A 56,910-nucleotide genomic window follows, 5' to 3' on the forward strand; every position below is an offset into this window, starting at 1 on the left:
CTGCAGTACCTGCGCTTCGTGGAGTCGTCGGACGCGGACTACGTCGCCATCTTCGGCGGCGACCATATCTACAAGATGGACGTGAGCCAGATGATCGACTACCACCGCAGAAACCGCGCCGACCTGACCGTTGCGGCGCTGGAGGTGCCGGTCCAGGAGGCGAGCCGCTTCGGGGTCTTCTCGGTTGACGACGACTACAAAATCACCGCCTTCACCGAAAAACCGAAAAACCCGGAAAGCATCCCCGGCCGTGACACCTGCTTCGCTTCCATGGGGAACTACATCTTCTCCACCAAGAAGCTGATCGAAGTGCTGCAGGAAGGCAAGAAGCGGTACGAGGATCTGGATTTCGGCAAGCACGTCATCCCGATGATGCTGGAAAACCGCGACAAGGTCTTCGCGTACAACTTCAACGACAACATCATCCCAGGCATGAAGGCGGAGGAGAAGGGGTACTGGAAGGACGTGGGAACCATCGAGAGCTACTACGAGGCGAACATGGACCTGATCCACGTCTCGCCGCAGTTGAACCTCTACAACTACAAGTGGCCGATCCTGACCAACCAGGGGAACCTGCCGCCGGCCAAGACCGTGTTCGACGAGGATGGGCGGCGCGGCATGAACATCGATTCCTACGTCTGCGCAGGCTGCATTACCAGCGGGGCCACCGTGCGCCGCACCATCCTGGGGCCGCGCTGCAAGGTGAACAGCTACAGCGAAGTGGAGGATTCCATCCTCTTCGAGAACGTCACCGTGGGGCGCCACGTGAAGATCAGGCGCACCATCATCGACAAGAACGTCGTCATCCCCGACGGCACCGAGATCGGCTACGACCACGACCAGGACCGGGCCAAGGGATACCGGGTCACCGAATCGGGGATCGTCGTGGTATCGATGGCGGAAGCGAAATAACCGAGGCGGCCCCGGCCGCCTCAGAGTCTAAACGGCAGCAAACACCCCGGCCACCGCAGCCAGACGCCCCAAAGGGCGGGAGCACGCATGCGGGCAGCATCGAAGCGCAATCAAAGACGCGAGATAAACAAGATCGTCGGGGTCTATGCCCTCTTCGGCAGCGCCTGGATCTACCTCTCCGGCTACGCACTGATCTGGCTGGTTTCGGACCGCCACATCGCGGAACAGATCGAGGTCTACAAGGGGCTCATGTTCATCATGGTCACTTCTGCGCTGCTCTACCAGCTGATCTCGCGCTTTGCGGGGCGCCTGGCGGAGTCGGTAGACCGGCTGGAGCAGAGCGAGGCCCGGTTCCAGGCCATCTACCACAACGTCAACGACGCTCTCTTCATCCACGATGCCGCCACCGGGCAACTGGTAGACGTGAACCGCACCATGTGCGAGATGTTCGGCTACACGCCCGAGGAGGCCCACAGCCTGACCGTTGGAGAGCTGAGCCTTGGGGAACCGCCTTACACGGACGAAGACGCGTGGCTTCTTTTGCAGCAGGCGGCGTCGGGTCCCCCGATGACGGTCAGGTGGCGCAGCAAGAAGAAGGACGGCTCGCTGTTCTGGTCCGAGGTCAGCCTGCGCCGGGCCGATATCGGCGGCAGCGACCGCATCATCGTCCTCGTGCGCGACATCACCGCGCGTCACGAAATCGAGGAAGCCCTGCAGCAAAACGAGGAGATCCTCAAGGTCCTCATGGAGGAGATGCCGGCAGGGGTGGGCTGGGCCGACGAGAGTGGCAGGGTCCAGTACCTCAACAGCTACGTCAGCGACTGGCTGGGGTTCGTCTCCGAGGATCGCCCCACCCTGGAAGAGCTTATGCAACGCGCCCTGCCCGACCCGGCTTACCGGGACCGGACCCTGGCACCCTGGCGCGAGGAAATCGGGAAGACGACGCTGGAGAGCGGTACACCGATCACGCCGCTGGAGGCGAAAATTTCCTGCGTCGACGGCTCCTCGAGGCACGTCATCCTCAATACCCGTCTGGTCCGCCACCGTCTCCTGTTCACCCTGACCGACATCACCAAATGGGAGGCGATGCAACAAGAGGTGCTCAAGGCCCAGAAGCTGGAATCCCTCGGGGTCCTGGCAGGCGGCATCGCCCACGACTTCAACAACATCCTCACCGGCATCCTCGGCAACCTATCCTTCGCCGAACTGCTGCTCGACCAGGATCATCCGGCGCGGGGAGCGGTGAAAAACGCCGAAAAGGCGTCGCAACGCGCCGCCGAACTGGCGCACCAACTCCTCACCTTTTCCAGAGGTGGCCAGCCTATCAAGAAAGTGGTTCCGCTGGGCCGGCTCCTGCAGGAATCCCTCACCCTCGCCCTGCACGGCACCAAGGTGCAGACCCGGCTGAACCTCCAGGAAGGGCTCCATGCCATCGAGGCGGACGAGGGGCAGATGAACCAGGCCTTCTCCAACGTCATCATCAACGCCTGCCAGGCCATGCCCGGCGGCGGGGTTCTGACCGTGACCGCCGAGAACCTGCCGCTTGCCGCCAACAACAGCCAGACACTCCCCCCCGGCGATTACGCGAAGATATCCTTCAGCGATGAAGGGTGCGGCATCGCGTACGAGGACCAGAAGCTCATCTTCGATCCCTACTACAGCACCAAACCGGGAGGGAGCGGGCTGGGCCTTGCCTCGGTGCACTCCATCGTCATCAAGCATGGCGGCAGAGTCGAGGTGACCTCCGCCCCCGGAGCGGGAACCACCCTCACCTTCTACCTCCCCTCCGCGGGCGAGGCGGTGGCGGAAGAGGCGCCGCGGCAACCGGAGCGGAACACCAAGGCGGGGGAAGGGACGGTGCTGGTCATGGACGACGAAGAGGCGATCAGGACGCTGACCCGGGACATGCTGCAGTACCTGGGGTACCAGGTGGTGACCTGCGCGACCGGAGAGGAAGCGGTGAGCCTGTACCGGGAGGCGGCCCAGGCCGGAAGGCCTTTCGCGGTGGCGATCATGGATCTCACCATACCCGCCGCCATGGGGGGCAAGGAGGCGGCACAACAGATCCTGGCATTTGATCCCGCTGCCAGGCTGATCGTCTCCAGCGGCTATTCCAACGATCCCGTCATGGCGGAACATGCCGAATACGGCTTCTGCGCCGCCGTCGTCAAGCCGTACCGTTGCGACGAACTGCAACAGGCCCTGGAGCGGGTGCTGTCCGCCCCGTAACCGGCGCCGGTTCAGCTACTCCGGTTCCCGCCCCCACAGCTCCTTCAATCTCCAGTTGCGGCCGCACCCCTCGTGGTAGCGCTGGTAATGGTAGGGTTCCTTCTTGTAGTACTGACGGTGGTACTCCTCCGCCGGGTAGAACTCGGAGGCGGGGAGTATCTGCGTGACGACGGCTGCACCGAGACGGTTACTCTGCTCCGCTTCCTGCCTGCTCTCCTCGGCTTCCCGCTTCTGTTCCTCGTCCAGATAAAAGACGGCGGTCTGGTACTGGCTGCCGTAGTCGCAAAACTGGCGGTTTTTGGTGGTGGGATCGATGTTGCGCCAGAACACCCGCAGCAGTTCGCGGTAACTGACACGCCCCGGGTCGAAGACGATCTCGACCGCCTCGACGTGCCCGGTCTCCCCCTCGCAGACCTCCCGGTAGCTGGGGTTGGGCGTGGTGCCGCCGGTATAGCCGGGGAGCACCGAGAGCACCCCCGGCATCTTGTCGAAGACCGGCTCCATGCACCAGAAGCAGCCACCGGCAAAGATGGCGGTTTCGGTGGTGGTGTCGGTGGCGTGGTTTTTCATGGTTCCTCCCTTGGTGCCGAGCGTCCGGCGGGCGTTGAGGGGGACAGGCACCTGGCGGAGCCAGTCCCCTTCGGCGCTCGAACGTCCGACTGGTCCGACTGGTCAGCCTGTGACCGCGATGACTTCCTCGTAGGTGGTGATTCCTTCCAGCATCTTCCGCACTGCCTGTTCGCGCAGCGTCACAAGGCCGTCTTTCCGGGCTGCTGCCTGCAACCCGGCCAGGTCGACCCGCTCGCTGATGGCCCCCTTGATGGTTTCGTTCACGTCCAGCACCTCGAAGATCCCGGTCCTTCCCTTGTAGCCGGTGCCGCGACATTCAGCGCACCCCTCCCCGGACCAGACCCTGGCGGGCCGCTTCAATCCCAGGTACTCCAGCTCCTCGGCGCTCAACTGGCTCTCCCGTTTGCAGGCGGGACAGATCCGGCGCAACAGCCTCTGTGCGATGATGCCGATCACGGTCGAGGAGATCAGAAACGAGGGAACACCGAGGTCGATCAACCGCGTCACGGAGGAAGGGGCGTCGTTGGTGTGCAGCGTGGAAAGGACCAGGTGCCCGGTGAGGGCGGCCTGCACCGCGTTCTCGGCGGTCTCCTTGTCCCGGATCTCGCCGATCATGATGATGTCGGGATCCTGGCGGAGCACGTTTCTGAGCACCTTGTCGAAGGTCACCCCGATGCCGCTTTGCACCCCCACCTGGTTGAACTCCTCCATCACCATCTCGATGGGGTCTTCGACGGTGACGATGTTGACTTCGGGCGAGGAAAGCGTCCTGAGCGACGAGTAGAGCGTGGTGGTCTTGCCGCTGCCGGTGGGGCCGGTGACCAGGATGATCCCGTTGGGGCGGCGCAGGAAGGAACTGTAGAGCTGGTACTCGCGCGGATAGAAGCCGATCGAGTCCAATTCCTGCATCAGCACGTCCGGGTCGAAGATCCTGATCACCACCTTCTCCCCGAAGGCGACCGGCAGGGTTGAGACGCGCAGCTCTACTTCGCGCCCCTCATGGCTGGTCTTGATCCTGCCGTCCTGGGGACGCCGCTTCTCGGCCAGGTCCATGCGGGAGAGCATCTTGATCCGGGACACGATGGGGGGATGCAGCGGCTTGGGCACCACGTGGACGTTGTGCAGCACCCCGTCCACCCGCAGGCGCACCAGCGTCTTCTCCCTCTTTGGCTCGATGTGGATGTCGCTCGCCCGCTGGTCGAAGGCGTACTGCAGCAGGAAGTCCACCGCCGAGATGATGTTGCGGTCGGTCCCTTCGATCTCGTGCCCGCTCTTTAAGCGCACGAACTGCTCCAGGTTCCCCAGGTCCACCGCCGTGGACACCTCGCTCTCGGCGGCCTGCACCGAGGCCCGGAAGCCGAAGAACTCCCTCAGGATCTTCAGGATATCGTTGCGCGAGGCGAGCACCCGGCGAAACTCCATCCTTTTCACAGCCTTCAGCTCGTCGATGACCTCGTCGTTGAAAGGATCGGCGACGGCGAGGGTCACCACCCCGTCCGCGTATCCGACCGGGACGATCAGGTGCCTCAGTGCGAAGGGGCGGGAGATGTGGGCAGTGACCAGGTCGAGGTCGAGCTTCATCGGGTTGATCTTCAGGTAGGGAAGCCCCACTGCGGCGGCAAGCACCTCGGTGATGGCGTCTTCGGTGAGGAGCCTTCCGCCGGAATCGGGGACCTCCAGGTTCATCGAGGCGATGATCTCTGCGGGGGAGGGCTTTTCCGGGGTCTGCTGCAGCCGCCGGGAATATCCTGCCTGCTGCGCGCCCGCCAGCCGGTGGGCCTGCGCGTCCCCCTTGGCAAGCAGCTCCGCGGACTGCTTCTCGTCGATCAGTCCCCGCTGCAAAAGGATCTGCACGACGTTCTTGATGGTGACCATCTTCTTTTTCTGCATGGCCGACACCCTTTAATGGGAACAAGTATGCGATTATCGGCGAGAACCTTAGTGATGTCAAGGAGGTGCAAGTTTGACAACGGGCGCCCCGCCGATATCATTAAATGGCGCCTATGAGGAAGGCGTGCCACTACCAGTTGCCAAAGGAGGGATACCATGTTCGAACTGTTCGAGAAGGCTGTGCTGACGGCGCTCGGCGCGGCGGCGCTCACCCAGAAAAAAGGGGAGGAGCTGATCCAGGAAATGAAGTCCCGCTACAAGATCAGCGAGGAGGAAGGACGCGCCTTTCTGGACCGGATCCAGGAGATGGCGCGCACGGGACAGCAAAAAACCGCCGAGGTGGCCGAAGCCGAGGTGAAGAAGGCGCTGGACCGTATGGGCATGGTGCCGCGCGAGGATTTCGAGAAACTGGAACGGCGCGTCAGGGCGCTCGAGACGCTTGCGGCGGAGAGCGTGGCCTCCCAGCCGGAGGATGAGTGCTTAGGATAGTAAACATAAACCGCAACGTCAGGAGCATCCGGCGTTACCGTCAGATCATCACGGTGCTCGGCGGCTACGGGCTGGGGCACCTGCTGGAGTACCTGAACCTCGGCCAGGTGGTCGACTTCTCGCGCCGCGTATTCAGGCGACGATCCCCGGTGGCGGAGCACCTGACGCCGCCGGAGCGCCTGCGCCTCGCCCTGGAGGAGCTCGGCACCACCTTCATCAAGCTGGGGCAGCTCCTCTCCACCCGCGCCGACATCATCCCCGCCTCGTTCGTCCAGGAACTGGCCCACCTGCAGGACAAGATCCCCTGTCTTCCCTTCGAGGAGATCAGGGTGCAGATCGAGCACGAGCTGGGGGTCCCCCTGGAACAACGCTTCCTGCACGTGGAACCGGAAGCGATCGCGGGGGCCTCCATCGCCCAGGTGCACCGCGCTACGCTCATCACCGGCGAGGACGTGGTGGTCAAGGTGCGCCGTCCGGGGGTGGTCGAGGCGGTGGAAACGGACATCGACATCCTCATGGGAGTGGCGCTCCTCCTGGAGCGCCACATGGCTCGTAGCGACATCTACGACCCGGTCGGGGTGGTGCGCGAGTTCTCCTACACCATCAGGCGCGAGATGGACCTGACCCGTGAGGGGCACGCCATCGAGAAGATCCGCGACAACTTCAAGGGGGACCCCAACCTCTACTTCCCACGGGTGTACTGGGAGGCCACCGCCAAGGGGGTGCTCACCACCGAGTACGTCGAGGGGATCAAGGTAAGCGACATCTGCGCCATCGAGGCGGCGGGGCTGGACCGGCGCGAGATCGCCCGCCGCGGCGCCCGGGCCTTTCTGGAGATGGTACTGGAGCACGGCTTTTTCCACGGCGACCCCCACCCCGGCAACGTGCTGATCTTCAAGGACAACGTGATCTGCCTGCTCGACTTCGGCATGGTGGGACGGCTCGACCCGGCGGTGAAACGCTACCTGACCGACGTCCTGGTGGCGGTGATCAACCGCGATGTGGAGGGGCTAGCCTACGTCATCGTGGAGGCCGGCGACGCCGGCGAAACGGTGAACATGCAGGCCCTGAAAAAGGCGCTCGCCGAGTTCATGGACAGCTACCTCGAGATCCCTCTCAAGGAGATCGAGGTGGGCCGCATGCTCATGGAGTTCATCGACCTGATCTCCACGCACCGCATCAAGGTGCACCCGGACCTGACCATGCTGGTCAAGGTGCTGGTGGTGGTCGAGGGGATGGGGCGCAAGCTCGACCCAGATTTCGACATGGTCGGGCACCTGCGCCCCTTCCTGGAGCGGGAGTTCCGCCGCCAGCGCTCCCCCGGGCGCCTGTTCCAGGAGATGGAGCAGGGGGTGGAGGGCTACCTCACCCTGGCGCGCAACCTGCCGCGCGACATCAAGGAGATCCTGAACAAGATCAACCGCAACAAGTTCCGCATCGACCTGGAGCACCGCGGGCTGGACCGCTTCTCCAAGGAACTGGACCGCTCGGCGAACCGGCTCTGTCTCTCCCTGATCATCGCCGCGCTCCTGATCGGCTCGTCCATCGCCATGCAGGGCAACCGCGGCCCCATGCTCTGGGGCTTTCCCGCCTTCGCCTTTTTCGGCTTCAGCTGTGCCGGGATAGTCGGGGTGTGGTGGATGGTCGCCATCCTCCGCTCCGGCAGACTGTAGCAAAAAAGCCACACTCCCCGTTGCACTGGCACCACAGGCGCAAAATCACCACACCCTCCCCCCGCCCCTACCGCCGCCCCGCTACCGTCTACACACCCGAAGCTGCGACCTTTTTTCCAATGAGAAACAGCGCGCCCGATTTGGCTTATTATTTGCTAGATAGTAAGCATACTGATTATCGGGAGCAAGCAGATGATATTCCAGCAGACATTGGGCAACAAGGTAACCTTCAGCGGCATCGGCCTGCACACCGGCAAGACGATCACCATCACGCTGCGTCCGGCTGAGCCCGGCACCGGCGTCGTCTTCCACAGGGTTGACCTCACCCCGGCTGTCTCCATCGAAGCGCACGCCAGCAACGTGGTCAACACCAGGCTCTCCACCACCATCGGCCGCGGCGAAGTAAGCGTCTCCACCATAGAGCACCTCATGGCGGCCCTGTACGGCTGCGGCATCGACAACGCGCACGTCGACATCAACGGCCCCGAGGTCCCGATCATGGACGGCAGCGCCGCCCCCTTCGTGGCCGCCATCGTCAAGGCCGGCATCAAGGAATCCAAGAAGCCGCGCAAGTACCTGGTGATCAAGAAGCCGGTTTCCGTGACCGAAGGGGACAAGAAAGCCTCCATCATCCCGTCGCGCCACTACAAGATCTCGTTCGACATGCAGTTCGCCCACCCGGCGGTGATGAAACAGCACCGCTCGCTGGAGTTCAGCCAGTCGAGCTTCACCGACGAGTTTGCCGCCGCCCGCACCTTCTGCTTCCTCGCCGAGGTGGAGATGATGAAGGCCCACGGCCTGGCCCTGGGGGGCTCCCTGGAGAACGCCGTCGTCATCGGCGACCAGGGCGTGTTGAACCCGGAGGGGCTCAGGTTCCAGGACGAGTTCGTACGCCACAAGATCCTCGACTCGGTGGGCGACCTCTCCCTCGCCGGTCACCGCCTGATCGGGCACGTGAAGGCCACCAAGTCCGGCCACGACCTGAACCACAAGCTGGTCATGGAGCTCCTGAAGCGCCCGGACTGCTACACCCTGATCGAGTTCACCCCGCAGGCGTTCAACGCCCCGTTCAACATCGCTCTGCCCGAGCTGGCCTGGCTGGAGGCTTAGAGACAGGTTAAGATTAAGGTTGAGTTTGAGAAAAACCGAAAGACGAAAAACCACAAGCAGCTCCTCCGGGGGCTGCTTTTTTCGTTGCCGGGCAGCATGGAAGTGCTTGAAACTCCTCACCCGTTCGTATAAAGTGGCGTGATGCCGATGTCCGACCCAAAAGGGGGCCTTCCCCCGCACAGCCAGGGTGCCGAACTCCCCGCCGGAGAGATCCGAAAGCGCAAGCGCGAGGCGATCATCGTCTGCGTGTCGCTGCTCTCGATCGTGCTCCTCACCTACCTCGAGATCCACCTGTCGCGCCTCTCTTCCGAGGTGCCGATGGGGAGCAACATCGTCATCTTCGCCATCATCAACGTCATCATCCTGCTCATCATCCTGCTGGTCTATCTGGTGTTCAGGAACATCACCAAGCTCTTCCTGGAACGGCGCAAGAACACGCCCGGGGCGAAGCTGCGCACCAAGCTGGTGCTCGCCTTCGTCACCCTGTCGCTGGTGCCGACCATGCTGCTGTTCTTCGTTTCCGCCGGGTTCATCACCAACAGCATCCAGAACTGGTTCAACAAGCAGGTGGAAACCTCCCTGAACGAATCGATGGAGGTGGCGCAGGTCTACTACAAGACCTCGGCCGCCAACGCGCTCTACTACGGCGACCAGATCAGCGAGGCCATCAAGGAAAGAAAGCTCCTCAACGAGGAGAACCTCCCCCAGTTGAAGGCCCTGGTGCGCCAGAAGCAGAAGGAGTACAACCTCGGCGTGGTCGAGGTCTTCTCGGCCCAGCGCGAGGAACTATTCCGCGCCGGCAACCCGAAGCTCCCGCTGGGCGAGTTCACCAACCCCTCCTCCGAGGACATCAACGTGGGGCTCGCCGGCCAGAAGCTGACCCGGGTCAACGCCATCGGCAAGGCCGACCTGATCCGCGGCATCGTGCCGATCCGGAGCAACTTCAACAACAACGACGTGGTCGGGGTCATCGTGGTCAACTACTACGTCCCCTACTCCCTGGTTTCGAAGATGAGGGAGATCTCGGCCTCCTACCACGAGTTCCGCCAGTTGAAGATCATGAAGCACCCGATCGCCACGGGGTACATCCTGACCCTGTTCCTGATCACCATGGTGATCGTCTTCCTCGCCGTCTGGTTCGGGGTCTACCTGGCCCGCAGCCTCACCATCCCGATCCAGGAACTGGCCGAGGCGACCCGCCAGGTGGCCGAGGGGAACCTGGACGTGCACCTGGGCGAGGGGGGCGGCGACGAGATCGGCATGCTGATCGCCTCGTTCAACCGGATGACGGAGGACCTGCGCGAAAACCAGCTCGCCCTGCAGCACACCAACGAGGAACTGCAGAAGAGCAACCTGGAACTGGAGCAACGGCGTCGCTACATGGAGGCGGTACTGGCCAACGTCACCGCCGGCATCATCTCGGTGGACAAGGACGGCCTGCTCACCACGGTGAACAAGTCCGCCGAGAAGCTCCTTTTGATCAACAGCGACAAGGTCACCGGGAAGAACTTCCGCGAGGTGCTGCAGGTCGAGCACCTGGACATCGTCAAGGGGCTTCTGCGCGACATGGTGCTCGACAAGCACGACGCCATCGTGCGCCAGGTAACCATCCCGATGCGCGACGGCGAGCTCACCCTGCTCACCAACCTGACCGTCCTCAAGGACGAGAACGACGCCTTCATGGGAATGGTGGTGGTGCTGGACGACCTCACCTCGCTGATCAAGGCCCAGAGGATGGCGGCCTGGCGCGAGGTCGCCAGAAGGATCGCCCACGAAATCAAGAACCCGCTTACCCCGATCCAGCTCTCGGCGCAGCGACTGAGAAAGCGCTACCTCGCCCGCTTCGAGGGTGAGGAAGAGGTCTTCGACCAGTGCACCAACATGATCATCAAATCGGTGGATGAACTGAAAGGGCTGGTGAACGAGTTCTCCAACTTCGCCCGGATGCCCGCCTCGGTCCCCAAGCCCAACGACCTGAACGACATCCTCAAGGAGGCGCTCACCCTCTACGTCGAGGCGCACCGCCATATCCGCTTCACCCTGAACACCGACGAGCAGATGCCACACATCATGCTGGACCGGGATCAGATCAAACGGGTGGTGATCAACCTTTTGGACAACGCGGTGGCCGCCATCGAGGGGGAGGGAGAGATCGAGCTCGCCACCCGCTACGACAGCACCCTCAAGATGGCCACCTTCACCGTATCCGACACCGGCCACGGCATCGCCGCAGAGGACCGCCCCCGGCTTTTCGAGCCGTACTTCTCCAGGAAGAAGAGCGGCACCGGCCTGGGCCTCGCCATCGTCAACACCATCATCTCCGACCACCACGGCTTCATCCGCGCCAAGGAGAACCACCCCAAGGGGAGCCGCTTCATCATCGAGCTACCCGCCGACGCCTGAACTGCGGAATGAGTGCAGAGATAAGATATGCCGCTTAAGAAAATACGGGCCTGGCTTTTGCCGCTTTTGGCCACCATACTGACCGTCGTCATCCTGGGGGCGAGCCTGCTCCCCCGCCTGCTCGACCTCGACACCTACAAGGCCGACATCCTGGCGCAGGTGAAAAGTTCGCTGAAACGGGACCTGCAGTACCAGACCGGCGCATTCACCATGCGGCTCACCCCCGCCTTCACCTTCACCGGCGTGACCATCAAGGAGAAGGACGGCAGCACCGACTTCGCCACCGCCGACCGGCTCACGGTCAAAATCGCCATCCTCCCGCTCCTGCGTCGTGAAATCGTGCTCTCCCGGATCGAATTGGAGCGCCCCACGCTCAGGCTGTGGCGCGACCGCCAGGGTGTCTTCAACATCGCCGACCTCCTCACCCCCAGCAGCGGCGAAGCCCCGGGGATTCACGGCGTCCAGCTCAAAAAGGCCCAGATCCGCTTCACCGACTACGCCTTCTCGGAACAGCCGGTGATCACCGAACTGTCCGACACCGACCTGTCGCTGAGCCGGATCACCCGCGGCAGGGATTGCGACTTCAAACTGAACGGCCAGCTTGCCTCGGGCAGGAGCAAGGTCCCCATCCACCTCTCCGGTGTGGCGGGGATCCCGGCGGCAGGGGTGTCCTTCGCCTCGATGCCGGTGCACGGCAAAATCAAGACCGGCCCCATAGACGTCGGTCATTTCTGGCCCTATTACAGCCGTTTTGTCCCGTTTAGAAGCCTCTCCGGGCAACTGGAACTGGAGGCGAGCCTCAAGGGACATCTGAACGCATTCAAGGGGAAGACCGAGTTCCACTTCACCAGGATGAACCTGGACTATCCCAAGGTGTTCCACGCGAGGCTCACGCCTAAGTCCTTCAAGGGCTCCTGCTCCCTCGAGCTTACCAACCGCGACCTCGAGATCGATCACGTCAAGGTCGACCTGGACGGCTTCAAGGTGAACGGCAAGGTGAAGCTGTCCGATCTGCACTCCGGCGACCTGCGCATCACCGCCAGCGCCGGCAGCAACAGCTTCAACCTGCGCGACTACCGCCAGTACATCCCCTACGGCATCATCGTCGACGGCACCGCGCAGTTCATCGAGCAGAAGATCACCGGCGGCGTCTACCGCCTCGACCAGGGGCGCCTGGACGGGAGGGTAAGCCAGATCCTGCACATGGAGCGGGGGCAGAACTACAACGTGCTCTACATCAAGGCCAACGTCGAGGATGGTGTGGTCAACTACGGCTCCGGCATCCCCGTGTTCACCGGCGTGAAGGGGCAGCTCGAGCTCTCCGGCAAGGACTTCATCCTCAAGGGGATGACCGGCAGGTTCGGCTCCTCCCCGCTCTCCCTTGAGGGGCGCATCACCGATTACCCTCTGGACCACCCCTCGCAGTACCCGTTCACCGCCAAGGTACAGCCCAGGCAGCCCGAGGTGGTCTGGCTGCTGGGAAAAGGGATCGGCTCGTTCACCACCAACTCCATCCTCAACCTCAAGGGTGAGGGGGGGACCGCTCTCTACCGGCTCTCCGGCGACAGCGACCTCGCCACCGCAGCCTACAGCTTCAAGGATCTGGTGGCAAAGCCCGCCGGGCGCACCAACAGCGTCTCCTTCAGCATGGATTTCGACAAGGAGCAGTTCCGGATCACCTCGCTGCACTACCAGCTCCCTCCCGCGTCTCTTTCCGCCACCGCGGTGAGCCGGTACGACGGACCGGTCACCTTCGATATCAGGACCAACCAGTTTCAGAGCACGGAGGTCGGGCAGTTGGTCCCCATGGTGAAGAAGTACCACCCCACCGGACTGGTCCAGCTCCTGTTGCATGCCGCCGGCCCCGACATGGACCGACTCACCTGGAGCGGCAACGTCGGCCTCTCCGGGGTGACCCTGAACCCGGGGGATAAGATCAAGCCGTTGACCGGGGTGAACGGCACGGTCAAGGTGAACGGTGAGACCTTCGAGACCTCGCAGCTCCAGGTCCGACTCGGCAGCACCAGCATCAGCGGCCGGGGCGTTCTCACCGGCCTGCAGAATCCCAGCTGGCAGATGACCTTCAGCTCCCCCTCAGTCGATCCCGCCGACATAGGCTTTGCCACCGGCGGCGCGGCGGTGCGAGTGGAGCGCGTGACGGGGAACCTCACCTACCAGAAAGACAACCTGCAGATCGCCTCGCTCTCAGGTTCCCTGGGCAAGACCTCGCTCCAGGTGAAGGGGAGCGTCAAGGACCTGCAGCACCCGCTGGCGGAGCTGGTGGTGAGCGCGCCCTACCTGAACCCCGACGACCTGATGCCCCTGTTCGGCGGGCCCGGCGGAGACGGTCACCTCACCGTGCGGGCTCACGTGACCGCGACCGAGGGGAAACTCAAGGACTTCCCCTTCCAGCACCTGAAAACCAGCGTCTTCTATGAAAACCGAGTGCTGCAGCTGCTCCCCTTCGAGTTCAGCTCCTTTGAAGGTGAGGTCACCGGGAGGCTCTACAGCGACCTCGTAGCGCCCGCGCGACACACGCTGTCATGCAGCGTGCAGAAGGTATCGGCCGCGGCACTCCTGCACTCACTGGGGGTCAAGAAACAGGAGGTGACCGGGGCCATGTCGCTGCAAGGCGATCTGAGTGTGCGGGGGGAGAGCGCGGCGGATTTCAGGCGCAGCCTCCAGGGGAACGTGAAGCTCAGGATCGAGCGCGGCAGCATCCGGAAGTTCTCCACGCTCTCCAAGATCTTTTCCATCCTAAACGTGTCCCAGCTCTTCAAGGGCCAGCTCCCCGACATGGTTTCGGGCGGCATGCCCTTCAACAAGATCACCGGGGACATCGCCTTCAGCAACGGGGTCGCCATGACCCAGAACCTGTTTGTGGACAGTAACGCCATGAACATCTCGGCGGTGGGCAAGGTGGACCTGGTCAAGAACGAGCTCGACCTGAACGTGGGGGTGCAGCCGCTGCAGACGGTGGATAAGGTAGTGAGCAAGATACCCATCTTCGGGTGGATCCTGACCGGAAAGGACAAGTCGCTGATTACCACCTACTTCGAGGCGAAGGGGCGCATCGAGGATCCGCAGGTGACCGCGGTGCCCGTCAAGTCGCTGGCCAAGGGGGTTTTCAACATCTTCAAGCGGGTCTTCGAACTGCCCGCGCGCCTGATCACCGACACGGGCGAAGTTATTGGCCGTTAGGGCTTTTCGTAGCTCGCGTATACCAGACTTTTTTTAGTTGTAAAGTCAGTTACTGTTGTGCTATTTTTTCTAACCGTTGTGAATTCCTTAATTTCATCCAACACGGAGGAAACTGTGAAGAAGACTTTGGTCGTATTGTTGGCAATCGTTGCCGTGGCAGCTGCCGGCTGCAAGAAGAAAGAAGAAGCTCCGCAGGCACCTACCCAGGAGGCACCGGCTGCAGCCCCTGCAACCCAGATGCCCGCAGCAGCTCCGGGCACCGATCCGCACGCTGGTCTGAAGCCGCAGGAAGTAAAGCCGGGCGCAGGCCATAAAGGTAAGGTCCTCGAGACCATGGACTCCGGCGGGTACACCTACGTCCTGATCGAGGAGAAAGGCGAGAAACTGTGGGTTGCAGCAATGCAGACCCCGGTGAAAGTCGGCGACACCGTTGAGTTCCCGGACTCCCCGCCGATGATCAACTTCCAGAGCAAGACTCTGAAGCGCACCTTCGACAAGATCATCTTCGCACCGGGTCTGGCTGTCAACAAGTAAGCCCTCCCCGCAGCAAGGATAAAAAAAGGCGCCCCCCGCAAGGGAGGCGCTTTTTTTTATTTGCCTCGACCGACTCCCGCCTGGGCGGCACCCTCCAGGGCGGCCTCGTCAGCGGGGTCCAGTTCCAGCGCCCTCTGGTAATGGCGCGCCGCCGCGGCACGATCCCCCTGCGCCAGGGTCAACTCCCCCAACGCCACATACGCGGGCAGGTGGTTGGGAACGAGCTGCGCCAACTGCCGGTAGGATCGCGCGGCGCCAGCCAGGTCGTCGGCACGTTCCTGCAGCCCCGCCAACTGCAGCCATCCCCAGGGGTTGTCCGGTTCCTGCCGTGTCATGGCGCGGCAGATCCTTACCGCGCCCTCCCAATCCCCGTCCTGCTCCAGCGCTTCCGCCTGCAGCAGCTCGGTCACGAAGCTGTACCCCACCAGCTCCCGCTGCGCCGCGAAGTCGGCACGAGTGAACCGCGCCTTCTTGCCGGCCTTTTGCAGCGCTTTCATCATGGACTGGCGCGAGCATTCCACGAACGGGTCGCGGCGCACCAGAAACCCCTCCCCTTCTTTTTCCTCGAAGAGCTGGGCCGGAACCTCGCGCCGCCGCACCGCGCCGTGCAGCAGTTCCGTTCCCGGGTAGTACACCAGGGGTGATACTTGCCCGTCCTGGGGCCTGATCCTATCGATCAGGCGCACGGTCTGCTGCAGGTCCTCGTCGGTTTCCCCGGGAATCCCGGTGATCAGATAGACGGAGAGGTTGATCCCCGCCTTGCGCGCGGCGGCCGCGGCACGCTCCACGTCGGCCGGCAGTATCTTCTTCCCCAGCGCCTTGAGCATCTCCGGCGAGCCAGACTCCACGCCGAACTGGATGCACTCGCATCCGGCGCGCTTCATGGCCACCAGCATCTCCTGGTCCACGGCGTTGACGCGGGACTGGCAGTTCCAGAGGATGTGCAGCCGCTGCTCTTCGATCAGGCGGCAGATCTCCAGGACGCGGGCGCGGTTGGCGGTAAAGGTGTCGTCCCGAAAGGAGAAATAGATCAGCCCGAAGCGCTCCTTCAACAGCCGCAGCTCCTGAACCACGGAGGCGGGGGAACGGAAACGGACGCCGCGCCCCCAGAACAGGGGAGACGAACAGAAGAGGCAGCTGGCCGGGCACCCCCGCGAGGTGATCACGAATTCGAGCTGGCGCCGCAGGTCGACCCCGATGGTCTCGCCCGGGTCCGCGCCCGGCAGGGGGAGCCGGTCCAGCTCGGCTACCGCAGCACGCGCAGGCCCCAGGGCCACATCGTTTCCCTCCCGGCAGGCAACGCCCGCGACCTGGGACAACGGCCGCCCTTCGCTACGTGCCTGCACCAGTTCCAGCAGGGTCTGCTCCCCTTCCCCCAGCACGATGGCGTCCACCTCCCGGTGCCGTTCCAGTTGCTCACGCCAGGAATGGGTGGCGTGCGGTCCGCCGAAGACGACGCAGCAGGCGGGATCGACTTCCTTGGCGAGCGCGGCCAACCGGACGGATTCCGAGCGGTTATGGGTGAACTGGGAGACGCCGACCAACTCCGGGGAGAGCCGCTGCAGCAGGTGGCGCACCTCGCTCCAGGAAGTGCGGGAAAGGTTGGCCAGGATGACCCGGTGCCCGGCCTCCCTGAGCACCGCGCTCAGGGAAAGCAGGCCGACCGGCAAGAGCGAGGTGAACGGGTCCTTCGCCCCTTGGGGATGACACTTGTACGCCAGTAGAATCTTCATGCGCAGCCCATAAAAAAATCCGGCCCGAGGGCCGGATTCGTTGACGATTGGTGGGGAAGACCGGCTAGTTGCTGGTCAGGCCATCCTCTTCCATCGAGTTTTCGGAGTTGTCCTCCTCGACGCCGAGGATCAGGTCGTCGAGTTTGAAGACGTCGGGGTTGACCTTGGCGATCCGCTTGGCACCCAGAAAACGCGAGCGGTAGTAGGAGGTGTTCAGGGAGGAGATCACCACCCTGCGGTCACGCGAGGAGGCGTGGATCATCTTGTTGTTGCCCAGGTATATGCCGACGTGGGAAGGGTAAGACGCGTAGGTTGCGAAGAAGATGAGATCGCCCCTCTGCAGGTCCCCCGGCGCAACGGCGTTGCCGACCTCGAACTGTTCGCGCGCGGTGCGCGGCAGCGAGACTTCCAGTTCCTTGAAGACGTGCTGCACGAAGCTGGAGCAGTCGATGCCCGAGCGCGAGCTCCCGCCGAAGCGGTAGCGGGTCCCGAGGAAACCGTAGGCGGATTTCTTCAGTTCCTTGATGCTGTCGGCCTTGAGTTCGGTGTTCTTGGAAAGATCGACCTGACGTTCGGGCTCGAGCGAGGCGAGTTCCTGAATACTCTGTTCGTAGTCCTTCTCATTGAACAAATCGGGGTGACGCAACTGCAGCTTCTTGGTAACCTTGACCTTCGGCTCGTCCGCAGGCTCGCGTTCCTTGAGTACCAGCACCTTTCCCGCCTTGACCCTGCTGCTGGTGAGGCCGTTCAGCCTCTTCAGCTCGGCGACCGAAACACCGGTCTTCTTGGCGATACGGGACAGGCTCTCGCTCTTTTTAACCTTGTACACCTTCGTGTCGGCGGCGGCCGATGCGCTCTTCCCCTCGGATACGGAGCGGGGCGGGATGACCAGGAGCACGCGCGGTTTGACGCTGTTGCCGACCAGGTTGTTGGCAGCCTTCAGCTCTTCGACGGTGACGTTATATTTTTTGGCGAGCGAGTATAAGGTTTCGTGCTTTTTTACGCGATGGGTCTTTGCGGCGAAGGCGAGCGAAGGTACGGAGAGCATGACGATGCACAGGGTAAAGAGCTTCAGGCTTTTTATCATGAATCCTCCTTCATTGTTTTAGAAAAAAAAGCGGGTGCGTCAATTTATATAACAAAAGACGCACCCTGTCAACTTTTATGACCTTTTACTGCCCGGCCTGGAAACAAAACCCCTATCCTTTCAACAGCTTATCGCTTACGCGCCGACGGCCTCGGTTGTTTCTTTTCGACGGTCACCCGTACCAAAGAGCGGTCCAGGTTCACCACCACTACGCCGGGGGGGAGGCGGATCAGGTCCTTGCTGATCTGGATGTTGTTATTCCCTTCCTTTGCCTTGGACAGGTCCAGGTCCACCACGATGTCGAGGTTCTTGGGCGAGGCGACCAGGTTGGAAAAGGACTTGAGCTGCAGGTCCACCTCGTCAGGATAGCTGCGGGTCAGGGTGAGGTTGTCCGGGAGGTTGTGGAAGGTGACCGGGGCGGTCACGGTGAGGATCTCCCCCTGGCGGTAGGTGATCAGGAGCCAGCTCACCATAACCACGCAGAAGATGGCGACCTTGGGCCAGAAATTGGAGAAGAGCCGCTTGAAGACGCCGACGCGCTGTTCCTCGCGGGACAGCGGCTGCAACAGGGAAGTGAGCCGCTCGTGCAGCTGGGCCTGGGACGTCATCACCGCCAGCTCCCCCTGCAGCGACAGGGAGACCTCGCCCCGCTCCTCGGAGACCACCACGATGACCGCGTCGGAGCGCTCGGAGAGGCCGAGGGCGGCGCGGTGACGGGTTCCCAGGTGTTGCGGCACCTCGGCGCTGACCGACAGCGGCAGATGACAGGACGCGAGGGCGACCCGGCCGTCCTTGACCAGCACCGCCCCGTCGTGCAGCGGTGAACCTGGCATGAAGATGCTGGTGACCAGGGAACCGCTCACCAGGGAGTCCATGGGAACACCGTGCAGAATCAGGTCATCCAGGAGCTCCTCGCGCTGAAAGACCACCAGGGCGCCGATGCGCTGGGAGGCGAGCGAGAAGACGGTGGCGGAGAACTCCAGCAGGTCGAGCCGCACCACGCTCTCCTGGTGTTCGAACAGGTTGCGCAAAAGGCTCAGGCGGTACAGGGCCTGCCGGATCTCGGCCTGGAACACGACGATCAAGAGGACCAGGAGCACGGTCCCCAGCTCCTGCAAAATCCAGCTCGTCATGAAGAGCCCCAAGCTCTTGGTGACGAAGTAGATCACCCCGAGGAACAGCAGCCCCAGCACTACCTGGAGCGCCTTGGAGTTCTTGAACCAGCTGTAGAGCTGGTAGAGCAGGAAGGTCATGATCAGGATATCGGCGATATCCTGCGGCCTGATTTGCGGGAACAACGGGGGCCTCCTTGCGGAACGGCGCGGGCGGGGAGCCTGAAGCGGACGGCGTTAAAACATGGCGGGCCGCTTTTTGCTGGCAAGCCGTGGCGCTTTGTGCTAAAAATCAAGCCTTGCAAAACGGCTCCCCACAACGGGAAGCGGTCAAAATTTATAGCATTTCAGGCGCCAAAAAGGTAGGAAAATATGTACGCATTGTCGGAAAAGGGTGAGCGCATCCGCGCCATGTTCGGGAGCATAGCTCCGCGCTACGATCTTTTGAACAGGCTCCTGTCGCTCGGCATCGACCGCCGCTGGCGCCGCTTCGCCGTCGGCAAGATCGGCCTGCGCGGCCCGGGGATGGTGTTGGACGTGGCCACCGGTACCGGCGACGTGGCACTCGAAATAGCGACTCAGACCCCTGCTTCCGTCAACATCGTCGGCATCGACTTCACACCGGAGATGATCGAGCTTGGGCGCGTCAAGGTACAGGAGTCCCGCCACGCCGGGCGCATCAAGCTCGAGGTGGCCCCCTGCGAAGACATCCCCTACCAGGACGGCAGCTTCGACGCCGCCACCATCTCCTTCGGCATCAGGAACGTGGTCGATCGCATCAAGGGGTTGACCGAGATGCGCCGGGTACTCAAGGACGGCGGCAAGATCGTGATCCTCGAGTTCTCCACGCCGACCATGCCGGTCTTCAAGGACATCTATCACTTCTACTTCCTGAAGGTGCTCCCCAAGATCGGCGGCGCCTTCTCCCGGTTCAGCGCCTATCAGTACCTGCCCGACTCAGTCCTCGAGTTTCCCTCCCGCGAGGTGTTCAAGGGGATGATGGAGCAGGTCGGTTTCAAGGACGTGCACCACTTCGACCTCACCGGCGGCATCGCCACCGTCTACGTCGGGACGAAATAGAAGCAGGTCAAGGTTGAGGTTAAGGTTAAGAAAAAGGCTGTGGTCAATGACCGCAGCCTTTTCTTTTGCCCCGAATCCCGGCACGAGAGGTCACCCCACTTAGCGGAGGTTCATGCGGATATATCGGGATGAGCCGATACATTTGCCACGCAGCGCAACACCTGATGCCGCGGCCCCCCTTGTGAAAGGGTGGGCAGTGGGGATTTGCCGTACCCCCAAAGCTTTCTTAACCTTAACCTGCTTTCTGAAACATGACCCGCGCCACCGGCATCTCCGGTGCGTCGACCTCCTCTTCCAGCAGCAGAATCCTCCCCGGATAGCCTCCGAAAACCCGCCCCAACTCCCCAGGTTGCAACAGGAAATCCTTGCGATGCTCTCCCGGCATCCCCGGCGCGTCCAGTATGGTCTCCATGAGCAGTACCCCTCCCGGGGCCAACGCATCCACCAGCGCCGGGATCAGATCCCGCATCAGAAAGTTGAAGTTGAGGATCAGGTGGTACTCCCCTTCCGGGCGCCAGGACTCCAGGTCGGCCTCGACGAACTCGACGCCGACACCGACCTCGGCCGCGCGTCTCCTGGCGCGCTCCAGTCCCCGCGGAGAGATGTCCACCCCGGTCGCCTGAAAACCGTGCTGCGCCAGGTAAATGCTGTTACGCCCCTCGCCGCAGGCAAGATCAAGCGCACGCCGCCCGGGAACCAGTGAGATGATGCGCTCCAGGGAGTCGGCCAACAGTCGCGAAGGGGTCAACGAAAAGAAATGTTCCGGGCCGCTGTAACGCTGGTCCCATTTGATGCGATCGGATTCCATACCGTCCCCTCCCTGCCTTTCTGCAAGCCGTGCCCAAAATCCGCATTTTCGTTCCCATTGTCAAGCCTTTCCGCTGCCCGAAGGAGGGGACTGGCTCCGCCAGGTGCCTGTCCCCTTAGTCGTTGGGGGAGCTGGCTGAGCCCAAAGGAGCGTTCCGCTAGAGGGACTGGCACCTAAAGGAGCCAGTCCCTTCTGCCGCCGGGAGAACTGCTTTGCGCCCCCCCTCCCCTTGCGGGAGGGGGTTAGGGGGTGGGGGAACTTGCCATGTTTTCCGCAGCTTGCAGCTTCACCCTCCCCCCAGCCCCCTCCCGTCAAGGGAGGGGGAGGTGAACTCGCGACATTTTCTGTCACACACCTATGGTTTCCTGTAGAAAAACAGGAGGTGCACCATGATCTACCTAACCAACGATGCGCTGGACCAGGCAGTTTATTTCGAGATGCGGGGCAAGGAAGCACTGCGCACCGGCAAATCTTTCCAGCAGGTCTACCACGGGCTCCTGGGCAACGGGGTGCACGAAGTCGAGGTCACCCTGAAACGGAAACGGGGCTCCGTCGAGGTCGCCTTCGGCGATAGCGCCCTTTTCTGCTTCGTGGAAGAGGACGCCCTGCGCCGGATGCTGGAAGGGATGATGAAGGAAAAGACCGTGCACTGCCCCCGGCTCCCCCTGCTTGACTTCGACCTCACGGGCGGTAGCATTAGCAGATGCTAATTATTGCCGACCCCACGGGGTTCACATGCGAGCGAGTGTTCCACGGCGCACTGCTCCCCTCGGGCCAAAATCCTCCGGCTGACGCGGCCTTGCCACCTGCGGCAACGACGGTGGCGGCCGGTTACCGGCAGGATCGGCAGGGGGGAAAACCAATGAAAAAATGGCTGTCGTGTGTTTTGATGCTCTGCGCCCTTACGGGGCTGTCCGGCGTCTGTCACGGAGCGGGCTTCAAGGTCAGCGAGCAGGGAGCCAAGGCGATGGCGATGGGGAACGCCTTCGCCGCCCAGGCCGACGACCCCAGCGCCCTGTATTTCAACCCCGCCGGCATCGCCTTTCTCCCGGGGATCCAGGTGAATCTTGGGGCGCTGGGCATCATGGTGCCCCAGACCGAGTTCAAAGGAACCACCCCCCTGTCCGGCACGGCCCCGCTGGACACGGGGACCGCCACGGCTATCGAGCATTCACGGCGCGACATAGTCATCGCCCCCACCCTGTACGCGAGCTATGCGCTCGACACCCTTCCCCTTTGCTTCGGCTTCGGCGTCAACGCGATCTACCCGCTGTCCAAGTCCTGGAGCGACTCCAGCGTCTTCCGCAACCAGGTCCAGATCGCGTCGATCAAGCCGGTCAATTTCCAACCCACCGTCGCCTACCGTTTCGACGACCTGAACCTCGGGGTCGCCGCCGGCATCGACGTCACCTACGCGCAGGTGACGCTGCAGAAGTCGCTCTACTCGCCGGTCATCGACCCTACCGCGCCGGCGCCCCCCTTCGGGGCCTACGAGCTGGGCTCGCTCGGTGTGGACGGCACCGGCACCGACGTGGGGTACAATTTCGGGCTCCTGTGGAAGCCGCGCAGCGACTTGAACTTGGGCCTCGCCTACCGGAGCAAGATCACGCTCGGCATCGAGGGAGACGCCAACTACCTCGCCACCACCCCGACGGGCATGGGCGCCATAGGCCTCGCCGACTCTGCCGTCTTCCCCTATACCAGGGCCCGCGCCAGCAGCAGGGCCTCCACCAGCATCCCCCTCCCCGACACCCTGGATATCGCGGTCGCCTGGCGCCCGACCCGGAAACTCACCCTGGAATTCGACGCCACCCGCACCGGCTGGAGCAGCTTCAAAAAGCTCGAGCTCCACTTCGACTCCCCCGAGTTCGCCGCCTTCAACAATCAACTCGACCCCAAAAACTGGCGCGATGCCTGGAGCTACAAGTTCGGCGCCCAGTACCAGTTGAATCAGCGTCTGGCCCTGCGCGCCGGCTACTCCTTCGATGAATCTCCCGTCCCGGACCGGACCGTGGACCCGCTGCTCCCGGACGCCGACCGGCACAGTTTCGCGGTGGGCGCCGGCATCGGCAACGCCCTGGGCACAGTCGACCTCGCCTACATGTGGGTGCACTTCGTGGACCGCACGGTGCACAACCAGGACATGACCGCCTTGCGCGGCGCCAACGGCGTCTTCAAGAGCGACGCCTACCTGTTGGCCGCCAACCTGAACCTGAAGTTCTGACGCCTGATCGTCTGCGGAGGAAACCATGACCCAGCACCTGCTACGCCTGTTCGGCATCCTGCTGCTCCTCCTGACCCTGGCCGGGTGCGGCTCGGATTCCGGGATGAGCCAGTCGGTGAGCCCCAACACCGCCCTCTTCGACCCCGCGACCAGCGAGATACCCCTTCCCAACGTGCTGGCCACGGCCACGGCCCGGGACCCGCTCACCCAGTACACCGACCCGGCCACGGGAACAGTCGGAGTCAGGCCGGCCAACCGACCGATGAACCCGCTGGAAGCCCTCGCCTACGTGAACCGCTACGAGGTCGGAGGCACGAACGCGGTGGCCGGGGTCAATGCCCCGATCTACATCCGCTTCGCGCGTCCGCTGCAACCCGCCACGGTCAACGCCGACACCATCAGGGTGTTCCGCATCGGGGCCGACAGCGCGGCGCCCAACGCCACCGAGAACAACACGCTCAGTTTCAGCGACGTGACCGGCAATTTCAGCTTCAGCTATACCCCCGGGCGCAGCGATGTTTCGCTCTTCCCGACCTTCCCGCTCCAGCCCGGCAGCCGCTACCTCTACCTGGTGACCAACCGTGTCAAGGACGCCGCCACCGGCGGCTCCGTGAGCAGTTCGGTCTACTTCTCGGCCCTGAAGTCCGAGCTCCCCCTGCTGGGCCCCTTCGCGCCGCTGGAACAGATCAGGGCCAACACCGTCGACGGCACCGGCAACGTGCTCTTCTCCGGCTACGCGAAGGTGATGAACGACCTGCTCGCGGCGTCCTCCGTGACCAGCGTGTCGAGCCGCAGCCAGATCGCGCTTTTGGGGCGCTTCAACACGACGGCGGCAGGCTTTATCACTACCGACCCGGCCGATCCGGTCGGGAGCCTGGTCCCGGTAGAGAGCGCGCTGCGCGCCTTCGCCGCCGGCAGCGACCTCCCCGGCGGCCTGCCCGGAAAGACCTGGCTCGGTACAGGCCTGAACGTCGCAACCGTTACCGCCACACTGCCGCCGGCAGCATACTGGAGCGCGGTCCTGGCCGGTACCGGCATTCCTGCAGTAGCGCCGGCCAGCGTTGGGACGGTGGTGACAGGGACCATCGCCAGCGCCGACATCTCCATGAACCCCGTGGTCGCACGGGGCAACCCGGTGATGAACCAGAACCTCGCCTTCGGCAGTTACAGCGCGGCCAGTGCCGCCCTGCTCCCCTTCCGCGATGCCGGCACCGGCAGGCTCACCGGTTTCTACTACACCGATCGGCGCATCCCCTTCGTCTACTTCGCCCCTGCGGGAACCGCTCCCGCAGGTGGGTGGCCGCTGGCCATTTACCAGCACGCCATCAACGGCAGCAAGGAGCAGGCGATCGCGGTGGCCGGCACCCTCAACGCGGCGGGGTACGCGGTGGTCGCCATCGACCTCCCGTTGCACGGCGCCCTCGCCCTGCCGGGGCACGTAACCGGCACCGTCTGGGGCGAGGACTTCATCGCGCTGGGAGCGCCGCTTGCCGCGCGGACCAACGTCCAGCAGGCCGCCTTCAACCTGGACCGGCTTGAGTTGGTAGCTGCGACGCAGGGATTCGCCGCACTGGGGGCCAACGCGCCCAACCCGACGCTCAAGCCCAAATACGTCGGCGTAAGCCTCGGCGCCATCGTCGGGACCTACTACCTGGCCGGCAACACCACCCTCTCCGTGGCTCCAGGCACCCCTCCCTACACCCAGGCCACCCTCGACGCCGACATGAAGGGGCTCCTGAGCGTCCCGGGGGCGCGCATCGCCTACCTGCTGCGTGACAGCGTCGATTTCGGCCCCAGCATCAATGCCGGGCTCGCCCGCGCCGGGATCACCGCCGGCACGCCGACCTACGAGAAGTTCTTCCAGCTCACCCAGTCGGTGTTCGACCCGGTCGATCCCGCCACCATGACCACGCCGCTGCCCGACCTGCGTACCGGGAGCGCGCTCCCGTCGAGGCTTTCCGGCAGGGTGCTGATCCAAGAGGCGACCAGCACGGCCTTCGACGCCAACGGGCGCCCGACCAACGGCGACCTGGTCATTCCCAACTGGAGCACCCGTTACCTCGGCAACGCCCTGGGGGGACGAGGCGCACTGGGGACTCCTGAGGCTCGCGACGTAGCGCCCGGCTTCGACCAGTTGAGCTATCTCTCCGGCCGTGTCCCCGTTCCGTTCATGATGACGGTGTCCGGCGGCGCCGTGGTCCCCAAGATCGCGTCCGCCGCAGGAGACGCTAGCGCCAGTGGACCACGCGAAGGGTATTTCCAGTTCGACCAGCCCGACGTGAGCCACGGCTTCCTCATCGACCCGGTCACCTCACCGCAGAGCTTCCTGCTCGGCCAGCGGCAGATGTTCTACTTCGTAAAAACCGGGCTGGTGATCGACCCCAGCGTCGTCTCCGCCTCGCTTCCCAAGGCAAGCCGCGCCCTGCCGTCACTGCCCCCCTATCGGGTGATCCCGGCGCCGGTGTCGCGGCTCTTCGTCTCCCCATCCTGATCCACTTCGGGGCCCCGCCATCCCAGGCGGGGCCCGCCATCCTTCGGCACCACTCACACCACGTACCCCCTCCCCAATTCCTTTGCAGGCCCTCTCCACCTAAACTTAGCTCTCGACAAAATTGGCCTTTTGCAATATATTCCGCCAATCGTGTATACATTTTTTGCCGTGCCGTCCGCACGGTTACGGATACCAGTCACCATCAATCCCACGCAAAGGAGAACAGAACCGATGGCAACTCCAGAGTTCAAGTACCAGGAAGCTTTCCCGCTCGGGCCGGACACCACCAAATACCGCCTCATCCCGGACTCCCAGCAGTACGTTTCGGTCGCCAACTTCGAAGGGCAGGAAGTGCTCAAGGTAGCTCCGGAGGCCCTTACCGTGGTGGCCAACACCGCCATGAAGGACCTCTCTTTCCTGCTCCGCCCGGAGCACAACGAGATGGTCGCCAAGATCCTGACCGATCCGGAAGCCTCCCAGAACGACAAGGGTGTTGCCCTCGCCTTCCTGAGAAACGCCGAGGTTGCCGCCAACTTCGAGCTCCCCATCTGCCAGGACACCGGCACCGCCATCGTCATGGGCAAAAAAGGCCAGCAGGTCTGGACCGGCGCCAACGACGAGGAGTACCTCTCCAAGGGGGTCTATAGGACCTACACCGAGGAGAACCTGCGCTACTCGCAAACCGTGGCCCTCGATATGTACAAGGAGACCAACACCGGCACCAACCTCCCGGCCCAGATCGACCTGTACGCCACCAAGGGCGCCGAGTACAAGTTCCTGTTCATGGCCAAAGGTGGCGGCTCCGCCAACAAGACCTACCTCTACCAGGAGACCAAGGCGCTCCTCAACCCGGACAGCCTGATCAAGTTCCTGGTTGCCAAGATGAAGACCCTGGGCACCGCGGCCTGCCCGCCGTACCACCTCGCCTTCGCCATCGGCGGCACCAGCGCCGAAGCGTGCCTGAAGACCGTAAAGCTCGCCAGCGCCAAGTACCTCGACGCGCTCCCGACCAGCGGCAACGAGCACGGCCAGGCCTTCCGCGACCTCGCCCTCGAGGCTGAGCTCTTGAAGGCGGCCCAGGAGTCCGGCATCGGCGCCCAGTTCGGCGGGAAGTACTTCGCCCACGACGTGCGCATCATCCGCCTGCCGCGCCACGGCGCCTCCTGCCCGGTCGGCATGGGCGTGTCCTGCTCCGCGGACCGCAACATCAAGGCCAAGATCAACAAGGAAGGGATCTGGGTCGAGCAGATGGACGACAACCCGGGGCGCCTCATCCCCGAGCGTTTCCGCGGCAAGCACGAGCACGGCGTCAAAATCAACCTGAACCAGCCCATGAAGGACATCCTGGCCGAACTCTCCAAGCACCCGGTTTCGACCCCGCTGCTCCTCTCCGGCACCATCGTGGTCGGCCGCGACATCGCCCACGCCAAGTTCAAGGAGATCCTCGACTCCGGCAAGCCGCTTCCGGAGTACCTGAAGAACCACCCGATCTACTACGCGGGCCCGGCCAAGACCCCGGCAGGCAAGCCCTCCGGCTCCTTCGGCCCCACCACCGCGGGCCGCATGGACTCCTACGTCGACCTCCTGCAGGCCAACGGCGGCTCCATGGTCATGATCGCCAAGGGCAACCGTTCGCAGCAGGTAACCGACGCCTGCAAGAAGCACGGCGGCTTCTACCTCGGCTCCATCGGCGGCCCGGCTGCGATCCTCGCCGAGGAGAACATCAAGAAGGTCGAGTGCATCGACTTCCCCGAGCTGGGGATGGAGGCGGTCTGGAAGATCGAGGTCGAGGACTTCCCGGCGTTCATCCTGGTGGACGACAAGGGGAACGACTTCTTCAAGCAGTTGGGGATTTAATCGTGGCAGTGAGGGGGGCGAATGATTATTCGCCCCTACAACATCTCGTTGGAATGAAAAAAGCCCCCGTTGCCGTCATGGCAGCGGGGGCTTTTCTTTAGAATACGGCGTGGCGCGTGGTGCGGGAGGTTTTTCCAGCCCCTAGTCCCCAGCCCCTAGTCCCTGCCGTTACATATAGACCATGACCCGGAAGTGGAGCCTGCCATCCATGGTGGTGAAGGGGATGGTGACCCCCTTGCACTGCACGCTCATGCTCCCGTCCATGGTGGACTGCTCGGGAGGATCGGTCATCGGCCGCAGCCGCCCGGAGAGGACCAGCGGGAGCCCCAGCGCCACGCTGCCGTACTGTTCGTGGTACTTGGTCTTGAAGACACCGGCGATGTTGTTGGCGACCTCGCCGACCGCGTCGTTGATCGCCTCGTCATCCGCCTCGTCCAGCATCAGGAGGTCCTTGGCTATCTGTTCGGCCGGCCCCTTCTCGGTGGCGAAGATGATGTAGCCGACCCGGTCTCCGGCCACCCCGACGATCCCCACCACGTCGCTGTGCAGCGGGTTTATCTTTTTCTCGACCTTCCCTGCATAGATGTCGGTGTTCATGTAGCTCTTGAAGGTATCCTGCGTGGCGGACATGATGGTGAACATGATTTCTTCGAACGTTATGCTGTTGCTCAAGGCAACCCCCTTTGGGCAATTGCAATTGACAATTGGCAATTGACAACGAATTTCCTGCCTTCCCTATTTCTTCGTCACTTTCGTCGATAGCTTTAGAACACATTTCGATGTCGTTCTTGCCGACGCATTCACTTCCCCCGTTGACCGTTCAGCTAAAGCCTCAACAGGGATCCTGCAGTTACCCGTTGTCAATTGTCCATTGTCAATTGCCTCTAAAGGAACTGTGCCGGATTGTCAGTGCAGACGATTCCCTCCAGGGCATCCAGCAACCGTTCGTTGAAGGAGCCCTTCATCTCCTGCTTCATGATCAGCAGGGCTATGGCCGAGGAGAGCGCTTTGCGACAGGAACGGTCTATGGTCAGGGTGCAGTACACATCGCAGATGGCGGCGACTTGGGCGCTGCGCGAGATCTCCGGCCCCTTCAGCCCCTGCGGATAGCCGTTGCCGTTGTTACGCTCGTGGTGGCAACGCACCACCCCCAGCGAGATGTCGGAGAGCTTGGTGTTTTTCTTCAGGTACTGGTATCCCTCTTCGGGATGCCTGCGGTATTCCTCCAGCTCTTGCGGGGTAAGCTTCCCCTCCTTGCTGAGGATGGCAGGAGAGACGAAGACCTTGCCGAAGTCGTGCAGCAGGGTTCCGATGCCGACATCGAGCATCTCGTCGTGGGAAAGGAGGTAGGCCTCCGAATGCAGCAGCACGGACAGGGCGGTAACCTGCAAGCTGTGCACGAAGGTGTAGTAGTTGTGGGTCATAACGCTTTCCAGCGACTGGAAGGAGTCCCGGTCACTGGCCAGGTACTGCAGAAGGTTCTCGACCATCCTTTGACTGCGGGAGAAGTCGGATACCTTCTCGGGGTGCTCGAAGATATCCCCCACAAAGTTGATGGAGGTCTGGTAGATGATCTTCCCCTTGGTTTTCGCCTGTAGCGTATCGTCCTTCAGCACGCGCTCGGCGTTGCTCTCCATGTAGGCCGTGATCACCTCGAGATCGGCGGGACTTACGAAGAGGAATTCGACCTTGTTCTCCATCAGGCGGGCGGCGTCCTGGCTGGAGAAATTCCTGCCATGGCTCTTGTAAAGGATGTATTTGCCGCCGCTTTGTATGTACAGGGCGACATCCGGGAAGATGTCCGCCTGGATGCTCTCTATGCTTACGGGTACGTAAAGTTCCCCCATGGCTACCTCCGTTTCGAGCTCATGCCGGCGCCGAAGCGCGCCGACTTTGGGTCTTTATCGGCAGCAAAGGGGCGACCTTGAGGCTCGTCAACGAAAATTCCGCCCAAAAAACGGCTAGATTCCCGTCAGCTCCTCGATCTTCAGTTCCAGATCGTCGCCGTTCACCCGTACCACCTGCCCGTTGTCCTCTTCGGTGCGGATGACCCCCTCGTCGATCCATACCTGCAGACGCTCCATCTCCACACCGAATTTCTCGCAGGCCTCGGCAAGGGTGTACCAGGTCTTGGATACCAGCATGATAGATCCTCCTTCGCTTCGGTCCCCCGGAGCTGAGCCGTTTCCTCTAAATAAAGAGCAGCGGCCTCGGTTTTAATTACAAGTCCACCGTTGGATGGTATCGCTTATGCCTGCCATGTCAAGAAAGCGCACGGCGTAGCACCGCAAAACCACTGACCTTTTCGGGACACGCGTTTTTTCCCTATTCTCTGCCGCACTTGTGCCGATAAGAATGCGGTGGTTACTTAATGAGTAGCCGAGAGAGGGAACATGCAAAACAAGGAACTACAACGCGAGACGGTCCTATTCGTGGACGATGAGAAAAGCTACCTGGCCTACACCAGCGGGCTCTTCGAGAACCGGGGGCTCACCGTTCTCACCGCGTCTTCCGCCATGGAGGCGCTGCAGATCGTCGAGCACCAGTCGGTGGCAGTGGTCATCTCGGACAACGAGATGCCGGGCATGCGGGGTATCGAGCTCCTCTCGCGCATCAAGGAGGTCTCGCCCCACACGGTGAAGATCATGATGACCGGCAGCGCCGACCTGTCCACGACGCTGGCCGCCATCAACAGCGGCGAGGTGTTCCGTTTCGTCCTGAAACCGTGGAAGAAGGCGGAGATGCTGCGTGCCGTCAAGGACGGCATCCGCCGCTACCGCGTGCTGCAGGCGATCAAGCGGGAGGACGAGTTCATCCTGCACTCGCTGGCGCAGACCATCGAATTGAAAGACGCCTGCACCAAGGGGCATTGCGACAGGGTGGCGACCCTGGCCCTCAAAATCGCGGCGAAGCTGAGGGTTCCCGAGGACATCCAGCAGGAGATCAGGTACGGGAGCTGGCTGCACGACTGCGGCAAGATCGGCGTCCCGGAAGCCATTCTCAACGCGGAGCGCGCACTGACGCCGGAAGAGTTCAAGATCGTCATGAAGCACCCGGAGTGGGGGTGCGAAGTGGTAAGAAAGGCGAACCTCTCGAAGACGGTCCAGGACATCGTGCTCTACCACCACGAGCGGTACGACGGCAAGGGGTACCCCTACGGGCTGGAAGGAAGCAAGGTTCCGATCGAGGCCCAGATCGTCGCGACCGCAGACATCTGCGACGCGCTCACCATGGACCGTCCCTATCGCAAGGGGTTCAACCGTGAAGAAGTGATGTGGACCATAAAGGGGATGAGCGGCTCCAATCTTGATCCCAAGCTGGTGCAGATCCTGTTCTCCCTGCTGACAGAGGAGGAAGCGACCGAAATCTAGGTGCTCCTCTCCTCCCCGTGTCCGATCCCAAAATCCGGAGGCCGACCTTAAGAAGGTCGGCCCTAAAAGTGCGTGTTCGCTTCCATCGTGATATGCAGGGGGTGGGAGTTAGAGAGAGATGGCTGAGGAGGGATAAGTTGCTACGATCCAAGGCCCTGATCCAGAGGATGAGGGCCTTGGCGATTTACTTCTTCTTGCGTACCTCGTCGACCGCCTTCTCGAAGCGCGCCTGATCGAATCCCTTCAGCACCTTGGCATCTTCCCCTATCACGATAACCGGAACACCCTGGCTCTTGTACTTGCCCGTCACCAGTTCCATCGCGGCACTGTCCAACTCGACATCCCTGTTGATGAAGGGGATGTTGTTCCTGGTGAAGTATTCCTTTGCGGCCCGGCAATGCGGGCACCAGGAGGTCGAGAAGAGGACGATCTTCGGATACTTGGTCTGCACGCTGTGGCTGCCAAGCGGGCTTTGCGGGAGTTGCTCGGCGCCGGCGGCCGGGGCCAGCAGGGATACGGCCAGGATTGCGGTTAACAGGATGCGCATGTTCACTCCCCCTTTGCTTCTTTTTTGGCGTTCGCGGCCACCTTGAGTTGCCGCCGGACCATCTTGAAACTCAGCGTCTTCGGGTTGCCCGGACGCCGCACCAGGATCAGCACCGGGGTCCCGGCGCGTCCCCTCAGGCGCCGTTCGACGATGAAATTGAAGTCGCTGCCGGCAGTCGGCGTGCCGTCGACCTGGGTGATAATGTCGCCGGCCTTGATCCCGGCCAGGTGCGCGGGTCCCCCGACTACCAGTTGGCGCACCACGATGGTGCCGTCGGCCCTGGGTACGCCGTCGATGCCTACTCCGCCGAAGACGGCGGCAGCGTGGCTGTAACCGGGCAAGCCCAGGAGGACGGTGAGCAGTATGGCGGAAAGGGTCTTGATCATGGCCAGTGAAGTTATACGAGAGCCGCCCCGGCTGTCAACTATGCTTTTGCCGAGCCCACCCCGGTATGCTATAAGTGATGCATTAAAATCCACCAGTGGAGTCGTTCACATGACCGCTAGAACCAAGGTGAAACAGGCGCTGGACCAGGGCAAAGCCGGCAGCACCATCCTCGTCAAGGGGTGGACGCGCACCATCAGAAACAGCAAGGGGGTAACCTTCATCTCCCTGAACGACGGGTCGTGCCTCTCCGGGATCCAGGTGGTCGCGGAACCCGACCTCGAAAATTACGACGAGGTGACCGGCATCGGCACCGGCAGCGCCCTCGCCGTCACCGGACTGTTGCAGGAATCGCCGGCGGCCGGGCAGAAACTGGAGCTGAAGGCACAGCAGATCGAGGTGGTCGGCGGCGCGGACCAGGAATACCCGATGCAGAAAAAGCGTCACACCTTCGAGTACCTGCGCACCATCGCCCATCTCAGGCTGCGCAGCAACACCTTCGGTGCCGTCTTCCGGGTTCGCTCGGCCCTGGCCCAGGAGATACACCGCTTCTTCGCGGAGCGCGGCTTTCTCTACGTGCACACCCCGATCATCACCGCCAACGACTGCGAAGGCGCAGGCGAACTGTTCCGGGTCACCACGCTCGACCTCGCCAACCCGCCCCTGGTGAACGGAACCATCGACTTCTCCAGGGACTTCTTCGCTACCGGCACCGGGCTCACCGTGAGCGGTCAGCTCGAAGGCGAGCTGTTCGCCCAGGCCTTCTCCGACATCTACACCTTCGGGCCGACCTTCCGTGCCGAGAACTCCAACACGGCGCGCCATGCCGCCGAGTTCTGGATGATCGAGCCGGAGATGGCCTTTTCCGACCTCGCCGACGACGCCGACCTCGCCGAAGCCTTCCTCAAGAGGCTGTGCCGCTTCGCGCTGGACCACTGCTGCGAAGACATGGACTTCTTCAACAGCCAGATAGACAAGGGGCTGATTGAGAGGATCGAGGCGGTGGCGCAGGCTTCTTTCGCGAGAATGGACTATGGGGAGGCGATCGAGCGGCTCAAGAAGGCCCCGGTGTCGTTCCAGTTCCCGGTGGAGTGGGGGCTCGACCTGCAATCCGAGCACGAACGATACCTTACCGAGCAGGTGGTGGGCGGCCCCGTCTTCATACTCAACTATCCCAAAGCCATCAAGGCCTTCTACATGAGGCAGAACGACGACGGCAGGACCGTCGCAGCCATGGACCTGCTGGTCCCCAAGGTGGGCGAGATCATCGGCGGGAGTCAGCGCGAGGAACGGCTGGAGCTTTTGGAACGGCGCATGCTGGAAACAGGTATCGCGCCGGAGTCCCTTTCCTGGTACCTCGACACCCGGCGCTGGGGCTCCACGCCGCACGCGGGCTTCGGGCTCGGCTTCGAGAGGCTGATCATGTATCTCACCGGCATGGAGAACATCAGGGACGTGATCCCCTTCCCGAGGACGCCGAGGCACGCGGAGTTTTAGAGACAGATAAAGATGAAGATAAAGATTGAGATTAAGAAGAAGACTAAGGGAGGCCGCAGCAGATTTGCCACGTAGCACTGCCGGGACCCTCGCGCTCCCCCCTTTGCGAAGGGGGGACGGGGGGGATTTGCCTTAGTTCCTACAACCATCCGTAGAAGCAACCATTCCGCAAATTCCGCAAGCAGATGGCTTATTGTTCACAAAATCACCCCCCCCTGCCCCCCTTCGCAAAGGGGGGAACGTCAGGCCTCGTGCAGCGCTTCGGTGGGACATAAACCTGGTTCCCCAGAATTCCGAGATGAACCGTACCGGGAGCAGCAACGAAGAGAGGCAAGGGCCATGTGGCGCCTTGCCTCTCTCTTTTTCTTAATCTTAATCTTAGTCTTAATCTGCCTTTGTGGCCGCCTGGGGCCAGTAGCTGCCGCCGGTGAGCACGGCTTTTATCTTGCCGATCTTCACCTTGGTCGAGACCATCACCGGTATCTTCAGGGCATCGTCGGTAAGCCAGACTTTGACCTCACCGGTACGGGCGAAGAAACCATCCGCTTTCATCATGGGCTGCACCACGATGGTCTTGAAGTGTCCCACCGGGGTGTCGATCTCCTCCCGCTTGAGCACCTTCACCTCCGTGTTCCAGAGCTTCTTGCAGTCGTAGATGTCAACGAAGAGGGAGCGCCCGGGAACGAGATCGAGGGTACGGACATAGTAGACGATGGAGAGCGGATCGTAGGTGGTCGCGCTGATGTCGTCGACGCGCTGGGTCTTGTGCAGGAGATCCTTCGACTCGACCTTGAGCTTCTGCTGATCGAACCTGGCCTCCTTGAGACGCCGGTGGCTTCCCTCGCTGATCTTGTTGCGGAAGTACTTCGGGAAACCGAAGCGGTCGCCGCTGCCGCGCACGACTACCGACTCGGCACGGTCTTCCACCCGGAAGAAGGTGTCCAGCCATGGGGTGGAGCGGGTCGTGGTGACGATGTGGAGTTCGTTCCCCTTGGTGTTGAGCTCCTGGGTCGTGACCCCGGCCTTGATCCCGGTCCAACTGACGTCGTAGACCAGTTTCTCGTTGGGACTCATGGCGTGGGCCGGCAGGGCGGAGAGTATCAGAAGTGCGAAAAAGGACAATAAGGCTGAAATTTTCATGTCCACAGATTAGCCCCTCACGATATTTTTTTTCAAGAGAAAAAAGTTAGGGATTACCTAATGTTAGCCATTTCACACGCGATGTTGTCGGAGTCGGGGACGTTGACGGGGAAAGTTGTCGAGGGGCGCGGGGATGGGGGGATGGGGCGAATGATTATTCGCCCCTGCAGGGTTGACGCCGATAGGGGCTAGGCCCCGCTGCTCTTGGTAATCATGATCACCCCGATCGCGACCAGCACGGTCCCCGCCCAGCGTAGCGGACTCACCACCTCGTGCAGGAAGTACTGGGACAGGAAGGCGACCAGTATGTAGTTCAAGGCCTGCATCGGCAGGGCCACCGACAGGTCCTCCCAGGAGAGGACGGCGAGCCAGAGGAAGAAGAAGACGGCCAGCATGGCGGTGCCGAACACCAGCTTCGGGGTGGTAAGCGCCTGCACGGCGACCCTCAGGATACCCCTCAGGTTCATGGTGGAGATGTCGCCCAGTTCCTTCATGCCGCTGGCCAGCAGCAGGTCACCGATGGTCCCTGCCGTGACCGCCGCGAGCATGACCACTACGGTCTTAAACATACGTCTTTTCCTCTCCGCGGTAGTTTCTCAGTCTGATACCGGCTGCCGCCAGCTTCTCCCTCACACGGGGGCTGGTCAGTGCCGCCAGCTCCGCCTCGTGCTGGTAATCCGGCATGCGGCGCGTAAGGGTGGCACAGGGATGGCAGCCGGGATGGAAGTAGATCTCCGTGATCCCCTCCCCCAACCCGTCCAGCACCTGCAGGAGGTACCCCTCGGTCATGTGCCCGGAGCTCAGCAGCCCCTTCACTTCGCCGGCGTAGCGGATGCCGAGCCGCTCCAGCCTGGGACGGCAACGCTCTGCCAACCGCGCGAAGATGAAGGCATCGGCGCACTTGCCCACCAGCCGCGTCCGGTTCAGCGCCAGGTTCGCCGGGAGGTTTTCCCGGGTGAGACGAAAGCTCTTGATGCCGTACCCGGGCATCAGCTCGCAGAGGATGTCGAACACCACCGGATGCATGTGGATGTTGAGATGACCGTCGACATGGGAGAGTTCGACACCGGCATCCCGGCACTTCGCCAGTTGCGCGTCGATCTCCTGACGCAGCTTTTTCCTGAGCCCCTTGAGGAAGAAGTAGCGCATGCCGGCCAGCACCGGGTCGTCGGTGAACTCCCCTGCCGCGTCGGTCAGCGCGGGCACCCCTCCCTGCGCCAGGACCGCGCTCCCCTGGACCAGGGTGAGGTGCAGCCCCACCTGCAGGGCGGGGTTCGCGCGAGCAAAGGCGGCCGCCTCCTCGAAGGCGTCTCCCCCCACCATGAGCGAGGTGCTGGTAAGAAGCCCTTCCTGCCAGGCCTTGATGATGCCGCGGTTCGCCCCGGCGCTCAGGCCGAAGTCGTCGGCGTTAAGGATTATCTCTTTCATACGGAACCCGGGTACCTCCTCCCCCCGGAGGGGGGAGGGAGGAAGGGGGGAAAATTCATGCAGCAGCACCGCATCCCCCTCCCCGCCCCTCCCCCTCCGGGGGAGGGAGGACATTAGCAGGCGGCCTGCTTGCGCTTTCTCATGTAGGTCAGGTACTGCGCCCCTTCCTTCAACAGCTTGCGACGCACCTGGGAGTTCACCAGCATGCTGAAGATGCTGCGCGCTATGTAGCGGGGACGGAAGTAGAACTTGTTGTAGAACAACTCGACGGCGTCGAAGATCTCCTGGTTGGTGAGATCCGGATAGTTGATGACACACTTCTGGTGGCCGGTCTCGTCAAGGAAGCTGTCGGAGGCGATCCAGCCGTTCTCCTTGGCCATCTGGTAGAATTCGGTGCCGGGGTACGGGGAAGCCAGGGAGACCTGGATCGAGGTGAGGTCGAGGTCGATGGCGTAGGCGATGGTTTCCTTGATGGTCTCGCGGGTTTCGCCGGGAAGCCCCAGCACGAAGGCACCGTGCACGGTGATGCCGAGCTTCTTGCAGTTCCTGGTGAACTCGATCGCCTGCGCCTTGGTGACCCCCTTCTTGATGTTCTTGAGGATCTGCTCGTTGCCCGACTCGTAGCCGACCACGACGTGGTGCATCCCGGCGTCGCGCAACTCCTTCAGGGTCTCGTAGTCGCAGTTGGCGCGGGCGTTGATCACCCAGGAGACGTTCAGGGGCTTGATGAGCCTGGCGATGGCGATGGCGTGCTGCTTGTCCGCGGTGAAGGTGTCGTCGTCGAAGGAGATGTCCTTCACGTAGGGAAGGTTCTCCTTGATCCACTTCACCTCTTCGTACACGTTCTGCGGACTTCTCTTTCTCAGGGTGCGCCCGGAGAAGGTCTGCGGCCACAGACAATAGATGCAGCGCGACGGGCAGCCGCGGCTGGCATAGATGGAGACGTAGGGATGCCTGAAATGCGGGATCACGTACTCGTCGATGGGGAGGTCGCGCTGGTAGACCTTGCTGGCGAAGGGAAGCGCGTCCAGGTCGGCGATGGGGGGGCGGTCCTTGGTGTGCACCACCTTGCCATCTTTCATGAAGCTGATGCCGTCCACCTCTTCCCACGGTTTCCCCTCGCACAGCTCCTTCGTGGAGTAGTCGAACTCGCCGCGGCAGACGATGTCGACCGCGCCGGCTGCGAAACGGAGGCTTTCTTCGGGGAGGATGCTGACGTGCGGGCCGGTAAGCACGGTCACCGTGCCCGGCTTCTGCGCCTTGACCCGGCGGGCGGTCTCCACGTCGATGGCGAGGGTCGGGGTGGAGGTGTACATCACCACCATGTCGTAATCTTTGGCTATATCGAGGCAGGCATCGAGGTCGAGACGCTGTACGGGTGCGTCGACGACACGCGAGCCTTCGATCATCCCCGCCGGATAGGTGAGCCAGCCAGGAAACCAGAAAGAGGTCACCTCGCGCGAGGCCTGGTAACGTGCACCGGCACCTCCGTCAAAATCCTCGAAGGTCGGCGGGTTCAAAAACAACGGCTTCATATCACCCCTCCAGATTAATAGCGTCACACCAAAAAAAGAACCCTGACTATAAGACGGCGGCCACCTTTTGTCAAGGCGAACCGGGTCCAGGTACGGGAAAGCGTTGCGGCGACGGCTCCCCTCTGATAAAGTGGCCGGTCGAAAGGGAGAACCCAAATGGCCAAGGAAAACAAAAGCCTGGGCGTCGTGGCCGCCATGCCCCAGGAGATCGCGCCGGTTCTGGCGCGCATAAAAGGATTCGCCCGGGGCAACATCGACGGGCGCAACCTGTACCGTTTCCCCGTGAACGGCTGCCTGGTCTACCTGATAGAGTCGGGAATGGGACCGGCGCAGGCCGCGGCGGCGACCAAGGCGCTGATCCGGCACGCCGCTCCGGATGCCATCCTCAACTTCGGCTTCGGCGGCGCGGTCCTCGCCGGTCTGGAGGTCGGCGAACTGGTGCTGGCGGACCGCGTCTTCCGCCTGGACCAGGGTAACCTCGCTGAATCCCCCCCGCCCGACGCCGCCCTTGCGGCCCTGGTCCAGGACTACTGCGCCAGGGTCGGGCTGCCGTTGCGGCGCGGAGGCTTCATCACCGCCTGCGGCATCAGAAACAAGGTCGAAATGGCCGGCCGACTCGGGGGGAGTACCGCTTTGCCCCTCCTCGAAATGGAGACGGCGGCGGTACTGGAACAGGCGCAGTCTGCGGGGATACCGCTGGTGGCGATCCGGGGGGTAAGCGACGCGGCCGACGAAGAGCTCGGTTTCGCCATCGAGGAATTCTGCGACACCAACCTGAAGCTGAACCCGTGGCGGATCGCCTGGACCATCGCCAAGAGGCCGTTGTTGATTCCGCAACTGATCAGACTGGCGGGAAATTCGCGCAGGGCGGGGAAGCGGCTGGCTCTGGCCGTCGAGCTCGCGCTGCAGGCGCTCACGCGGCAGAATGCCTTCTAGTCGAAGCTCTCGGAGAAACGGGCGGCGATCTCCCCCTTCAGGTAGGCGTCCGCCTCGGCCGCTGTGCAAAAGCTCAACGCCTTCAGGGCCACCTCGCGCGCTTCCTGCACGGTGCAGCGGCGCAGGATCTTCTTGACGCGCGGGATGGAGACCGCGTTCATGGACAGCTCGTCGTAACCAAGCCCCAGGAGGATGGGAAGGTATTCGGGGTCGCCGGCCATCTCGCCGCAGATGCAGGCGTCGATCCCCGCCGCGTGGGCGGCATCGGCGATGGCCTTCAGTGACCTGAGCACCGCCGGGTGCAGCGGCTGGAACAGTGCGGAGAGGTGTTCGTTGGTGCGGTCGATGGCCAGCGTGTACTGGATCAGGTCGTTGGTGCCGACGCTGAAGAAGTCGACCTCCGCCGCCAAAAGGTCGGCGATGACCACGGCGGACGGTATCTCGATCATGATGCCGACCTGCACCTTCTCGTCGAAGGGGTGTCTGCCGCGCAGTTCCTCCTTCACCTGCTCCAGAAGCGCCTTGGCGGCACGCACTTCGGCCACGCCGGAAACCATGGGGAAGAAGAGCTTCACCTCGCCGAAGGCGCTCGCCCTCAGGATGGCACGCAGCTGGGCCTTGAAGGCCTCGGGCTGGCGCAGCGACAGGCGGATGGCCCGCACCCCCAGCGCCGGGTTCATCTCGTCGGAGAGGTCGAGGTCGGTGAGGCACTTGTCCCCGCCGATGTCGAGCGTCCTGATGGTCACCGGCTGGGGCGCCATCTTCTTCACCAGCGCCGAGTACGCCTCGAACTGCTCCTCTTCGGTCGGCAGCTTGCTGCGGTTGAAAAAGAGCATCTCGGTGCGGTACAGCCCGATCCCCTCGCCGCCGTGCTTGTGCACCGAGGCGACCTCCTCGATGAACTCAACGTTCCCCTTGAGGCGCATGCGGTGTCCGTCCAGGGTCTGGGCCGGCAGGTCACGCAGCTTCAGCAGTTCCCGCTCCACGTACTCGTAGCGCTGCTTCTTCTGCAGGTACTCCCTGAACTCCTCCGCCCCCGGGTTGATAATGACCACGCCGCTGGAACCGTCGATGATCAGGGTGTCCCCTTCGCGGACCTCCGTGGTCACCCGCTCCAGCCCCACCACGGCAGGGATCTCGAAGGCGCGGGCCAGGATGGAGGAGTGGGAGGTCTTCCCCCCCAGGTCGGTGATGAAACCGATCACCTTGCTCTTGTCGATCTGCAGGATGTCGGCCGGGGAGAGGTCGTGGGCCACCACGATCACCTTCCCCTCGATGTTGTCGATGGGCTCCTGCTTCTGCCCCACCATGTGCCTGAGCACGCGCTCGATCACGGTCTCCACGTCGCCGCCGCGCTCGCGCAGGTACTCGTCGTCCACCCCGTCGAAGAAGGCCTTGAAGCGCCCGAGGGTCCGTTTCAGGGCCCCCTCGGCGTTGATGCCGAGCCGCTCGATGTACTGGGTGGTCTCGCCGACCAGCATGGTATCGTCCAGGAGCATCAGATGGGCGTCGATGACGCAGAGGTGCTCGGGGCCGTGGGTGCTGGAGAGCTGCTCGCGCAGGGCAAAGAGCTCCCCCTTGGCCCGCTCGATGGCCCCGCTGAAACGCTCCAGCTCCCCCGGGATCTCCTCGTTGGCCACCAGCACCTCGGTAACCGCGACGCGGCGCCGGTCGGTGATGCGCACCTGGCCGATGGCGATCCCCGAGGAGGCGCCGATCCCCTTCAGCTGTCTCGACTCACTCTTCTCCGAATCCATTCCGGATCAGCTCCCCGATCGCGGCGTAGGCCTCGACCTCGTCCGCCCCCTCGACCTTGAGGGTGACGGTGCTCCCCTTGGCGGCCGCCAGCATCATGATCCCCATGATGCTCTTGCCGTTCACCTCGACCCCCTCCCGCTCGATCCTGATCTCGGAGGAGAAACCGCTGGAGGTCTTCACCAGGAGCGCGGAGGCCCTGGCATGCAGACCCAACTTGTTCGGTATTACGAATTGGCCTTCGATCATATGTGCACTCGCCCGCCTTTTATTGCTTTTCCCGATTGGCGACGATCTTCCACTACCTCCCACTCCCCCCTTTGCGAAGGGGGGGCGGGGGGGGATTTGCCTTTCCGAACCTTAAGCAAATCCCCCTAAATCCCCCTTCGGAAAGGGGGACTTTTACCAGCGGAAGATTGTCACTAATCGGATTACTTTTTGAGGAAATCCCCGGCTACCGTGATCCCTTCCTGGGCGCTCTCCTTGAGCTTCAGAGCCAGTTCGCCGACGCTGCAGCGGTTGCGCTCCTGGGTGAAGCGGATCAGCATCGGGAGGTTCACGCCGGTAAGCACCTCGACCTTGCCTTCCTGCAAAAACGAGATGCTCATGTTGGAGGGAGTGCCGCCGAACATGTCGGTCATGATGATGGCGCCGTCTCCGGAGACGCGGGACACCGCGTCCTTGATGGCGGCCATGACGTCCGCAGCCGACGCGTCGTGGGCGATGCCCACCGCCTCGGCCAGTTCCAACTTTCCTACTATCATCTCCGCCGCGGTCAGAAGCTCACTGGCCACGCCGGCATGTGCTACCAAAAGCAGTCCTATCATCCCAGCCCCTTCTCTATATCCCTGTGAGAGATTTTTATGTTCACGTTCCGCTGCCGGAAGTAGTGGTACAGCTCTTCTGCGATGGCCACCGAGCGGTGCCTGCCGCCGGTGCAGCCGATGGAAACCGACAGGTAGGACTTCCCTTCCCTGCGGTACCCGGGCAGCAGGAATTCCAGCATGTCCCGGAAACGCTCCAGGAACACCACGGTCTCCTTCTGCTTCAGTACGTAGTCGCGCACCCCCGGCTCCAGGCCGGAATAGGGGCGCAGTTCCGCCACGAAGTACGGGTTGGGGAGAAAGCGCACGTCCATGACCAGGTCGCTCTCCAGGGGGAGTCCGTAGCGAAAGCCGAAGGACTGCAGGTTCACCTGCATCTCCAGTGCTCCCTCGCCCCCCTTCACCAAGCCGATCACCACCTCTTTCAGGCGGTGTACGTTCATCTCGGAGGTGTCGATGATCGCGGTGGCGATGCGCCGCAGCCCCGCCAGCTGGTCGCGCTCGAAGCGGATGCCGTCGGGGACGCTCGCCCCTTCCAGGGCGGGATGGCGGCGCCTGGTCTCGGAGAAGCGTCGGATCAGCACCTCGTCGGTGGCGTCGAAATAGAAGATCTTGACGCTGTGCCCGGCCGAGGAGATGGCCTGAAACACCTGGTCGTACCCCTTGATGAAGTCGCGGCTCCTGATGTCCATCACCAGCGCCACGTCCTTGATGTCCTCGCGGGAGTGCTCCACCAGTTCGATGAAGGTGCTCACCAGGGAGACCGGCAGGTTGTCCAGGCAGAAGAACCCTTCGTCCTCCAGCGCCTTCACCGCCGTCGATTTTCCCGAGCCTGACAGGCCGGTTATGATGACGATGCGCATGCTATTCCACCTCGTTGCCCAGGGGACGGAACTCAAGGCGGGCCAGGAGCTTTTCGTGGAACTCCCGGGCGGAATGGTATCCCATCCCCTTCAAAAGGAAGTTCCTGGCCGCGACCTCGATGATCGAGGTCAGGTTCCGCCCCGGGCGGACCGGTATCTTCACGTGCGGCAGGTCCACGCCCAGGATGGTCTTCACCGGCTCGTCGATCCCCAGCCGCTCGTACTCCTGGTTCGCGTCCCACTCCATGAGCTCCAGCACCATGTCGATGATCTTCTTCTCGCGGATGGAGGAGACCCCGTACAGGTCCTTGATGTTGATGATCCCCAGGCCGCGGATCTCCATGTGGTACTGGATGGTCTCCCCCGCCTGACCCACCAGCGCCGCCGGCATCTTCTTCTTGATGTGGATCACGTCGTCGGCCACCAGGCGATGCCCACGGATAACGAGGTCCAGGGCGCACTCGCTCTTGCCGATGCCGCTCTTGCCCAACAGGAGCACGCCGACCCCAAGGACGTCGACCAGCACGCCGTGGATGTGGGTCGAGGGGAGCAGGCTCTCTTCGAGGAACTTGGTGATCAGGCTGATGAAGGTGGAGGACTGGTGGTGGGTCACCAGCAGCGGGATCCCGGCGGCCTCTGCTGAACGCTTCAGGAACTCCGGGGGGTCCAGCCCCTTGGTGACGATGAAGCACGCGATGGGGTAGCTGCAGAGCTTCTCGATGTGCCGTGCGCCGACCTCCTCGGGGATCTGGCTTAAGTAGGAGATCTCGGTGTTGCCCAGTACCTGGACCCGGTCCGGATGCAGGTGCTCCGTGTAGCCGGTAAGGGCCAGGCCGGGTTTTTGGATGCGGGAGCTGTAGAGCCGGTTAGAGAGGCCCTCTTCACCGCACAGAAGCTGCAGGTCCAGGCCGTAAGCCTTGTCTTCCAACAGGTCCTTGATGCTGAGGCTCATGCTTGTCAATGCTGCGACCTTTCCCCCGTGCACGCGAACAGCCCCAGAAGGGGCCGTTATCACGATGGGAGGCGCCACGGGGACGCCTCCCATCCGCTTTTTCAACCCGGGACTGGGGCTCCGGGTCCTTTTTTCAGCTCAAAAGAGCGTTACGGGTTCTCCGGGGAGATCAGGCCGTAGTTGCCGTCCTTCCTGCGGTACACCACGTTGATGGTCTCGGTGGAGGACTCGGTGTAGACCAGGAAGTCCTTGTGCAGAAGTTCCATCTGCATCACCGCCTCTTCGACGGACATCGGTTTCATGGTGAAGCTCTTGGTCTTGATGATGACCGGGGCCTGGGTCCCTTCCTCGATCCCCTGGGCCTGGACGATCGCCTTCTGCACCTGGCGCTCGCGTGCGTCGGAGGCCGGCTTGTGGGCCTTGATGCGCTCCTTGAAGCGGCGCAGCTGACGCTCGATCTTGTCCGATACGGCGTCGATGGAGGCGTACATGTCGTTGGTCTCTTCCGCGGCCTTGATGGTGATCCCCTTGGCGTTGATGGTCACCTCGGCCATGTGGCGGATCTTCTCAACGGTCAAAAATACCTGGACGACAATCGGCTCGTCTATATATTTCTTAACCCGGTCCAGCTTCTCCTCTGCGTAGCTCTTAAGTGCTTCGCTCGGTTCCATGTGCCTGAAAGTCGTGGTTATCTGCATACGAAGTACCTCCCTTTATTGTCAATACACGCGAAGCGCCCGCCGCAGGCGGTGTCCGCGTTTAGAAATGCTTCTTGCGCTCCGAGGACGAGCCGATGCGGAGCATCTCGCGGTACTTGGTGACGGTGCGCCGGGCGATCACGATGTTGTGGTCGGACAGGAGCTCCGCCAGGCGCTGGTCCGAGTAGGGGCGCTTGGGGTCCTCGTTGTCGACCAGCTCCTTGATCTTGCTCTTGACGCTCTCGGAAGCGATGAAATCCCCCTCGCCGGTGGAGATGCCCGAGTTGAAGAAGTACTTCAGCTCGAAGAGCCCCTGGGGGGTCTGCATGTACTTGTTGGTGGTGACGCGGCTGATGGTGGACTCGTGCATGCCGATGTCCTCGGCGATGTCGCGCAACACCAGCGGGCGCAGGTGCTCGATGCCGCGGTCCAGGAAGTCGCGCTGGAACTTCACGATGCTTTTCGCCACCTTGAAGATGGTGCGCTGGCGCTGCTGGATGCTCTTGATGAGCCAGATGGCGGAGCGCATCTTCTCGCCGATGTAGTCCTCGGCCACCTTGTCCACCTGGCGGGTGCTCTTGGTATCGGGGGCGTAGATCGGGTTGATCCTGAGGTTGGGCATTCCCTCGTCGTTCAACATCACCACGTACTCGTCCCCCACCTTGTGCACGAAGATGTCGGCGGAGATGTACTGCACGTCGTCGCTGCCAAAGACCCGCCCCGGCTTGGGATCGAGCTCGGCGATGATCCGGGTCGCCGCCAGGATGTCGTTCACGTCCACGCCGAGCACCTTGGCCGCCTGCTTGTACTTGTGGCTCTCCAGGTCCTTCAGGTGGTCGCGCAAAAGCGCCTCGACCAGGCTCCCGGACATCCCCAGGCTCGCCACCTGGATCAGCAGGCACTCGCGCAGGTCGCGCGCGCCCACGCCTACCGGGTCGAACTCCTGGATCCGCTTCAGAACCCCCTCGACCAGCGGGGACAGCACGCTTGCGGCGAAGCCGTCGGCCGCTTCGGTCAACTGCTCCTCGGGTGCGTCGGCGGAAAGGCCGGACCACTCCAGGACCTCTTCGCTGAAGGGGCTCGCCTGGACGCAGGCCGAGGCGATGTCCTCCATGCTGGCACGCAGGTAGCCGTCCTCGTCGATATTGCCGATGATCTCGGCCCCGACCGCCATCTCCCGGTCGGTGAGACGGGTCAGGCTCAACTGCCAGAGCAGGTGGTCGAACAGGGTGGATTTCTTGGTGAGGAGGTTTTCAAAGGAGGGACGGTCCTCGTCGTCGTAGTACTGCTCGCCGGAACTGTAGTTGTAGCCGTCGATGTAGGAGTCCCAGTCGGCTTCGCGGGTCTCTTCGCCGGCACGGACTTCCTGGAAGTCGCTGGCGGAACTTTCCGGCTCCGCCTCCTTCTCGCGCAGTTCGAGCTGCTCGGGCTCGCGGATCTCCTCCTGTTCGATCACCTCGTCCAGGATGGGGTTTTCCTCGAGTTCCTGCCGCACTACGTCCTGCAGCTCCAGCCGGGAGAGCTGAAGCAGCTTGATGGCCTGCTGCAACTGGGGGGTCATCACCAGTTGCTGACTCATTTTCATCTGCTGGCGCATCTCAATTGCCATAAGTCCTCACAAACCCTTGAAAACCGCTTAAAAACCTAAAACCTTGAAACCTGTTCTACGTTCTACGTTCTATGTTCTACGTTAAAAGCCGGAAACCTGCTGACAGACCGTGTAATTGGTGCTTGTACGAGCTGTGTGAGAATGGAACGTTCTGATGTTCATGGAGCTGCTGTTCTCTTTGTTCTCATTATAGCGCAAGCCACGAACTTTGGCGACTGTGCTTTGCATTTTAACGTAGAACGTAGAACCTAGAACGTAGAACGTCTTTTTTCTTTACAGCCTGAACTTGTCCCCCAGATAGATTTCCCGGGCCTTCTTGCTCTGGGAAATCTGGACCGGGTCGCCGAATTCGAGGACCTCGCCGGCGTTCATGATGTACGCCTTGTCGCACACGCCCAGGGTCTCGCGCACGTTGTGGTCCGAGATCAGCACCCCGAGCCCCTTCCCCTTCAGCGCCGTGATGATGTTCTGGATATCGATCACCGCGATGGGGTCGATGCCGGCGAAGGGCTCGTCGAGCAGTATGAAGCTGGGATCGGTGGCCAGCGCCCGGGCGATCTCGACCCGGCGCCGTTCCCCGCCGGAAAGCGCGTAACCGCGGCTGCCGGCGATGTGCTCGATGCGGAACTCAGCCAGCAGTTCCTCCACCCGCTCCCGGCGCCGCACCGGCTCGAGCTCCATGGTTTCCAGCACGGCGAGGAGGTTGTCCTTCACGGTGAGACGCCGGAACACCGACGGCTCCTGCGGCAGGTAGCTGATGCCCCGGCGCGCCCTCTGGTACATGGGAAGTCCCGTGATCGGTTCGCCGTCCAGGAAGACCTGCCCCTGGTCGGGACGGGTCAGCCCCACCACCATGTAGAAGGTGGTGGTCTTGCCGGCGCCGTTGGGGCCCAGGAGCCCGATCACCTCTCCCGAGGAGATCTCGAGGTCCACCCCCTTCACCACCATGCGCTTGTTGAAACCCTTCTGAAGCCCCTTGGTGTAGAGGGTGCTACGGTTTGGCACCGACATTCTTCCCTCCCGGATGGATGACCGCTTCCACCCGCTCCTTGGGGCCGCTGGTAACCACGCTCTTCTGCTCGTTGACGTAGTAGGTGATGATCCTGCCGGTCACCACGTCCTCGCCCGAAACCACCTTGGGGTTGCCGTCCAGGATGATGCGCGCCTGCTTGGGATCGTAGATCCCGTGGGCGCCGGTAGCCTGGCGCTCTTCCTGTACGATGCGCACGTTGCCGAACGCCTCGACCTGCGACACCTCGTTGTTGGGGCCGCTGTAGGTGACCACCAGGCGGTCCGTGTACAGGGTCATGTCTCCCTGACGGGCGACCACCTTCCCCTCGAAGGTCGCGGTCTTCTTCTCGTTATCGGTATTGAGCGTGTCCGACTTTATCTTTAAAGGCTCTTTGTTGTTGCCGCCCTGCGCGGCGTAGCCCGCAGTGGCCAAGGCAAGCAGCAGCGCGAGACAGGAGACGATACGGCGCATCACTTTCCCCCCTGCCGGTACACGGCGCTTACGTCCTTCAACAACCTGAACTTCCGAGTCTGCGTGTAGTACTCCATACCTGTCCCTTCCAGTTCGCTTCCGATGTCCGTCAATCTGGCCCGCTCCGAGGTCTGCAGCATGCTGCGCGCCGCGACGTAGTTGACGCGAGGAGCCGAGAAACCGTACCCCTTATTGCTTTTCCCCCGCACGTTGCCGATGAGGGCGATGTCCCGGGTCCCGTTATTATATTCACCCCGGTCCGCCGTGATCAGCAGTTCGCCGAGCCCACCGGCCCCGTGCACCACCATCTGCACGCCGGAGAGGTAGGAGATGTCGGCCTGCTTGTTATAGTCGGCACGATCGGCCGTCAACTCCCAACGCTTGATCCCCTGTTTGGTTTCCGTGTAATGGAACTTGTGCAGGGAAACATCCACCTGGAGAGGAAGCTTGCGCACCGACAGTTTCGGGGCCACTTCCTGCTGCATACGGAAGACTATGGTGGCAATCACTAACAGGGAGGCTACTACTGCCAGGACGCCGAGGAATCGCTTGAAATTATTGAAGTTATGCATGATTTCGCAGGAAGTATAGCATCTAAAAAATTCACTGTAAAGCGCATTTTAGTGCGCTTCTAAAATTTTGGCACAAAGATTGAAGAAGGCGCAGAATGTCGGTTGGCGGAGTTATTCATGAGAATCCGGGGGCTTAAATGCGCCGCCTGCCCCGAGCTGAAAAACGGGCCGGCGGCGCTTGGACCTGTCGGAAGAAGATACAGTGTCAGCAGCGGTTGGCGAGGTACCAGGCGTAGGTGTCGGCGAGCCCCTGGTCGAGCTCGATTTTATGCCGCCACCCCAGCTCGTGAATGCGACTCACATCGCAGAGCTTTCTGGGGGTGCCGTCGGGCTTGGATTTGTCGTAGAGGATCTCGCCGACAAATCCGACCACCGCGGCGATCCTGTGGGCCAAGTCGGCGATGGTGAGCTCTTGGCCGCTGCCGACGTTCACCGGGTCCCCCCCCTCGTACTGCTGCATCAGGAACAAGGAGGCGCCGGCGACGTCGTCAACGTGGACGAACTCGCGGTAGGGGGTGCCGGTCCCCCAGATGGTGACGGTCGTCGCCCCGGCCACCTTGGCCTCGTGGAACCTGCGGATGAGGGCGGGGAGCACATGGGAGGTGGTGAGGTCGAAGTTGTCGTTGGGGCCGTAGAGATTGGTGGGCATGGCGCAGATGAACCGGGTCCCGTACTGGCGATTGTAGGACTGGCACATCTTGATGCCGGCGATCTTGGCGATGGCGTAGGGCTCGTTGGTCGGCTCGAGCGGCCCGGTGAGCAGGGCCTCCTCCTTGATCGGCTGCGGGGCGAGCCTGGGATAGATGCAGGTGGAGCCCAACAGCAGCAGTTTCTTGACCCCGGCCAGGTAGCTTGAGTGCAGCACGTTGTTCTGGATCATCAGGTTGTCGTAGATGAAGTCGGCGGGGAAGCTGTTGTTGGCGACGATGCCGCCCACCTTGGCCGCCGCCAGGAACACGTACTCCGGACGCTCCGACTCGAAAAAGGCTCGCGTCGCCGCCTGGTCACGCAGGTCGAGCTCGGAGCTCTTGCGCAGGACCAGGTTGTTGTACCCCCGGCGCTCCAGCTCCCGCACCAGGGCGGAGCCGACCAGGCCGCGGTGTCCGGCTACGAAGATCTTGGCGTCATTTTCCATCGGCTCTGAGCTCCCGTTCCGCGATGGCGAGGTCGGAGTCGGTCATCATCTTGACCAGCTGCCTAAAGCTCGTCTTCGGCTCCCAGCCGAGCTCGCGCCTGGCCTTGGTGGCGTCCCCCAAAAGCAGGTCGACCTCGGCCGGGCGGAAGTAGCGCGGGTCGATCTCGATCAGCACCTTGCCGGTCTTGACGTCGACCCCCTGCTCCCGTTCCCCCTCCCCCTTCCACGCGAGCTCCATGCCGAGACTGCCGAAGACCTGCTCGGCGAATTCCCTGACGCTGTGGGTCTCGCCGGTGGCCACCACGTAGTCGTCGGGGCGGTCCGCCTGGAGCATGCGCCACATCGCCTCGACGTAGTCGCCCGCGAAGCCCCAGTCCCTCTTCGCCTCCAGGTTGCCCAGGTAGAGCCGGTCCTGCAGCCCGAGCTTCATGCGTGCGGCCGCCCGGGTGATCTTCCTGGTCACGAAGGTCTCGCCGCGGCGCGGGGACTCGTGGTTGAACAGGATGCCGTTGCAGGCGAACATGTTGTAGCTTTCACGGTAGTTCACCGTGATGTAGAAGGCGTAGGCCTTGGCGCAGGCGTAGGGGGAGCGCGGGTAGAAGGGAGTGGTCTCCCTCTGCGGCGTCTCCAGCACCTTGCCGTAGAGCTCGGAAGAGGAGGCCTGGTAGAAGCGGGTCGTGATCCCCGCTTCCTGGATCCCCTCCAGGAGGCGCACCGCCCCGAGGGCATCCACCTCGCCGGTGTACTCCGGAACGTCGAAGGAGACGCGCACGTGGCTCTGGGCACCCAGGTTGTAGATCTCGTGGGGATGGATCTCGCGCAGCAGGCGGTTGATCGAGCTGGCATCGTTGAGGTCGCCGTAATGGAGGAACAGCCGCGTGTCCGCTTCGTGGGGGTCACGGTAGATGTGATCGATGCGGCCGGTATTGAAGGAGGAGGAGCGGCGGATCATGCCGTGCACCTCGTACCCCTTGGAAAGCAGAAGTTCGGCGAGGTAGGAACCATCCTGACCGGTGATTCCGGTGATAAATGCCTTCTTCATGAGGCCTCCGTTAGATTTGATCCAATATGAATAGCACGCGGCGGTGGGATGACAACCAGCGCCGAAATTTTATTTGGAGGAGAGGATCTTGTCGATGATGCGACTGGTGGAACGTCCGTCGACGAACTCGATCAGCGCGACCCGTCCTCCCATGGATTCCACCAGTTCGCGCCCGACCACCTGGTCCACGCTGTAGTCCCCCCCCTTGACCAGGATGGCCGGGCGGAGCGCTTCGATCAACGCGAGCGGGGTGTCCTCGTCGAAGAGCACCACGTAGTCGACGCACCCCAGGGCCGCCAGGATGTGGGCCCGCTCCTTCTCCTCGATGAGCGGCCTCCCCTCCCCCTTGAGCCGGCGCACCGAGTTGTCGGTATTGAGCCCCACCACCAGGATGTCGCCCAGCTCCCGGGCCTTTTGCAGGTACTTCACGTGCCCCACGTGCAACAGGTCGAAGCAGCCGTTGGTGAAGACGACCTTTTTGCCGCGTGCGCGCTCCCGGGCCACGAGGTGGACGAGGACGTCGGGGTTCTTGATCTTGGAGTCGCTGTCGCCGAGCGAGTGGCCGACCTCCGCGATGATCTCGCGCGGGGAAACTGTCGAAGTCCCCAGCTTGCCGACCACGATGCCGGCGGCCACGTTGGCCACCCAGGCCGCGTCCGCGAGCGTCAGCCCGCAGGCAAGCCCGAGCGAGAGAACCGAGATCACCGTGTCGCCGGCGCCCGTCACGTCGTACACCTCGCGGGCCACGGTCGGGATGTGCACCGCCTCCCCCCGGGCCGGGAAGAGCGACATCCCGGCCTCGCTGCGGGTGATGAGGAGGGCGTCGAGCTCCAGATTGGCGAGAATCTTGGCAGCGGAGAGTTCCAGCGAGGCCTGGTCCGTGATGGCGATCCCCGAGGCGACCTCGGCCTCCTTGCGGTTGGGGGTGAGCACGGTGGCGCCGCAGTACTTGGCGAAGTCGTCCCCCTTGGGATCGACCACCACCGGCACACCGAGCTCCCGTCCCTTGCGGCAGAGCGCGGCGAGGAGCGTCGGCGTCAGTACCCCCTTCAGGTAGTCCGAGACCACCACCACGTCGAATTCGCGGAGGTGGGTGAGGAGGTAATCGAGCAGCGCCTTCTCGCTGGCGGCGCCGATCGACGAGCGCATCTCCCGGTCGATGCGGACGATCTGCTGGTTGGCGGCGATGACGCGGGTTTTCTTGCTGGTGGTCCGCTCGGGGTCCTCGACCAGCCCGTCCACATCCGTCCCTTTTTCCTCCAGGGCGTGGCGCAGGAGTTGGCCGTTTTCGTCCGTGCCGATCACCGAGCCGACCGCGACCCGGCAGCCAAGGGCCGCGAGGTTGTTGACCACGTTACCCGCGCCACCCAGGCGCAGGTCCTCGCGCGCCACCTCGACCACCTGCACCGGCGCCTCCGGCGAGATCCGTTCCGCGCGTCCCCAGAGGTATTCGTCCAGCATCAGGTCGCCGACGACCAGGGCGCGCACGGTCGCGGCGCGTTCGAAAAAGGATTCTACTTCACGTCTATCCATGCAGTCTCCTAAAGCCGTTCAACGTTCAACGTTCAATGTTCAATCGGCATCTTTGGCTAAAGTTTTACTGCAAAAATACGTTGTACCAGTAAAAAAAGGGCTAAGCCAAGTCTAGGCCTTACGCTGGCTGCTTTTCAGGAACCTGATAAACCCGTTTAAAATATTGCTTATTCTGTTGCACCGCTTCATCACCGTTTCGAAATTCTTTTGATCAAGATGACCGATATCGAGTCCCGCATACGCGAGGCTTTTGACTTCCGAGAGAGACCCACGAGAGATTATGAGATACTGGATGAACTCTTTGTTACTCCTCGATCAAATCCTTCTGCAATGTTGGACATCACCGAAACGGCAGCTCTTTGGATCTGGTCACGAAATCCGTAGTCCCTACACCCGCCAAGGTGTTGGTAGACTTCGCTCACCAACAGCCGTGCTTCTTTCCACGAATCAACATCTTCGAACCGCTGTATTCTCACGTCGCCACCTCCGGTACAGGTAAAGCAGTGTAGAAGTTAACGTCGAACGTTGAACGTTGAACGGCCTTAGATTCTGTCGAGTATTGCTGCTGCCAACAGCGGCAGCATGATCTCGTGATGCCCGGTGACGGTGTAGCCGCGGCTGGCGCCGGAGGTGGGACGCTTGACCACGTTGGTGAGCGGCCGGTAGTGCTGCTGCATGTCGAAATTGGCGGTGGTGAACCGGTCGACGTGGTGCCCCAAGTTCTGCGCGATGGAGAGGGCCTTCAGGAACACTTCGGGCAACAAGACGGCACTGCCGATGTTGAGATAGACGCCGCCGTCTCCCAGCTCGGAAACGACGGAGGTGAAAATCCGGAAATCTGTGAAGCTCGCGGCGCCCAAAACGGCGCCGTCGGCGGAGGGATGCTGATGGGTAATGTCGGTACCGATGGCAACGTGCACGGTGACCGGAATCCCTTTCTGAACGCACGCGGCCATCAGGCTCTGCTCTCGATAGGGCAGGCCACGCTCGAGGATCATCCGCCCCAGCGATTCGCCGTGCCCGAGCCCCTTTGCTACGCCCTGCTTCAGGGCCTCGTTGATCTGGGCGCCGGTCTCCTCGGCCATACCGAAATTCCCGGCATGCAGGACGGCGCCGACGTCCTCGCTGGTGGCGCCAATCAGGGCGATCTCGAAGTCGTGGATGGAACCGGAGCCGTTCAAGGCCACGGCGGTGATCACGTCGGCGTCGATGAGAGACTTGAGCACGGGCTGGAGGCCGCACTTGATGACGTGCCCGCCCATGGCCAACACCACGGGTTTCCCCTTGGCGCGGGCGGCGACGACGGCGTCGATGACGCCGTTCAACGCCTGGGAACCAAGCTGATCGGGCATGGCGGCCAAAAGCTCTGCGACGGTCATGCCGGGCTTGACCGGCTTGGCGAAGTGCTCCTGCACGTTCATCTTGTTCTTACGGGACGCTATCGGGTAGGTGCTGACACCAGAAAAATCGAGTGGCCGGTATTTCACAGCGATCCTTTCTGCAGCTTTGATGAGATTGGCTCTTGATGATGCTGAGGCAGCGTCGTCCCCTCCCCTGGAGGGGGAGGGACAGGGAGGGGGAAATCAGAGCACCCCCCTCCCAACCTCCCCCCGCTGGGGGGAGGAGCGGGAGGTATTAAAGCCCGTAGAACTCGCGGTACCAGGCGACGAAGCGGTTGATGCCGTCCTCGATGGAGGTGGCGGGGCGGAAACCGACGTCCCGCATCAGGTCGTCCACGTCGGCATAGGTGGCCGGAACGTCGCCGGCCTGGATCGGAAGCAGGTTCTTCTGCGCTTCCTTGCCCAGCGCCTTTTCCAGCACCTCGATGAACCTCAAAAGCTCGACCGGGTTGTTGTTGCCGATGTTGTAGATCTTGTACGGCGCGTAGCTGGTGCCCGGGTCGGGATGGGCGCCGCTCCAGGTGGAGTCCTTGGCCGGCACGTTGTCGATGACGCGGGTGACACCCTCGACGATGTCGTCGACAAAGGTGAAGTCGCGCTGCATCTTCCCGTAGTTGAAGACGTCGATGGGACGTCCCTCGAGTATCGCTTTGGTGAACAAAAAGAGCGCCATGTCCGGCCGCCCCCAGGGTCCGTACACGGTGAAGAAGCGCAGGCCGGTGGTGGGGATACCGTACAAGCTCGAGTAGGTATGGGCCATCAGCTCGTTGGCCTTCTTGGTGGCGGCGTAGAGCGAGACCGGGTGATCCACGTTGTGGTGCACGGAGAAGGGCATGACGGTGTTGGCGCCGTACACGGAGCTGGAGGAGGCGTAGACCAGGTGCTTGACGCCGTTATGGCGGCACCCTTCCAGGATGTTCATGAAGCCGGAGAGGTTGCTGTCCACGTAAGCGTAGGGATTGATCAGGGAGTAGCGCACCCCGGCCTGGGCGGCGAGGTTCACCACCACGTCGAACTGCTCGCGCTTGAAGAGATCCGCCATCCCGTCGCGGTCGGAGAGCTCCATCTTGACGAAGCGGAAACCGGGGGTCTCTTCCAGCTGCTTCAAGCGTCCGTATTTGAGGTTGACGTCGTAGTAGTCGTTCAGGTTGTCGAGACCGACCACTTCGACGCCGGCGGCCAAAAGTCTCTTGCTCAGGTGAAAGCCGATGAAACCGGCGGCACCGGTAACCAGCATCTTCCTCATGATTCCTCCTATGCCGCGGGGGGCGGCCAGATTTCTGGAATGGCACATATGTACTGGCTGCAACAGGAGGCCGGCATCCGGCGCCGGCTTTGGGCATCCAAGCGCCCGCGCTCACGGAGCGGCGGCGCCTGTTTCCGCCCTACCCGAGGCGGGGGGTGAAGGTGAACTCGCCCTTGCCCCTCAGGAGGTCCATCAGGAGCGGGCAGACCCCTTCGTCGTTCTTCTCGGCGTTGTAATCGGGGACCAGCTTGGTGTAGTGCCGGTCCACCACGCCGTCGTGGCACTTGGAGAGCAACGCGCCGAAGGCCTGCTCCAGTTCGGCATGGTCTATCTTGTAATTGACGATCTCGTCATAGCTGGTGGCGTCCCCGTACTTGAACACGCCGGGGAAGGACTGGTACCAGGTGTTGCCGAAGATGAGGGCCTTCTTCCCCTTGATGAGCGCCTCCCAGCCCACGGTCCCGGTGATGGTGCAGACGAAGAGGGAACGGTCGGTCAGGGTGTGGGTGTTGGCGAACGAGGGGAGAATCACCACGTTCTTGATGCGGCGCAGGCGGTGGTAGAAGAGCGGTCCCCTGTTGTAGGCTCCCTGCTTCGGGTTCTCCTTGACGTAGATCTTCACGTTCTCCGGCAGGATGCTGGCCAGGCATTCGATGGCGAGCGCCTGGTCCCTGAAGTAGCCGCCCAGCGCCGAGGTGGTCATCTCCGGCTGCAGTTGCAGCGGGAAGTAGACGAAGGGGACGTCCAGGTCGTACTCCGCCTTCTCGTACTGGATGATGTGCTCGAAATACTCCAGCTCGTTGACATGGAAAAACCGTGCGAACGGGTCGCGCCACTTGGGGAGCCGCCGGTAGATGTCGTTGGTGCGCTTCAGGATGTCGTACAGCTTGACGGGGTTCAACAGGTACGACGGTTTCTTGATGGCCAGGAAGGAGAGGATGTGGCCGATGGCCTTGGTCGTGATCTTCCCGGTCTGCCCCTGCTCCTGCTTCACGTTCTTCATGTAGAAGAGATCGATTTCCTTGTTCTTCTCGATGTGCGCCGGCGGCGCCTGGTGCTGCTTCGGTTCGAAGCCGCCGTAGGCGTCCATGGAGGGCATGGAGAAGTACTTGTTCGGGAACAGCGACTGGGTCACGATCACGATCTTCAGGCCGAGGCTCTTGCCGATCTGATACAGGATCGTGTCGTAGGCCAGGTGCGGCACGTTGAAGAACAGCATGTGGGTGATGTTGTTCTCGATCACCTTCTCGGCCATGACGTCGAACAGGATGTAGTAGTAGTCAAGGTAATCCTGCATGCAGGCAAGATTATGAGATTTATAGCAGAACTTTTCGTCCCTGCGATGCAGGTGGTCGATGAAGATGGAGATGTCCTTCTCGAAGTCGTCCCGGGTGATCACCGAGTGCAAGAGGCCGTTGAACTTCTGCCCGTCCATGACATGGGTCTTGCCGACCGCCTTGGTCCTCGTCATCCTGGTCATGGACGAGGCCTTGAGATCGGAGTCCTTGTCGCCGACATGCAGCAGGAACTCGATCTCGTCCTTGTACTGGTCCATGATCTTCTGCAAGATCACGCTAGTGTTCTTAGATGTGGAGACGCACAGGAGCCTCATTGCCATAATCTCAAAACCCTTTCTGAAAGTTGCATCGTCCGCGACGCCATGCCGCAGAGGGAAAAATGACCGGTGCTAGAGCCCGCCCAGGAGGTCGAAGGAGAGTGGCGTCCCCCTGCGGATATCGACCGCCGCGCGCTTGCCTAGGAAGGTCTCCAGGTACTTGGTGGGGAGACCGTTGCCCGGCCTGATGGCGCGGACGTTCTTTTCCGTGAACGGCTCGCCCGCCTTGACGTCCTCGACCACGTAGAGCGAGCGCCGGAACACCAGCGACTTCTTCTCCTTCTCGGTCGGCCCGTAGCTGATGGTCCCCAGCGACTGCCAGGCGCGCTCGGTCTCGACCACCAGGCTCTTCAGTTCCTCCGGCTCCAGCGAGAAGGTGGAATCGACCCCGCCGTCAGCACGGCGCAGGGTGAAGTGCTTCTCGATCACCGTGGCGCCGAGGGCCACCGCCGCCACGGAGACGCCGACACCCATGGAGTGGTCGGAAAGCCCGATTTCGCAGTCGAAGAGGTCTCTCAGGTGCGGGATGGTGCGCGCGTTGGTGTTTTCCGGGGTGCTCGGATAGGTGCTGGTGCACTTCAAAAGCACGAGGTCGCGGCAGCCGGCCTCGCGCGCCGCGCGCACGGTTTCGTCCAGCTCGGCCAGGCTCGCCATGCCGGTGGAGATGATCACCGGCTTCCCGGTCGCCGCCACCTTGCGGATCAGCGGCAGGTCGGTGTTCTCGAAGGAAGCGATCTTGTAGCAGGGCGCGTCCAGCTCCTCCAGGAACTCGACGGAACTCGCGTCGAAGGGGGTGCTGAAGCAGATGAGGCCCAGCTCGCGGCAGCGGTCGAAGATCGGCTTATGCCACTCCCAGGGAGTGTGCGCCTCCTGGTACAGGTCGTAGAGGGAGCGCCCTTTCCAGAGGCTCTTGGGGTCCTCGATGAAGAACTCCCCTTCCTTGATGTCGAGCGTCATGGTGTCGGCGGTGTAGGTCTGCAGCTTCAGGGCGTGCGCGCCGGAAGCTGCCGCGGCCTCGACGATCTCCAGGGCCCGCTCCAGGGACTGGTTGTGGTTGCCCGACATCTCCGCGATGATGAACGGCGCGTGGTCGGGACCGATGAACCTGCCGCCGATCTGGATAGAACTCATTGTGCTGCGCCCTCCCGGAATATCTTTGCCGCCAACGCTTCCTTGTTGGCCAGCCAGTTCTCTTTGAAAGTGCCGAAAACGACCACGTCCTCGTAGCGGCCGTTCTTCAGCACGTGCTGCACCAGGCGGCCTTCCTGCGCAAAGCCCAGGCGGGTGTGGTACTTGATGCTCCCGTCATTGAAGGCGAAGGCCTCGGCGCAGAGCTTCCTGAAGCCCTGCTTCTCGAAGATGTACTCCTGCGCGAGAAAGCCCATCACCGTGCCGCAGCCGCGCGGCAGCTCCACGTCACCCAGGTAGAAGCCCCAGTGGCAGCGGTTGGAGTGGCGGTCGATCTGGTTGAAGCTCTTCAGCCCGACCGGCCGGCCCTGGTACTCGAAGATGAGGGTGGCGGGGAATTCCGCGTCGCGGGTCCGGGCGAACCAGGCCCGGTGCTCTTCGGGAGCGATCAGATGGTCGGTGTACATGTAGGAGCGCACGCGCTCGGAGTTGCGCCAGGAGAGGACCAGGTCCAGGTCACGCTCTTCGATGGGGCGCAGGTTGAACTCTTCAGGGCGCATCTGTCACCTCGATGATTTTTTACTGTGCCTGCCCGCGCCAGGCCCGGAACATCAGCTCCGCCCGGTGCCAGTCTTCCAGGGTGTCGATGTCCTGCACCTGGTGGCGCGGCAAAAGGACGGAGACCGCCTTTTCGGAAAAGATCTTCTCCTCGGCGATCCAGGCATCGGCGCTCCCCCAGTAGAACTGCCCCGCGTCGTGGAAGGCCTCTTCGAGGTCCTGGGAGCGGGTCCCGAACTGGGCGGGGTCGAACATG

General features: G+C 62.4%; 50 protein-coding genes and 1 pseudogene (2 of these 51 cut by a window edge). 16 read left to right on the forward strand and 35 right to left on the reverse strand.

All coding sequences use genetic code 11. The features are described from left to right. Window positions 1–912, forward strand: the 3' portion of a protein-coding gene (gene glgC, locus KP004_RS15755; protein ID WP_216799391.1) for a glucose-1-phosphate adenylyltransferase. Its footprint begins 330 nt before the window's first position; the window shows 912 of its 1,242 coding nt (coding positions 331–1,242); its start codon lies off the left edge, out of view; the stop codon is at window positions 910–912. Window positions 913–999: 87 nt separating this feature from the next. Next, the gene (locus tag KP004_RS15760) at window positions 1,000–3,141 is read left to right on the forward strand and encodes a hybrid sensor histidine kinase/response regulator (RefSeq protein WP_216799392.1); all 2,142 of its coding nucleotides are present in this window, start codon (window positions 1,000–1,002) and stop codon (window positions 3,139–3,141) included. Window positions 3,142–3,156: 15 nt separating this feature from the next. Here KP004_RS15760 and msrA read toward each other — a convergent pair whose 3' ends face one another. Both msrA and KP004_RS15770 read right to left on the reverse strand, forming a co-directional pair. Beyond that, on the reverse strand, window positions 3,157–3,711 hold the full coding sequence (gene msrA, locus KP004_RS15765; RefSeq protein WP_216799393.1) for a peptide-methionine (S)-S-oxide reductase MsrA: 555 nt from the start codon (window positions 3,709–3,711) through the stop codon (window positions 3,157–3,159). Between the two features lie 102 nt (window positions 3,712–3,813). Then, a complete protein-coding gene (locus tag KP004_RS15770) occupies window positions 3,814–5,601 on the reverse strand; it encodes a GspE/PulE family protein (RefSeq protein WP_216799394.1) in 1,788 nt (595 codons plus the stop codon). Window positions 5,602–5,757: 156 nt separating this feature from the next. On the opposite strand from KP004_RS15770, the gene KP004_RS15775 reads away from it, so the two are divergent. The 6 genes from KP004_RS15775 to KP004_RS15800 all read left to right on the forward strand — a co-directional run bounded on the left by KP004_RS15775 (window position 5,758) and on the right by KP004_RS15800 (window position 15,011). Further along, the gene (locus tag KP004_RS15775) at window positions 5,758–6,090 is read left to right on the forward strand and encodes a phasin family protein (RefSeq protein WP_216799395.1); all 333 of its coding nucleotides are present in this window, start codon (window positions 5,758–5,760) and stop codon (window positions 6,088–6,090) included. Next, entirely contained in the window at window positions 6,078–7,763 is a 1,686-nt protein-coding gene (locus tag KP004_RS15780) for an ABC1 kinase family protein (RefSeq protein ID WP_216799396.1), read from the forward strand. The genes KP004_RS15775 and KP004_RS15780 overlap by 13 nt, the downstream gene beginning before the upstream one ends. Window positions 7,764–7,955: 192 nt before the next feature. After that, the gene (lpxC, locus tag KP004_RS15785) at window positions 7,956–8,873 is read left to right on the forward strand and encodes a UDP-3-O-acyl-N-acetylglucosamine deacetylase (RefSeq protein WP_216799397.1); all 918 of its coding nucleotides are present in this window, start codon (window positions 7,956–7,958) and stop codon (window positions 8,871–8,873) included. Window positions 8,874–9,014: 141 nt separating this feature from the next. After that, window positions 9,015–11,276, forward strand: a complete 2,262-nt coding sequence (locus KP004_RS15790) for a sensor histidine kinase (protein ID WP_216799398.1) — start codon at window positions 9,015–9,017, stop codon at window positions 11,274–11,276. Window positions 11,277–11,303: 27 nt separating this feature from the next. Beyond that, the gene (locus tag KP004_RS15795) at window positions 11,304–14,477 is read left to right on the forward strand and encodes a DUF3971 domain-containing protein (protein ID WP_216799399.1); all 3,174 of its coding nucleotides are present in this window, start codon (window positions 11,304–11,306) and stop codon (window positions 14,475–14,477) included. Window positions 14,478–14,591: 114 nt separating this feature from the next. Next, window positions 14,592–15,011 carry a hypothetical protein gene (locus KP004_RS15800; RefSeq protein ID WP_216799400.1) on the forward strand — a complete coding sequence of 140 codons (420 nt, stop codon included), beginning with the start codon at window positions 14,592–14,594 and terminating at the stop codon, window positions 15,009–15,011. Window positions 15,012–15,067: 56 nt separating this feature from the next. On the opposite strand, the gene KP004_RS15805 is transcribed toward KP004_RS15800, so the two are convergent. The 3 genes from KP004_RS15805 to cdaA form a co-directional block, all read right to left on the reverse strand. Then, window positions 15,068–16,744, reverse strand: a complete 1,677-nt coding sequence (locus KP004_RS15805) for a B12-binding domain-containing radical SAM protein (protein ID WP_216799401.1) — start codon at window positions 16,742–16,744, stop codon at window positions 15,068–15,070. 64 nt (window positions 16,745–16,808) lie between these two features. Then, the gene (locus tag KP004_RS15810; RefSeq protein ID WP_216799402.1) at window positions 16,809–17,831 is read right to left on the reverse strand and encodes a C40 family peptidase; all 1,023 of its coding nucleotides are present in this window, start codon (window positions 17,829–17,831) and stop codon (window positions 16,809–16,811) included. A gap of 128 nt (window positions 17,832–17,959) precedes the next feature. Beyond that, window positions 17,960–19,129: a diadenylate cyclase CdaA gene (gene cdaA / locus KP004_RS15815; protein WP_216799403.1), complete on the reverse strand. Its 1,170-nt coding sequence runs from the start codon at window positions 19,127–19,129 to the stop codon at window positions 17,960–17,962. Window positions 19,130–19,315: 186 nt separating this feature from the next. On the opposite strand from cdaA, the gene ubiE reads away from it, so the two are divergent. Next, the gene (ubiE, locus tag KP004_RS15820; protein ID WP_216799404.1) at window positions 19,316–20,023 is read left to right on the forward strand and encodes a bifunctional demethylmenaquinone methyltransferase/2-methoxy-6-polyprenyl-1,4-benzoquinol methylase UbiE; all 708 of its coding nucleotides are present in this window, start codon (window positions 19,316–19,318) and stop codon (window positions 20,021–20,023) included. 232 nt (window positions 20,024–20,255) lie between these two features. Here ubiE and KP004_RS15825 read toward each other — a convergent pair whose 3' ends face one another. Next, on the reverse strand, window positions 20,256–20,831 hold the full coding sequence (locus KP004_RS15825) for a class I SAM-dependent methyltransferase (RefSeq protein ID WP_216799405.1): 576 nt from the start codon (window positions 20,829–20,831) through the stop codon (window positions 20,256–20,258). 389 nt (window positions 20,832–21,220) lie between these two features. Here KP004_RS15825 and KP004_RS15830 point away from each other — a divergent pair, with 389 nt between their 5' ends. From KP004_RS15830 to KP004_RS15845, 4 genes are all read left to right on the forward strand, one after another. Then, window positions 21,221–21,541: a hypothetical protein gene (locus KP004_RS15830; protein WP_216799406.1), complete on the forward strand. Its 321-nt coding sequence runs from the start codon at window positions 21,221–21,223 to the stop codon at window positions 21,539–21,541. A 179-nt stretch (window positions 21,542–21,720) separates the two neighbouring features. Continuing rightward, on the forward strand, window positions 21,721–23,055 hold the full coding sequence (locus KP004_RS15835) for an OmpP1/FadL family transporter (protein WP_239026833.1): 1,335 nt from the start codon (window positions 21,721–21,723) through the stop codon (window positions 23,053–23,055). Window positions 23,056–23,080: 25 nt separating this feature from the next. Further along, window positions 23,081–25,546: an Ig-like domain-containing protein gene (locus KP004_RS15840; RefSeq protein ID WP_216799408.1), complete on the forward strand. Its 2,466-nt coding sequence runs from the start codon at window positions 23,081–23,083 to the stop codon at window positions 25,544–25,546. Window positions 25,547–25,777: 231 nt separating this feature from the next. After that, window positions 25,778–27,403: a fumarate hydratase gene (locus KP004_RS15845; RefSeq protein WP_216799409.1), complete on the forward strand. Its 1,626-nt coding sequence runs from the start codon at window positions 25,778–25,780 to the stop codon at window positions 27,401–27,403. A 168-nt stretch (window positions 27,404–27,571) separates the two neighbouring features. On the opposite strand, the gene KP004_RS15850 is transcribed toward KP004_RS15845, so the two are convergent. The 3 genes from KP004_RS15850 to KP004_RS15860 form a co-directional block, all read right to left on the reverse strand. After that, window positions 27,572–28,075: a chemotaxis protein CheX gene (locus KP004_RS15850; RefSeq protein ID WP_224984964.1), complete on the reverse strand. Its 504-nt coding sequence runs from the start codon at window positions 28,073–28,075 to the stop codon at window positions 27,572–27,574. 212 nt (window positions 28,076–28,287) lie between these two features. Further along, on the reverse strand, window positions 28,288–29,250 hold the full coding sequence (locus KP004_RS15855) for an HD-GYP domain-containing protein (protein ID WP_216799410.1): 963 nt from the start codon (window positions 29,248–29,250) through the stop codon (window positions 28,288–28,290). Window positions 29,251–29,364: 114 nt separating this feature from the next. Further along, a complete protein-coding gene (locus KP004_RS15860) occupies window positions 29,365–29,547 on the reverse strand; it encodes a helix-turn-helix domain-containing protein (RefSeq protein ID WP_216799411.1) in 183 nt (60 codons plus the stop codon). A gap of 249 nt (window positions 29,548–29,796) precedes the next feature. Between KP004_RS15860 and KP004_RS15865 the strand changes: the two genes are divergently transcribed. Next, entirely contained in the window at window positions 29,797–30,774 is a 978-nt protein-coding gene (locus tag KP004_RS15865; RefSeq protein ID WP_216799412.1) for an HD domain-containing phosphohydrolase, read from the forward strand. Window positions 30,775–30,958: 184 nt separating this feature from the next. Here KP004_RS15865 and KP004_RS15870 read toward each other — a convergent pair whose 3' ends face one another. Both KP004_RS15870 and KP004_RS15875 read right to left on the reverse strand, forming a co-directional pair. Then, window positions 30,959–31,321, reverse strand: coding sequence for a glutaredoxin domain-containing protein (locus tag KP004_RS15870; protein WP_216799413.1), 363 nt, complete (start codon window positions 31,319–31,321; stop codon window positions 30,959–30,961). A gap of 2 nt (window positions 31,322–31,323) precedes the next feature. Continuing rightward, entirely contained in the window at window positions 31,324–31,707 is a 384-nt protein-coding gene (locus KP004_RS15875) for a S41 family peptidase (protein ID WP_216799414.1), read from the reverse strand. Window positions 31,708–31,816: 109 nt separating this feature from the next. Here KP004_RS15875 and asnS point away from each other — a divergent pair, with 109 nt between their 5' ends. Then, window positions 31,817–33,202, forward strand: a complete 1,386-nt coding sequence (gene asnS / locus KP004_RS15880) for an asparagine--tRNA ligase (protein WP_216799415.1) — start codon at window positions 31,817–31,819, stop codon at window positions 33,200–33,202. A 384-nt stretch (window positions 33,203–33,586) separates the two neighbouring features. Here the strand turns inward: asnS and KP004_RS15885 are convergent, their stop codons facing one another. The 4 genes from KP004_RS15885 to hpnJ all read right to left on the reverse strand — a co-directional run bounded on the left by KP004_RS15885 (window position 33,587) and on the right by hpnJ (window position 37,305). After that, window positions 33,587–34,342 carry a DUF3108 domain-containing protein gene (locus KP004_RS15885; RefSeq protein WP_216799416.1) on the reverse strand — a complete coding sequence of 252 codons (756 nt, stop codon included), beginning with the start codon at window positions 34,340–34,342 and terminating at the stop codon, window positions 33,587–33,589. A 188-nt stretch (window positions 34,343–34,530) separates the two neighbouring features. After that, window positions 34,531–34,911 (reverse strand): EamA family transporter, encoded by a 381-nt coding sequence (locus KP004_RS15890; RefSeq protein ID WP_216799417.1) that lies wholly within the window; start codon window positions 34,909–34,911, stop codon window positions 34,531–34,533. After that, a complete protein-coding gene (gene hpnK / locus KP004_RS15895; protein WP_216799418.1) occupies window positions 34,904–35,770 on the reverse strand; it encodes a hopanoid biosynthesis-associated protein HpnK in 867 nt (288 codons plus the stop codon). The genes KP004_RS15890 and hpnK overlap by 8 nt, the downstream gene beginning before the upstream one ends. A 113-nt stretch (window positions 35,771–35,883) precedes the next feature. After that, window positions 35,884–37,305: a hopanoid biosynthesis associated radical SAM protein HpnJ gene (hpnJ, locus tag KP004_RS15900; RefSeq protein ID WP_216799419.1), complete on the reverse strand. Its 1,422-nt coding sequence runs from the start codon at window positions 37,303–37,305 to the stop codon at window positions 35,884–35,886. A 156-nt stretch (window positions 37,306–37,461) separates the two neighbouring features. On the opposite strand from hpnJ, the gene KP004_RS15905 reads away from it, so the two are divergent. Then, window positions 37,462–38,241, forward strand: a complete 780-nt coding sequence (locus KP004_RS15905) for a phosphorylase family protein (RefSeq protein WP_216799420.1) — start codon at window positions 37,462–37,464, stop codon at window positions 38,239–38,241. Here the strand turns inward: KP004_RS15905 and ptsP are convergent. The 20 genes and pseudogenes from ptsP to pseF form a co-directional block, all read right to left on the reverse strand. Next, window positions 38,238–39,998 carry a phosphoenolpyruvate--protein phosphotransferase gene (gene ptsP, locus KP004_RS15910; RefSeq protein WP_216799421.1) on the reverse strand — a complete coding sequence of 587 codons (1,761 nt, stop codon included), beginning with the start codon at window positions 39,996–39,998 and terminating at the stop codon, window positions 38,238–38,240. The two genes, KP004_RS15905 and ptsP, sit on opposite strands and share 4 nt — an antisense overlap. Beyond that, window positions 39,979–40,245 (reverse strand): HPr family phosphocarrier protein, encoded by a 267-nt coding sequence (locus KP004_RS15915; RefSeq protein ID WP_216799422.1) that lies wholly within the window; start codon window positions 40,243–40,245, stop codon window positions 39,979–39,981. Before KP004_RS15915 ends, ptsP begins: the two co-directional genes overlap by 20 nt. Before the next feature lie 182 nt (window positions 40,246–40,427). Then, window positions 40,428–40,823, reverse strand: a complete 396-nt coding sequence (locus tag KP004_RS15920) for a PTS sugar transporter subunit IIA (protein WP_216799423.1) — start codon at window positions 40,821–40,823, stop codon at window positions 40,428–40,430. Beyond that, window positions 40,820–41,683, reverse strand: coding sequence for an RNase adapter RapZ (gene rapZ, locus KP004_RS15925; protein WP_216799424.1), 864 nt, complete (start codon window positions 41,681–41,683; stop codon window positions 40,820–40,822). The genes KP004_RS15920 and rapZ overlap by 4 nt, the downstream gene beginning before the upstream one ends. Window position 41,684: 1 nt before the next feature. Beyond that, window positions 41,685–42,635: an HPr(Ser) kinase/phosphatase gene (gene hprK / locus KP004_RS15930; protein ID WP_216799425.1), complete on the reverse strand. Its 951-nt coding sequence runs from the start codon at window positions 42,633–42,635 to the stop codon at window positions 41,685–41,687. A 149-nt stretch (window positions 42,636–42,784) separates the two neighbouring features. Further along, the gene (gene hpf / locus KP004_RS15935; protein ID WP_183349769.1) at window positions 42,785–43,333 is read right to left on the reverse strand and encodes a ribosome hibernation-promoting factor, HPF/YfiA family; all 549 of its coding nucleotides are present in this window, start codon (window positions 43,331–43,333) and stop codon (window positions 42,785–42,787) included. A 61-nt stretch (window positions 43,334–43,394) separates the two neighbouring features. Continuing rightward, window positions 43,395–44,942, reverse strand: a complete 1,548-nt coding sequence (rpoN, locus tag KP004_RS15940; protein ID WP_216799426.1) for an RNA polymerase factor sigma-54 — start codon at window positions 44,940–44,942, stop codon at window positions 43,395–43,397. Window positions 44,943–45,215: 273 nt separating this feature from the next. After that, entirely contained in the window at window positions 45,216–45,953 is a 738-nt protein-coding gene (gene lptB / locus KP004_RS15945) for an LPS export ABC transporter ATP-binding protein (protein WP_216799427.1), read from the reverse strand. Next, window positions 45,934–46,425 (reverse strand): lipopolysaccharide transport periplasmic protein LptA, encoded by a 492-nt coding sequence (lptA, locus tag KP004_RS15950; RefSeq protein WP_216799428.1) that lies wholly within the window; start codon window positions 46,423–46,425, stop codon window positions 45,934–45,936. The genes lptB and lptA overlap by 20 nt, the downstream gene beginning before the upstream one ends. Beyond that, window positions 46,425–46,997: an LPS export ABC transporter periplasmic protein LptC gene (lptC, locus tag KP004_RS15955; RefSeq protein ID WP_216799429.1), complete on the reverse strand. Its 573-nt coding sequence runs from the start codon at window positions 46,995–46,997 to the stop codon at window positions 46,425–46,427. The genes lptA and lptC overlap by 1 nt, the downstream gene beginning before the upstream one ends. A 205-nt stretch (window positions 46,998–47,202) precedes the next feature. After that, a complete protein-coding gene (fcl, locus tag KP004_RS15960) occupies window positions 47,203–48,132 on the reverse strand; it encodes a GDP-L-fucose synthase (RefSeq protein WP_216799430.1) in 930 nt (309 codons plus the stop codon). Then, entirely contained in the window at window positions 48,122–49,174 is a 1,053-nt protein-coding gene (gene gmd / locus KP004_RS15965) for a GDP-mannose 4,6-dehydratase (RefSeq protein ID WP_216799431.1), read from the reverse strand. The genes fcl and gmd overlap by 11 nt, the downstream gene beginning before the upstream one ends. A 69-nt stretch (window positions 49,175–49,243) precedes the next feature. After that, entirely contained in the window at window positions 49,244–50,707 is a 1,464-nt protein-coding gene (gene hldE / locus KP004_RS15970) for a bifunctional D-glycero-beta-D-manno-heptose-7-phosphate kinase/D-glycero-beta-D-manno-heptose 1-phosphate adenylyltransferase HldE (RefSeq protein ID WP_216799432.1), read from the reverse strand. Between the two features lie 111 nt (window positions 50,708–50,818). Further along, window positions 50,819–51,183, reverse strand: a pseudogene (locus KP004_RS21510) (four helix bundle protein). Between the two features lie 66 nt (window positions 51,184–51,249). After that, entirely contained in the window at window positions 51,250–52,194 is a 945-nt protein-coding gene (locus tag KP004_RS15980) for a GSU2086 family protein (protein ID WP_216799433.1), read from the reverse strand. 148 nt (window positions 52,195–52,342) lie between these two features. Beyond that, complete coding sequence (locus KP004_RS15985; protein ID WP_216799434.1) at window positions 52,343–53,353, reverse strand: NAD-dependent epimerase; 1,011 nt, start codon at window positions 53,351–53,353, stop codon at window positions 52,343–52,345. 139 nt (window positions 53,354–53,492) lie between these two features. Continuing rightward, complete coding sequence (locus KP004_RS15990; RefSeq protein WP_216799435.1) at window positions 53,493–54,926, reverse strand: capsular polysaccharide export protein, LipB/KpsS family; 1,434 nt, start codon at window positions 54,924–54,926, stop codon at window positions 53,493–53,495. Between the two features lie 114 nt (window positions 54,927–55,040). Then, a complete protein-coding gene (pseI, locus tag KP004_RS15995) occupies window positions 55,041–56,099 on the reverse strand; it encodes a pseudaminic acid synthase (protein ID WP_216799436.1) in 1,059 nt (352 codons plus the stop codon). Continuing rightward, a complete protein-coding gene (pseH, locus tag KP004_RS16000) occupies window positions 56,096–56,656 on the reverse strand; it encodes a UDP-4-amino-4,6-dideoxy-N-acetyl-beta-L-altrosamine N-acetyltransferase (RefSeq protein WP_216799437.1) in 561 nt (186 codons plus the stop codon). The genes pseI and pseH overlap by 4 nt, the downstream gene beginning before the upstream one ends. A gap of 19 nt (window positions 56,657–56,675) precedes the next feature. Then, on the reverse strand, window positions 56,676–56,910 hold the 3' portion of the coding sequence (gene pseF, locus KP004_RS16005; protein ID WP_216799438.1) for a pseudaminic acid cytidylyltransferase. Its footprint extends 461 nt past the window's final position; the window shows 235 of its 696 coding nt (coding positions 462–696); its start codon lies off the right edge, out of view; it ends in the stop codon at window positions 56,676–56,678.

This window comes from Geomonas oryzisoli (assembly GCF_018986915.1).
Lineage (GTDB): Bacteria > Desulfobacterota > Desulfuromonadia > Geobacterales > Geobacteraceae > Geomonas > Geomonas oryzisoli.

What these genes read in the sequence shown, in the direction of transcription:
- KP004_RS15760 (WP_216799392.1), top strand. Translation starts at nt 1,000, where the DNA reads ATGCGGGCAGCATCGAAGCGCAATCAAAGACGCGAGATAAACAAGATC.
- msrA (WP_216799393.1), bottom strand. Translation starts at nt 3,711, where the DNA reads ATGAAAAACCACGCCACCGACACCACCACCGAAACCGCCATCTTTGCC.
- KP004_RS15770 (WP_216799394.1), bottom strand. Translation starts at nt 5,601, where the DNA reads ATGCAGAAAAAGAAGATGGTCACCATCAAGAACGTCGTGCAGATCCTT.
- KP004_RS15775 (WP_216799395.1), top strand. Translation starts at nt 5,758, where the DNA reads ATGTTCGAACTGTTCGAGAAGGCTGTGCTGACGGCGCTCGGCGCGGCG.
- lpxC (WP_216799397.1), top strand. Translation starts at nt 7,956, where the DNA reads ATGATATTCCAGCAGACATTGGGCAACAAGGTAACCTTCAGCGGCATC.
- KP004_RS15790 (WP_216799398.1), top strand. Translation starts at nt 9,015, where the DNA reads ATGCCGATGTCCGACCCAAAAGGGGGCCTTCCCCCGCACAGCCAGGGT.
- KP004_RS15795 (WP_216799399.1), top strand. Translation starts at nt 11,304, where the DNA reads ATGCCGCTTAAGAAAATACGGGCCTGGCTTTTGCCGCTTTTGGCCACC.
- KP004_RS15805 (WP_216799401.1), bottom strand. Translation starts at nt 16,744, where the DNA reads ATGAAGATTCTACTGGCGTACAAGTGTCATCCCCAAGGGGCGAAGGAC.
- KP004_RS15810 (WP_216799402.1), bottom strand. Translation starts at nt 17,831, where the DNA reads ATGATAAAAAGCCTGAAGCTCTTTACCCTGTGCATCGTCATGCTCTCC.
- ubiE (WP_216799404.1), top strand. Translation starts at nt 19,316, where the DNA reads ATGTACGCATTGTCGGAAAAGGGTGAGCGCATCCGCGCCATGTTCGGG.
- KP004_RS15825 (WP_216799405.1), bottom strand. Translation starts at nt 20,831, where the DNA reads ATGGAATCCGATCGCATCAAATGGGACCAGCGTTACAGCGGCCCGGAA.
- KP004_RS15830 (WP_216799406.1), top strand. Translation starts at nt 21,221, where the DNA reads ATGATCTACCTAACCAACGATGCGCTGGACCAGGCAGTTTATTTCGAG.
- KP004_RS15835 (WP_239026833.1), top strand. Translation starts at nt 21,721, where the DNA reads ATGCTCTGCGCCCTTACGGGGCTGTCCGGCGTCTGTCACGGAGCGGGC.
- KP004_RS15840 (WP_216799408.1), top strand. Translation starts at nt 23,081, where the DNA reads ATGACCCAGCACCTGCTACGCCTGTTCGGCATCCTGCTGCTCCTCCTG.
- KP004_RS15845 (WP_216799409.1), top strand. Translation starts at nt 25,778, where the DNA reads ATGGCAACTCCAGAGTTCAAGTACCAGGAAGCTTTCCCGCTCGGGCCG.
- KP004_RS15855 (WP_216799410.1), bottom strand. Translation starts at nt 29,250, where the DNA reads ATGGGGGAACTTTACGTACCCGTAAGCATAGAGAGCATCCAGGCGGAC.
- KP004_RS15860 (WP_216799411.1), bottom strand. Translation starts at nt 29,547, where the DNA reads ATGCTGGTATCCAAGACCTGGTACACCCTTGCCGAGGCCTGCGAGAAA.
- KP004_RS15865 (WP_216799412.1), top strand. Translation starts at nt 29,797, where the DNA reads ATGCAAAACAAGGAACTACAACGCGAGACGGTCCTATTCGTGGACGAT.
- KP004_RS15870 (WP_216799413.1), bottom strand. Translation starts at nt 31,321, where the DNA reads ATGCGCATCCTGTTAACCGCAATCCTGGCCGTATCCCTGCTGGCCCCG.
- KP004_RS15875 (WP_216799414.1), bottom strand. Translation starts at nt 31,707, where the DNA reads ATGATCAAGACCCTTTCCGCCATACTGCTCACCGTCCTCCTGGGCTTG.
- asnS (WP_216799415.1), top strand. Translation starts at nt 31,817, where the DNA reads ATGACCGCTAGAACCAAGGTGAAACAGGCGCTGGACCAGGGCAAAGCC.
- KP004_RS15885 (WP_216799416.1), bottom strand. Translation starts at nt 34,342, where the DNA reads ATGAAAATTTCAGCCTTATTGTCCTTTTTCGCACTTCTGATACTCTCC.
- KP004_RS15890 (WP_216799417.1), bottom strand. Translation starts at nt 34,911, where the DNA reads ATGTTTAAGACCGTAGTGGTCATGCTCGCGGCGGTCACGGCAGGGACC.
- hpnK (WP_216799418.1), bottom strand. Translation starts at nt 35,770, where the DNA reads ATGAAAGAGATAATCCTTAACGCCGACGACTTCGGCCTGAGCGCCGGG.
- hpnJ (WP_216799419.1), bottom strand. Translation starts at nt 37,305, where the DNA reads ATGAAGCCGTTGTTTTTGAACCCGCCGACCTTCGAGGATTTTGACGGA.
- KP004_RS15905 (WP_216799420.1), top strand. Translation starts at nt 37,462, where the DNA reads ATGGCCAAGGAAAACAAAAGCCTGGGCGTCGTGGCCGCCATGCCCCAG.
- ptsP (WP_216799421.1), bottom strand. Translation starts at nt 39,998, where the DNA reads ATGGATTCGGAGAAGAGTGAGTCGAGACAGCTGAAGGGGATCGGCGCC.
- KP004_RS15915 (WP_216799422.1), bottom strand. Translation starts at nt 40,245, where the DNA reads ATGATCGAAGGCCAATTCGTAATACCGAACAAGTTGGGTCTGCATGCC.
- KP004_RS15920 (WP_216799423.1), bottom strand. Translation starts at nt 40,823, where the DNA reads ATGATAGGACTGCTTTTGGTAGCACATGCCGGCGTGGCCAGTGAGCTT.
- rapZ (WP_216799424.1), bottom strand. Translation starts at nt 41,683, where the DNA reads ATGCGCATCGTCATCATAACCGGCCTGTCAGGCTCGGGAAAATCGACG.
- hprK (WP_216799425.1), bottom strand. Translation starts at nt 42,635, where the DNA reads ATGAGCCTCAGCATCAAGGACCTGTTGGAAGACAAGGCTTACGGCCTG.
- hpf (WP_183349769.1), bottom strand. Translation starts at nt 43,333, where the DNA reads ATGCAGATAACCACGACTTTCAGGCACATGGAACCGAGCGAAGCACTT.
- rpoN (WP_216799426.1), bottom strand. Translation starts at nt 44,942, where the DNA reads ATGGCAATTGAGATGCGCCAGCAGATGAAAATGAGTCAGCAACTGGTG.
- lptB (WP_216799427.1), bottom strand. Translation starts at nt 45,953, where the DNA reads ATGTCGGTGCCAAACCGTAGCACCCTCTACACCAAGGGGCTTCAGAAG.
- lptA (WP_216799428.1), bottom strand. Translation starts at nt 46,425, where the DNA reads ATGCGCCGTATCGTCTCCTGTCTCGCGCTGCTGCTTGCCTTGGCCACT.
- lptC (WP_216799429.1), bottom strand. Translation starts at nt 46,997, where the DNA reads ATGCATAACTTCAATAATTTCAAGCGATTCCTCGGCGTCCTGGCAGTA.
- fcl (WP_216799430.1), bottom strand. Translation starts at nt 48,132, where the DNA reads ATGGAAAATGACGCCAAGATCTTCGTAGCCGGACACCGCGGCCTGGTC.
- gmd (WP_216799431.1), bottom strand. Translation starts at nt 49,174, where the DNA reads ATGAAGAAGGCATTTATCACCGGAATCACCGGTCAGGATGGTTCCTAC.
- hldE (WP_216799432.1), bottom strand. Translation starts at nt 50,707, where the DNA reads ATGGATAGACGTGAAGTAGAATCCTTTTTCGAACGCGCCGCGACCGTG.
- KP004_RS15985 (WP_216799434.1), bottom strand. Translation starts at nt 53,353, where the DNA reads ATGAGGAAGATGCTGGTTACCGGTGCCGCCGGTTTCATCGGCTTTCAC.
- pseI (WP_216799436.1), bottom strand. Translation starts at nt 56,099, where the DNA reads ATGAGTTCTATCCAGATCGGCGGCAGGTTCATCGGTCCCGACCACGCG.
- pseH (WP_216799437.1), bottom strand. Translation starts at nt 56,656, where the DNA reads ATGCGCCCTGAAGAGTTCAACCTGCGCCCCATCGAAGAGCGTGACCTG.